This window comes from Rubricoccus marinus (genome assembly GCF_002257665.1).
Classification (GTDB): domain Bacteria; phylum Bacteroidota; class Rhodothermia; order Rhodothermales; family Rubricoccaceae; genus Rubricoccus; species Rubricoccus marinus.
In genome coordinates this window covers 1-56,090 of sequence record NZ_MQWB01000015.1, presented here as the reverse complement: position 1 = coordinate 56,090, position 56,090 = coordinate 1, and the positions used below count along the sequence as shown (strand labels likewise).

The 56,090-nt window shown below is 70.9% G+C and carries 51 protein-coding genes and 1 pseudogene (1 of these 52 running past the window's edge); 25 read left to right on the top strand and 27 right to left on the bottom strand.

The window, feature by feature from the left end; genetic code table 11:
• Together BSZ36_RS18700 and BSZ36_RS18695 are read left to right on the top strand one after the other, a co-directional pair.
• A protein-coding gene (locus BSZ36_RS18700) for a LysR substrate-binding domain-containing protein (protein ID WP_094552207.1) crosses the window boundary here: on the top strand, nucleotides 1-181 show its 3' end. The gene continues 710 nt to the left of window position 1, outside the view; 181 of the gene's 891 nt are visible here — the last part of the coding sequence; its start codon lies off the left edge, out of view; it ends in the stop codon at nucleotides 179-181.
• A 97-nt stretch (nucleotides 182-278) separates the two neighbouring features.
• Nucleotides 279-1,322 carry a YeiH family protein gene (locus tag BSZ36_RS18695; RefSeq protein WP_218827770.1) on the top strand — a complete coding sequence of 348 codons (1,044 nt, stop codon included), beginning with the start codon at nucleotides 279-281 and terminating at the stop codon, nucleotides 1,320-1,322.
• 230 nt (nucleotides 1,323-1,552) lie between these two features.
• Here BSZ36_RS18695 and BSZ36_RS18690 read toward each other — a convergent pair whose 3' ends face one another.
• The 6 genes from BSZ36_RS18690 to BSZ36_RS18665 form a co-directional block, all read right to left on the bottom strand.
• Nucleotides 1,553-3,403, bottom strand: a complete 1,851-nt coding sequence (locus BSZ36_RS18690; protein WP_143537011.1) for a type IV secretory system conjugative DNA transfer family protein — start codon at nucleotides 3,401-3,403, stop codon at nucleotides 1,553-1,555.
• Nucleotides 3,404-3,438: 35 nt separating this feature from the next.
• Nucleotides 3,439-5,025: a TraB/TrbI/VirB10 family type IV secretion system protein gene (locus BSZ36_RS18685; RefSeq protein WP_094552203.1), complete on the bottom strand. Its 1,587-nt coding sequence runs from the start codon at nucleotides 5,023-5,025 to the stop codon at nucleotides 3,439-3,441.
• 28 nt (nucleotides 5,026-5,053) lie between these two features.
• Complete coding sequence (locus BSZ36_RS18680; protein ID WP_094552201.1) at nucleotides 5,054-6,130, bottom strand: TrbG/VirB9 family P-type conjugative transfer protein; 1,077 nt, start codon at nucleotides 6,128-6,130, stop codon at nucleotides 5,054-5,056.
• Nucleotides 6,127-7,008, bottom strand: a complete 882-nt coding sequence (locus BSZ36_RS18675) for a VirB8/TrbF family protein (protein WP_094552199.1) — start codon at nucleotides 7,006-7,008, stop codon at nucleotides 6,127-6,129. The genes BSZ36_RS18680 and BSZ36_RS18675 overlap by 4 nt, the downstream gene beginning before the upstream one ends.
• A gap of 37 nt (nucleotides 7,009-7,045) precedes the next feature.
• Complete coding sequence (locus BSZ36_RS18670; protein ID WP_179271305.1) at nucleotides 7,046-8,005, bottom strand: type IV secretion system protein; 960 nt, start codon at nucleotides 8,003-8,005, stop codon at nucleotides 7,046-7,048.
• Nucleotides 8,006-8,087: 82 nt separating this feature from the next.
• Entirely contained in the window at nucleotides 8,088-8,810 is a 723-nt protein-coding gene (locus BSZ36_RS18665) for a type IV secretion system protein (RefSeq protein ID WP_179271304.1), read from the bottom strand.
• 199 nt (nucleotides 8,811-9,009) lie between these two features.
• Here BSZ36_RS18665 and BSZ36_RS18660 point away from each other — a divergent pair, with 199 nt between their 5' ends.
• Nucleotides 9,010-10,443, top strand: coding sequence for an ATP-binding protein (locus BSZ36_RS18660; RefSeq protein WP_143537010.1), 1,434 nt, complete (start codon nucleotides 9,010-9,012; stop codon nucleotides 10,441-10,443).
• Between the two features lie 37 nt (nucleotides 10,444-10,480).
• Here the strand turns inward: BSZ36_RS18660 and BSZ36_RS18655 are convergent, their stop codons facing one another.
• The 10 genes from BSZ36_RS18655 to BSZ36_RS18615 all read right to left on the bottom strand — a co-directional run bounded on the left by BSZ36_RS18655 (nucleotide 10,481) and on the right by BSZ36_RS18615 (nucleotide 19,584).
• Nucleotides 10,481-13,132 carry a VirB4 family type IV secretion/conjugal transfer ATPase gene (locus tag BSZ36_RS18655; RefSeq protein WP_094552193.1) on the bottom strand — a complete coding sequence of 884 codons (2,652 nt, stop codon included), beginning with the start codon at nucleotides 13,130-13,132 and terminating at the stop codon, nucleotides 10,481-10,483.
• 30 nt (nucleotides 13,133-13,162) lie between these two features.
• On the bottom strand, nucleotides 13,163-13,528 hold the full coding sequence (locus BSZ36_RS18650; RefSeq protein WP_094552191.1) for a VirB3 family type IV secretion system protein: 366 nt from the start codon (nucleotides 13,526-13,528) through the stop codon (nucleotides 13,163-13,165).
• Nucleotides 13,525-13,893 (bottom strand): TrbC/VirB2 family type IV secretion system protein, encoded by a 369-nt coding sequence (locus tag BSZ36_RS18645; protein ID WP_094552189.1) that lies wholly within the window; start codon nucleotides 13,891-13,893, stop codon nucleotides 13,525-13,527. The genes BSZ36_RS18650 and BSZ36_RS18645 overlap by 4 nt, the downstream gene beginning before the upstream one ends.
• Before the next feature lie 106 nt (nucleotides 13,894-13,999).
• Entirely contained in the window at nucleotides 14,000-14,917 is a 918-nt protein-coding gene (gene trbB / locus BSZ36_RS18640; protein WP_179271303.1) for a P-type conjugative transfer ATPase TrbB, read from the bottom strand.
• A 264-nt stretch (nucleotides 14,918-15,181) separates the two neighbouring features.
• Complete coding sequence (locus BSZ36_RS18635) at nucleotides 15,182-15,697, bottom strand: S26 family signal peptidase (protein WP_179271302.1); 516 nt, start codon at nucleotides 15,695-15,697, stop codon at nucleotides 15,182-15,184.
• A 35-nt stretch (nucleotides 15,698-15,732) separates the two neighbouring features.
• Complete coding sequence (locus BSZ36_RS19625) at nucleotides 15,733-16,080, bottom strand: hypothetical protein (protein ID WP_179271301.1); 348 nt, start codon at nucleotides 16,078-16,080, stop codon at nucleotides 15,733-15,735.
• 28 nt (nucleotides 16,081-16,108) lie between these two features.
• On the bottom strand, nucleotides 16,109-16,891 hold the full coding sequence (locus tag BSZ36_RS18630) for a ParA family protein (protein ID WP_094552183.1): 783 nt from the start codon (nucleotides 16,889-16,891) through the stop codon (nucleotides 16,109-16,111).
• A gap of 117 nt (nucleotides 16,892-17,008) precedes the next feature.
• The gene (locus BSZ36_RS18625) at nucleotides 17,009-18,295 is read right to left on the bottom strand and encodes a serine/threonine-protein kinase (protein WP_094552181.1); all 1,287 of its coding nucleotides are present in this window, start codon (nucleotides 18,293-18,295) and stop codon (nucleotides 17,009-17,011) included.
• Between the two features lies 1 nt (nucleotide 18,296).
• On the bottom strand, nucleotides 18,297-18,911 hold the full coding sequence (locus BSZ36_RS18620) for an ECF-type sigma factor (RefSeq protein WP_094552179.1): 615 nt from the start codon (nucleotides 18,909-18,911) through the stop codon (nucleotides 18,297-18,299).
• Between the two features lie 43 nt (nucleotides 18,912-18,954).
• On the bottom strand, nucleotides 18,955-19,584 hold the full coding sequence (locus BSZ36_RS18615; RefSeq protein WP_094552177.1) for a LexA family protein: 630 nt from the start codon (nucleotides 19,582-19,584) through the stop codon (nucleotides 18,955-18,957).
• Nucleotides 19,585-19,845: 261 nt separating this feature from the next.
• On the opposite strand from BSZ36_RS18615, the gene BSZ36_RS18610 reads away from it, so the two are divergent.
• The 4 genes from BSZ36_RS18610 to BSZ36_RS19950 all read left to right on the top strand — a co-directional run bounded on the left by BSZ36_RS18610 (nucleotide 19,846) and on the right by BSZ36_RS19950 (nucleotide 26,308).
• Entirely contained in the window at nucleotides 19,846-20,844 is a 999-nt protein-coding gene (locus BSZ36_RS18610; RefSeq protein WP_094552175.1) for a methyltransferase, read from the top strand.
• A gap of 214 nt (nucleotides 20,845-21,058) precedes the next feature.
• A complete protein-coding gene (locus BSZ36_RS18605) occupies nucleotides 21,059-24,475 on the top strand; it encodes a strawberry notch-like NTP hydrolase domain-containing protein (protein ID WP_179271300.1) in 3,417 nt (1,138 codons plus the stop codon).
• A gap of 124 nt (nucleotides 24,476-24,599) precedes the next feature.
• Nucleotides 24,600-25,109 carry a hypothetical protein gene (locus BSZ36_RS18600; protein WP_094552171.1) on the top strand — a complete coding sequence of 170 codons (510 nt, stop codon included), beginning with the start codon at nucleotides 24,600-24,602 and terminating at the stop codon, nucleotides 25,107-25,109.
• A gap of 200 nt (nucleotides 25,110-25,309) precedes the next feature.
• Nucleotides 25,310-26,308 carry a DUF6166 domain-containing protein gene (locus tag BSZ36_RS19950; protein WP_245837544.1) on the top strand — a complete coding sequence of 333 codons (999 nt, stop codon included), beginning with the start codon at nucleotides 25,310-25,312 and terminating at the stop codon, nucleotides 26,306-26,308.
• Between the two features lie 74 nt (nucleotides 26,309-26,382).
• Here the strand turns inward: BSZ36_RS19950 and BSZ36_RS19945 are convergent.
• Nucleotides 26,383-26,874 (bottom strand): annotated as a pseudogene (locus tag BSZ36_RS19945) (GNAT family N-acetyltransferase); the annotation flags it as partial.
• A complete protein-coding gene (locus BSZ36_RS18590) occupies nucleotides 26,778-27,377 on the bottom strand; it encodes a TetR/AcrR family transcriptional regulator (protein WP_094552169.1) in 600 nt (199 codons plus the stop codon). The gene BSZ36_RS18590 and the pseudogene BSZ36_RS19945, both read right to left, overlap by 97 nt.
• Before the next feature lie 462 nt (nucleotides 27,378-27,839).
• Between BSZ36_RS18590 and BSZ36_RS18585 the strand changes: the two genes are divergently transcribed.
• From BSZ36_RS18585 to BSZ36_RS18575, 3 genes are all read left to right on the top strand, one after another.
• Complete coding sequence (locus BSZ36_RS18585; protein ID WP_094552167.1) at nucleotides 27,840-28,541, top strand: hypothetical protein; 702 nt, start codon at nucleotides 27,840-27,842, stop codon at nucleotides 28,539-28,541.
• Between the two features lie 218 nt (nucleotides 28,542-28,759).
• Nucleotides 28,760-29,527: a JAB domain-containing protein gene (locus BSZ36_RS18580; RefSeq protein ID WP_218827769.1), complete on the top strand. Its 768-nt coding sequence runs from the start codon at nucleotides 28,760-28,762 to the stop codon at nucleotides 29,525-29,527.
• A gap of 109 nt (nucleotides 29,528-29,636) precedes the next feature.
• Nucleotides 29,637-29,948, top strand: coding sequence for a hypothetical protein (locus BSZ36_RS18575; RefSeq protein WP_094552165.1), 312 nt, complete (start codon nucleotides 29,637-29,639; stop codon nucleotides 29,946-29,948).
• A 753-nt stretch (nucleotides 29,949-30,701) separates the two neighbouring features.
• Here the strand turns inward: BSZ36_RS18575 and BSZ36_RS18565 are convergent.
• A complete protein-coding gene (locus tag BSZ36_RS18565; RefSeq protein WP_094552161.1) occupies nucleotides 30,702-31,883 on the bottom strand; it encodes an XRE family transcriptional regulator in 1,182 nt (393 codons plus the stop codon).
• Nucleotides 31,884-32,032: 149 nt separating this feature from the next.
• Here BSZ36_RS18565 and BSZ36_RS18560 point away from each other — a divergent pair, with 149 nt between their 5' ends.
• From BSZ36_RS18560 to BSZ36_RS18520, 9 genes are all read left to right on the top strand, one after another.
• Nucleotides 32,033-32,932, top strand: a complete 900-nt coding sequence (locus BSZ36_RS18560) for an AAA family ATPase (RefSeq protein WP_094552158.1) — start codon at nucleotides 32,033-32,035, stop codon at nucleotides 32,930-32,932.
• Nucleotides 32,929-33,402, top strand: a complete 474-nt coding sequence (locus BSZ36_RS18555) for a hypothetical protein (RefSeq protein ID WP_094552155.1) — start codon at nucleotides 32,929-32,931, stop codon at nucleotides 33,400-33,402. Before BSZ36_RS18560 ends, BSZ36_RS18555 begins: the two co-directional genes overlap by 4 nt.
• A gap of 6 nt (nucleotides 33,403-33,408) precedes the next feature.
• Nucleotides 33,409-33,906, top strand: coding sequence for an HORMA domain containing protein (locus tag BSZ36_RS18550; RefSeq protein ID WP_094552152.1), 498 nt, complete (start codon nucleotides 33,409-33,411; stop codon nucleotides 33,904-33,906).
• Between the two features lie 29 nt (nucleotides 33,907-33,935).
• A complete protein-coding gene (locus BSZ36_RS18545; RefSeq protein ID WP_094552226.1) occupies nucleotides 33,936-34,817 on the top strand; it encodes a CBASS oligonucleotide cyclase in 882 nt (293 codons plus the stop codon).
• A gap of 9 nt (nucleotides 34,818-34,826) precedes the next feature.
• Nucleotides 34,827-35,603 carry a DUF6602 domain-containing protein gene (locus BSZ36_RS18540; protein ID WP_094552149.1) on the top strand — a complete coding sequence of 259 codons (777 nt, stop codon included), beginning with the start codon at nucleotides 34,827-34,829 and terminating at the stop codon, nucleotides 35,601-35,603.
• Between the two features lie 33 nt (nucleotides 35,604-35,636).
• A complete protein-coding gene (locus BSZ36_RS18535) occupies nucleotides 35,637-36,689 on the top strand; it encodes a ComEC/Rec2 family competence protein (protein ID WP_094552146.1) in 1,053 nt (350 codons plus the stop codon).
• Between the two features lie 41 nt (nucleotides 36,690-36,730).
• Nucleotides 36,731-37,849 (top strand): T6SS phospholipase effector Tle1-like catalytic domain-containing protein, encoded by a 1,119-nt coding sequence (locus tag BSZ36_RS18530; RefSeq protein ID WP_094552144.1) that lies wholly within the window; start codon nucleotides 36,731-36,733, stop codon nucleotides 37,847-37,849.
• Nucleotides 37,850-37,918: 69 nt separating this feature from the next.
• Nucleotides 37,919-41,551: a type ISP restriction/modification enzyme gene (locus BSZ36_RS18525; RefSeq protein ID WP_094552141.1), complete on the top strand. Its 3,633-nt coding sequence runs from the start codon at nucleotides 37,919-37,921 to the stop codon at nucleotides 41,549-41,551.
• On the top strand, nucleotides 41,551-42,774 hold the full coding sequence (locus BSZ36_RS18520) for a hypothetical protein (protein ID WP_094552138.1): 1,224 nt from the start codon (nucleotides 41,551-41,553) through the stop codon (nucleotides 42,772-42,774). Before BSZ36_RS18525 ends, BSZ36_RS18520 begins: the two co-directional genes overlap by 1 nt.
• A 180-nt stretch (nucleotides 42,775-42,954) precedes the next feature.
• Here BSZ36_RS18520 and BSZ36_RS18515 read toward each other — a convergent pair whose 3' ends face one another.
• From BSZ36_RS18515 to BSZ36_RS18485, 6 genes are all read right to left on the bottom strand, one after another.
• Nucleotides 42,955-43,590, bottom strand: coding sequence for a hypothetical protein (locus tag BSZ36_RS18515; protein ID WP_143537006.1), 636 nt, complete (start codon nucleotides 43,588-43,590; stop codon nucleotides 42,955-42,957).
• Nucleotides 43,591-43,593: 3 nt separating this feature from the next.
• Nucleotides 43,594-44,901 (bottom strand): 7-cyano-7-deazaguanine synthase, encoded by a 1,308-nt coding sequence (locus tag BSZ36_RS18510; RefSeq protein ID WP_179271298.1) that lies wholly within the window; start codon nucleotides 44,899-44,901, stop codon nucleotides 43,594-43,596.
• A 575-nt stretch (nucleotides 44,902-45,476) separates the two neighbouring features.
• On the bottom strand, nucleotides 45,477-46,412 hold the full coding sequence (locus BSZ36_RS18500; RefSeq protein WP_094552126.1) for a PDDEXK family nuclease: 936 nt from the start codon (nucleotides 46,410-46,412) through the stop codon (nucleotides 45,477-45,479).
• A gap of 121 nt (nucleotides 46,413-46,533) precedes the next feature.
• Nucleotides 46,534-46,989 (bottom strand): PIN domain-containing protein, encoded by a 456-nt coding sequence (locus tag BSZ36_RS18495; protein WP_094552123.1) that lies wholly within the window; start codon nucleotides 46,987-46,989, stop codon nucleotides 46,534-46,536.
• Nucleotides 46,990-46,991: 2 nt separating this feature from the next.
• Nucleotides 46,992-47,297, bottom strand: coding sequence for a ribbon-helix-helix domain-containing protein (locus BSZ36_RS18490; protein WP_094552120.1), 306 nt, complete (start codon nucleotides 47,295-47,297; stop codon nucleotides 46,992-46,994).
• A 93-nt stretch (nucleotides 47,298-47,390) separates the two neighbouring features.
• Nucleotides 47,391-48,476 carry a site-specific integrase gene (locus BSZ36_RS18485; protein WP_094552117.1) on the bottom strand — a complete coding sequence of 362 codons (1,086 nt, stop codon included), beginning with the start codon at nucleotides 48,474-48,476 and terminating at the stop codon, nucleotides 47,391-47,393.
• Nucleotides 48,477-48,734: 258 nt separating this feature from the next.
• Here BSZ36_RS18485 and BSZ36_RS18480 point away from each other — a divergent pair, with 258 nt between their 5' ends.
• From BSZ36_RS18480 to BSZ36_RS18470, 3 genes are all read left to right on the top strand, one after another.
• Nucleotides 48,735-49,019 carry an AbrB/MazE/SpoVT family DNA-binding domain-containing protein gene (locus tag BSZ36_RS18480; protein ID WP_094552114.1) on the top strand — a complete coding sequence of 95 codons (285 nt, stop codon included), beginning with the start codon at nucleotides 48,735-48,737 and terminating at the stop codon, nucleotides 49,017-49,019.
• Nucleotides 49,009-49,479 (top strand): type II toxin-antitoxin system VapC family toxin, encoded by a 471-nt coding sequence (locus BSZ36_RS18475; RefSeq protein WP_179271297.1) that lies wholly within the window; start codon nucleotides 49,009-49,011, stop codon nucleotides 49,477-49,479. The genes BSZ36_RS18480 and BSZ36_RS18475 overlap by 11 nt, the downstream gene beginning before the upstream one ends.
• A 141-nt stretch (nucleotides 49,480-49,620) precedes the next feature.
• Entirely contained in the window at nucleotides 49,621-49,869 is a 249-nt protein-coding gene (locus tag BSZ36_RS18470) for a hypothetical protein (RefSeq protein ID WP_094552108.1), read from the top strand.
• A 494-nt stretch (nucleotides 49,870-50,363) separates the two neighbouring features.
• On the opposite strand, the gene BSZ36_RS18465 is transcribed toward BSZ36_RS18470, so the two are convergent.
• Both BSZ36_RS18465 and BSZ36_RS20205 read right to left on the bottom strand, forming a co-directional pair.
• Nucleotides 50,364-51,689: a replication initiation protein gene (locus BSZ36_RS18465; protein ID WP_179271296.1), complete on the bottom strand. Its 1,326-nt coding sequence runs from the start codon at nucleotides 51,687-51,689 to the stop codon at nucleotides 50,364-50,366.
• Nucleotides 51,690-52,204: 515 nt separating this feature from the next.
• Nucleotides 52,205-53,428: a M23 family metallopeptidase gene (locus BSZ36_RS20205; protein WP_425442714.1), complete on the bottom strand. Its 1,224-nt coding sequence runs from the start codon at nucleotides 53,426-53,428 to the stop codon at nucleotides 52,205-52,207.
• Between BSZ36_RS20205 and BSZ36_RS18455 the strand changes: the two genes are divergently transcribed.
• The 3 genes from BSZ36_RS18455 to BSZ36_RS18445 form a co-directional block, all read left to right on the top strand.
• Nucleotides 53,419-53,850 carry a plasmid mobilization protein gene (locus tag BSZ36_RS18455; RefSeq protein WP_094552103.1) on the top strand — a complete coding sequence of 144 codons (432 nt, stop codon included), beginning with the start codon at nucleotides 53,419-53,421 and terminating at the stop codon, nucleotides 53,848-53,850. The genes BSZ36_RS20205 and BSZ36_RS18455 overlap by 10 nt on opposite strands.
• Nucleotides 53,847-55,670, top strand: coding sequence for a relaxase/mobilization nuclease domain-containing protein (locus BSZ36_RS18450; protein WP_094552099.1), 1,824 nt, complete (start codon nucleotides 53,847-53,849; stop codon nucleotides 55,668-55,670). The genes BSZ36_RS18455 and BSZ36_RS18450 overlap by 4 nt, the downstream gene beginning before the upstream one ends.
• A gap of 243 nt (nucleotides 55,671-55,913) precedes the next feature.
• Nucleotides 55,914-56,090: alpha/beta fold hydrolase (locus tag BSZ36_RS18445; RefSeq protein WP_143537000.1), on the top strand; the 177-nt coding region annotated here is incomplete at its 3' end.

Here is a 56,090-nt window from a genome sequence, read left to right as displayed (position 1 = left end):
CCTCTCGCGGCTGGCCGTCGCGCGCGACCTCGACGCCGGGCGGCTCGTCGAGCTGGCGTCGCCGTGGGACCTGAGCCGGACGCTGTGGCGGCTCACGCACCGCCACGCCTCGGCGGGTCGGCTCGTCGAGGCGTTCGTGGAGCACCTCGACGCGGACGCCTCGGGGGAGGGGGCGACCTGAACGTCCTGGCCAGTCGGACGCTGTGTGCCAAACGTCGCGCTGGACAGGACGTGAGGACCGGGCGACGTTGCCCTCCTCACCCGCCCGTGCCCCCGCCTTGACCGCTGCCCCGACGTCCACCGCCGTGCGTCTCAGCGCCCCCGCCCCGCCCGACGACGCGGCCGACGCCCCGTTCGACGCCGTCCTCCCGCCCGGTCCGCCGTCGCCGCACCCGGCGTGGCACCGGGCGCTGTTCCTCGCGCTCGCCGCGCTCGCGCTCGTCCCGGCCGTGTCGCCGGCCGTCGCGCTCGGCGTCGGCGCCGCGCTCGGGCTGACGCTCGGGAACCCGTACGAGGCCCGGAGCGCGCGCGCCTCGAAGGGGCTCCTGAAGGCGTGCGTGGTCGGGCTCGGGTTCGGGATGTCGCTCCCGGCCGTCTTGGCCGTCGGGCGCGCGGGCGTGGTCGTGACGGCGGCGGGGATCGCGTTCGCGCTTGGGCTCGGGCTCCTCCTGGGGCGGCTCTTGCGGGTCGAGCCCGTGACGGGCGCGCTCGTCTCGGGCGGGACGGCCATCTGCGGCGGCTCGGCCATCGCCGCACTCGGCCCGGCGCTCGGGGCCGGGGCCGAGGCGATGGGCGTCTCGCTCGCGACCGTATTCCTCCTGAACGGCGTGGCCCTCTACGTCTTCCCGGCCGTCGGGCACGCGCTCGACCTCAGCCAGCACCAGTTCGCCGTGTGGGCCGCCGTCGCCATCCACGACACGTCGTCGGTCGTCGGGGCGGCGGCGTCGTACGGGTCCGAGGCGCTCCGAGAGGCGACCGTCCTCAAGCTCACGCGGGCGCTCTGGATCGTCCCGCTCGCGCTCGGGGCGGCGCTCTGGCGGCGGCGGACAGCGGGCGGCGAGGTCCGGGTGACGGTCCCGTGGTTCATCGGGCTCTTCGCGCTGGCGTCGGCCGTCGTGGCGCTGTTCCCGGCCGGGGCGCCCGTCTACACGGCGCTCGTGGCGCTCGCGAAGCAGGGGCTCGTGCTCACGCTGTTCCTCATCGGGGCCGGGCTGAGCCGGGCGACGCTCCGGGCCGTCGGGGTCCGGCCGCTCGCGCAGGGCGTGCTGTTGTGGGCGGCGGTCGCGGGCGCCTCGCTCGCCGCCGTCCTCGCGTGGGCGTGAGGGGCCTCTAGGCGCGCAGTGAGCACTGAAGGGGGGGATGATACGCGCCGTTATCGGGAGTGCCGGTCAACGCTCTTCCCTCACCGTGCGCACTGGTCGACGAGTCCGATCAACGCGAGCACCAAGATGCCGAGGCTGAAGGGGCGAGGGGCGTAGCGGTACCAGCGTCGGCGCATGGGCGGGGCGGGGCGTAGACGGACAGCGTAGATGGCCCCGCCGCCAGGGGTACGTCACCCGGCCCGCTGGCGGAACACGCGGTCGGCGTAGAACGCGACCCGGCGCGCGAGTACCGGCTGCTGGCCTCGGACCAGGAGCAACTGGTCGCCCGAATCCAGCCGCCGCAGCTCGTCGGGCGTCGCGAGCGGGCGGCCCGTCTCGCGCGACCCGACGTTGGACGACCGCGATGTCCGCTTGCCCCGGCTCCGCCCGGACCCCGTTGAGCGGTCGAAGACGGTCGCCGTCCCGGCCATCTTCGAGAGGTACTCGGCCGTGAACTGGTCCGTCGTCCCGAAGGCCTGGACCACGTCCGAGTTGGCGACGAACGTCTCCCAGTCCTTCGGGTAGAGCCGCCGGAGCTGGCCGAGGTCCTGCAAGAAGGGCCACACCTGGACGCCGTACCCAGCCATGAGCGAGACGGCCCGGCGGACGGGCGGCATCGGGCCGAGCTGAGCGAACTCGTCCAACAGGAAAAGCGCGCGGCCAGACGCGGGTGGGGCGCCGCCGGCGAGCGGGCCGAGCCGGGCGACGGCCGCGAGCGCCGTCGCGACCGTGAGCCGGAGCCACCGCGAGAAGGCGTCGAGGCGGTCGGGCGGGAGCAGGAGGTACACCGAGAGCCGACCACCGCGGAGCGCCGCCGGGTCGAACGTCGAGCGGCCCAGGACGCCCGCCATCCGGGGTGAGTCGAGGAAGTGCGTGTGGCTTTGGGCCGACGACACGACGCCGGACCGTTCGCGGTCGGCCTTCTGGCGGAGCCGGTTCGCCGTCCGCTGGACGGTCGCGCTGCCCGACCCCGCCATCGCGCCCAGGAGCGCCTCGAACTCGTCGGGCGCCGCCGTGAGGTGCTCGCGGACGGTGAGCAGCGAGCGGCGGTCGCCCGTCTCCGTTCGCGCGACGTGGAGCACGAGTCCCGACAGGAGCGCCTTGGCTTCATCGGCCCAGAACGGGTTGCCCGAGTCGCCGTCGACGACGAGCATCTCGGCGATGAGCGACGCGTCGTCCGGGGCGTCCGGCGAGTCCGCGCCGATCAGGTCGAGCGGGTTGAGCCCGCCGGACTCGACGCTCCCCGGCCCGGCCACGTGGTCCAGGAGCCCAGCCGGAGCGAGGCCGAACGGGTCGAGGGCCACGACTTGGTGGCCGAGCGTCTCAGCCCGCCAGCGGGCAGTGATCGCGAGGTTCTCGCCCTTCGGGTCCGTCACCAGGACGGGTCCGGGGTGGTCGAGGAGGTTGGGGACGACGGCGCCGACGCCCTTCCCGGCCCGGGTCGGGGCGACGGTCAGGACGTGGCCTGGCCCGTCGTAGCGGAGGAGTGGACCGGGCTTCCGCCCTCCCCTCCTCTGCCGCCCCAAGACGAGACCGTCCTCCATCCGGAGCGACGCCCCGTCGTCCCACTCTGCCGTCCCGTGGCTTCCCGAGGCCTGGAGGGGGCCGGGCGCCGTGAGCGCCGCCACGAGACCGAGCGCGACGAGACCGCCCAGTGAGGCCGCGAGGAGCGCGACCTGGACCTCTGGCGAGTCGGCCCCAGCGTTCCGGGCGGCCTGGAGCGTCCAGCGAACACCGGCGCCCGGTCCGTAGACGAACCCGGTGCTGAGAGGTGCGGCAGCGACCACGCCGAGTGCGAGCGCGGCGGCCCCGGCCCTTCTCCCTCGAACCAGGAGCCAAAGCGCCGCCAGCCCGGCGACAGCGAGGCCAGACCGGACGACTACGAGTGGCAGGTCCTCAGCTGCCCACAGGGGCGGTCCGAGTGCCGAGTGATACCCGGCCTTCCAGGCGAGTGCCGTGGCGGCGTAGAGCGCCGCCACGGCGGCCGGGACCGTCAGGAGCACGACGAGCGCCAGCGGAGACCGCGTGGACCCCGTAGGCACCCCTGGTGCGCTCCCCGCGCCGACCGGCCCCACGGTCAGCGGGACGCCGCGCGGGAGAACCGCCCGACGTCGGCCCGATCGCGGTACGGGGCCGCGAAGGCGAGGTCGCGGGCAAGAAACACGTAGAACCGGAAGCCCGGACGGATCGTGACCGTCGGTTGCACGTCGAGGTCGCGGCGGACGACCTCGGTCGCCACGCGGGACAGCTCGATGGCGATCTGGCGGGCCACCGTCTCCTGTGGGCTCTCGCTCCCGAAGGCACCCCCGTCCGACGGGGCCGCGAGCTCGACGCCCGCGCCGACGGCGGCCAGCATCACGGCCGAGCCGAAGAGTCGGCCCGTGTGCCGGTCTACGCGGTCGCGCAGCCCAGCCTGCCCCCGAAGGTCCTGTGTGGGGAGGCCCGGCAGCGACACGCTCCGCCCGTCCGGGAAGAGGAGCCGGGTCCACGCCACGAGCGCCCGGTTCTGACCGTAGGCCACCTGGTCGTCGTACTCGCCGACCAGGCGGGAGCCCGCCGGGATCAGCACGTCGCGCTGGTTTCGGCTGTCGTAGACGTTCCGGGTCACTTGGGCCACGACGGCACCGGGAAGCTCGGAGCTGATCCCGGTCACGAGCGCGGCCGGGACCACGGTCCCCGCACTCAGCACCAAGTCGTGCTGGGGCCGCTCGGCACGGACGGCGTAGGCCGTCGAGCCAAGCGCTGAGGTCCGTTCGCGGAACGCCTCGCGCGAGCCCGCCCCCGGACGGCCTGAGGCGTTTGTGGGCTGCTGCGGCGCTGGGATGCCCACAGTGACCGGCCCGCTGGCGGCGTACGGGGTCGGACTGCCGGTCGGAGGCGCCCCTGTGCTCATCGACGGCGGGGCCAGCGCCGCCGCGATCGCTTGGAGCTCGTAGATCTCCTGCTCGGCCTCCGGGCTCAGGCCCTCGGGAAGCTCCGGCCGACCGTCTCCCTGCGGGCGGACCGGCGCACCCGTGCCGACGAGCAGCGGCGAGCCGATGGCGCGCTCGAACGAAGCCTCCTGGGGGTCTACGTCGCGGCCCGAGCGCCGAGACAGCGCCGGATTCCGGCCAGCCCCTCCGCTCGCGCTGACAGGCGCAGGGGTAGGCCGTGTAGCCCCGTAGTCGGTCGAGGGCGACCCGGCATACGGGTCCGCGTACGGATCAACCATCGCGTAGTCCCCGCCCACGAGGGCGTCGCCGTAGACAGGCGGCTGGGCCTCTGGCGAGCCGAGCCCGTCGTCGGTCTGCCGCTCGATGAACTCGGGCGCGGCCGTCGTCGGGCGGGGCACGTCAGCACCCGGACCCGCGTCGTCGCTGCCCGAGAACAGGACGAGCAAGAGCAGCACCGAGGCGCCAGCGATCAAAAGCCCCGCCAGCACGACACGTCGGTCCACGCGGACGGGGGCGTACCGCCCGTCGTCCAGCGGCTCCTCAGCGAGGCCGTCGTCCGCTGGCCGCTCGTTCGGCGGGAGTACCAGGCCGACGAACTCGGTCTCGGTGGGCGTATTTAAGGGGTCGTCCGCCGCACCGGGAGCGCCAGGCGGATCAACGGCGAACGAGACGCGGTCGTCGAACGGGGCGTCGTCGTCGGCGCCAGTCGGGAGGGAGTCGTCGTGCGACATCGGATCGGGGGCGAGGGTGGAACGGGGGTCAGTCGAGGCGGAGGAGGCGGGCGGTCCGCTCGATCTGGCGGCGCCCGCCGAGCCCGAGGAACCCGGTGCGGACCGTCGCCCCGAGCACGAGCTCGGCCTCGCGGACGGCCCGGTCGGTCACGTAGTAGCCGCCGCGGTAGGCGTAGTTGAGCACCTCGCGGTCGCCGCCCGGTCCGATGGCGTAGAGGACCGGCACCTCGCCGCCGCGCACGGCCTGGCGACTGAGCTTGACGTAGGCGTGGACGCCGTCGTCGAACACGCGCTCGACGGCGGCCACCAAGTCGGGGTCGCCCGTGACCTGGTAGTCGAAGTGGAGGTCGTCGAGCGAGGCGGGCGCATTGGCGTTGAGGACGCCCGCCGAGCTCGGGGCGGGGGCGAGACGCGCAGCGCCGGGCTGGACGTCGGCCGCGACGTCGTCGGGGTAGTAGAACCGGATGTGCCGGGCGTAGCGGGGCTGCGGGTTGACCTCGCCGTCCCCTCCCCTGCTCCGGGTCCGCGACGGGCGCGGGGCCGAGTCCAGCGTGACGTGGTAGACCCGGCGGTCGGTCGAGACCACGAGGTTCGTCGTCACGTCGTACGCCAGCGGCTTGACGACCACGAGCGGCGTCCGACCGCCCGGTCCGGTGTACGTCTGCTCGACGGCGAACCGCTCGGTGTCGCCCGCGACGACGCCCATCACCACCTCGCCCGGTTCGAGCTCGACGACGGACGCCCGGAGCGGGGCGCAGGCCAGGACCGGTTGGCTGTGCCCGAACGGGACCACCATCACCGTCGACTGGCGGAGCACGCCCGCGCGCCCCGTCCGGTGGTACTCGCGGACGAGCTCGCCGAGCGCCTCCGCCATCTGGCCCGGCGTGACGATGACGGCCCCCTCGGTAAACCCGTCCCCGACCGGCTGGCCGCTCGGGGCCGTGGAAGCGTCCGAGTCGGTCTCCGAGAAGTCGACGACGGACGCCGCCTCGGGGAGCGCGTCTGGGGCCTCCTGCGCGGAGGCCGCGTGGGAGCAGAAGAGGCCGACGGCGAGCGCGGCGAGGAGCCGCCAGCGGCGGTGTGGGACGGTGTGAGAGGCGGTCATCGGAGGTCTGAGTTGGGTGGAGGCGTGGTGTCGTCCGGCGCCCGGACGGTCTGGCGCGGACGGCGGGCGGGGCGTTCGGCGGGCGGCTCGGGCTCCGCCTCTGGCTCGTCGGTGTCGCGTTCGGTACGCGTGGTCTGACCGGCGAGCGGGCTCCACGAGAGGTCGGTCACGAACACGCCGAGCGGGTTCCGCTCGACGCCCTCCGTCGTCGTGGGCGGGGCGAGCGTGACCGAGGCGTAGCCCTCCCACGCCCGCTCCCGCTCGCCGCCCTGCGTCGAGGCGTCGGTCTCGTTCCACTGGACCCGGTACGTCCGGCCTGTGCCCTGGTCCGTGCCGGGGACCGGGAGCACGGCCGTGACCTCGACGGCCCGGCGGAAGTCCTTGCCGAGCTGGCGCGGGTCGTTCTGTGGGTCCGAGAAGTAGCCTTCCAGGAAGTCGCGGGCGTCGCCGGCGACGTGGGCGTAGGCCCGGTACACGGCGTCGCGCTGCGCGACAGGGTCGGCGTAGACCGTGCGGATGTTGGACACGAACGACGAGAGCGCGGCCACGACGACGCGGTCCTCGGCGACCGACGCGGCCTCGGCGGGCACGATGGCCTCGGCCCGCCCCACCCGGTCGACCTCGACGACGTAGGGGACGACGCGGCTCTGGGAGGCGAGCGTGACGAGCCCGGCGACCGCCAGCCCCAGCAGCACGAGCGAGAGCGCGGCCACCCACTGCCAGTTTCGCTTGCCACGGGCGAGGTCGGAGAACTGGCGGGTGAACTCGTACCGGCCCCGGAGGACTTCCGGCGGCGTCGGCCGCTCGTGCGACCATCCGGCGGGCGCCCCGTCGCCAGAGCCGTTACAAGGTGGAGCAGATCGAAAAAGGTGGGGCATGGGTAGAGGTCTAGGGGGCTAGGCAGGTAGGCGGGCGCTAGACCGAGTTCAACGCCTTCTCGAAGCCGACCGACAGGTCGCGCGTGAGCGACGTCGAGACCTTGAACGGGACGTAGGTCACGAGCACGGTGAACGTCACCGCTCCGCCGAGCACGGCCATCATGGCCCCGAGGTCGTCGGGGTTGGCCTGGATGATGGGGAGCCACCCCTGGGCCACGTCCGTTCCGATGGCGACGAGCAGGAACAGGCAGAACAGCCGGATCCCGAGGTTGAAGACGTAGGCCACGAAGCGGTCGGCGAGGTTGGCCGTCCCCCGGAAGGCTGAGAACCCAAGCACGAGCGCGCCAACGGCGAGCGCGATGAACGACTCGACCAGGACCACCACGACCACGGCTGCGATGAGCGCGAACATCAGCAGGACCAGGAGCGCCGCCACGGCAACCAGAACGGCCGTGACCAGCACGCTCACGGACACGTCGAGCAGGCCGACGCCGTCGAAGAACGCGGCCACCATCTCGACCGAGAGCTCGGTCCCGAGCCCCAATACGTCGCTCGGGCTTACCGTCCCGGCCGTCACCGTCCCCCCTGCCGCGACGAACCCGTTGAGGACGGGCGGGAACCACACGTCGAACGAGACGATGAGGCTGAACGCGAAGGCCAGCCATGCCAGCTTGACGACGAGCCCCGTGAGGACGCGGTAGGGGCCGTCCTCGCGGAGCGTCCACAGGATCGCCGACAGCGCGATCTCGATGATCGCCAGCGTCCCGAACGTCCCCCGCGCAATCGCGAGGAGTCCGGGACGGGCCGCGTCGACCGCCGCGCGGAAGTCGTCGACGATCGTGTCGAGGACGGGCGGCGCCTGGGCCGACGCCTCCGTGCTGAGGGCAAACGCAACGAGGGCCGCGACACCGGCCGCCCGGACCCAAACACCCGAGCCTCCGACGGCCCGTGTGGGCGCGTCGGAGGACGGGAGGCAACGGCGGACGCGGGTGCCCAAGGACCTGGAGGTACACAGCGGGGTCATAGAGCGGCGCGTCGAGCGTCGTCACAAGTGTGAGGTGTGAGGTGCGACTTCCGGGTTAGAGGATCGGACGCGATCCGTAGTCCCGGCCGCCGATGAGGCGGGCCGAAGCCCGGCTCCGAGCGGCCACGTCGCGGGCGACGGCCGTCGCGTAGGCCCGTTGGGCCGCCTGCGACGCCTCGGCCCGCGCTTGCTGGTCGACCTGGAGCATCGTCACCTGGCGGAGGAGCTGGGACTCCTGGACGCCGTAGGCCTGGACGGTCCCCTGGACCTCGGCGATCTGCTGGGCCGTGGTCGCCGACCGGATCTGGGACTGGAAGCCCGTCAGGTCACGTCGAGCGGCCTGGAGCTGGACGGCGTGCTCACGGAGCGACCGCAGGGTCCCGAGCGAGCCGTCGAGTTGGTTGGACAACCAGGTGTCGGTCGTGCCGCGCGTGTCGGACACGTCGACGCCGGTGTAGACCCGGTAGAAGTCGGACGGGAGCGAGGCCGAGGCGTAGGCCACCTCGGCGCCCGAGACGAGCGTGGCGTCGACGGCGGCCATGAAGCCCGTCACGTCGCGGAGGTTGTAGGACCGGAGCTTCTGGACGTTGTCGCGGAAGGCGCGGAGCTGGTCGCGCTGCGCGGTCAACTGGTCGACGATCTTCCGGCCGTTCCAGACGCTCTTGGCGATGTGGGCGGGGTCGATGACGGCCCACTGCGCCTTCGCCTCCTGGGCGGGCGCGAGGGCGACGAGGAAGATGGCGAGGGCGCAAGCGGCCCGGCGAAGGGATGTGGGCATGGCGGTAGGGGTGTGCACGGGGGGACACCGTGCAGAGGCGCGATCTCGCCCCGCCACCGGACACCGGTCGGTTCGCCGACGTGCTCGCCGTCCCTCGATCCTGGCCCGCGCCCTGCGCGAGGGGATCTGGACGGAAGGGCAAACGCCAACACTTCTGTTCCACTGGTGGAAGTTCCTCCGGTGGAACGTATCTTCATTCATGATCGAGAAGCCCTCCGACGTCATCGACCGAGAGGCCGAGTGGACGGACCTCCAGGACCTGTGGGCGCGCCCGCGTCCCGACCTCGCCTTCGCCGTCGGTCGCCGCCGCGTAGGGAAGAGCCACGTGCTCTCCCGGTTCGCCCGGGCCGTCGGCGGCGTGTATTACCAGGCCACACGGCGCACCGAGGCCGAGCAGCTCGCTGGGCTCAGCCGCGTCGTCGGCGCGCACCTGGGCGACGCCGCCCTCCGGCGCGGGAGCGGGTTCGCCACCTGGGAGGACCTGTTCGAGTTCGTGGCCGAGCGCGCCGGGGACGACCCGTTCCTCTTGGTCCTCGACGAGTTCCCCTACCTCGCCGACGCGGCCCCGGCCCTCCCGTCGGTGATCCAGAAGCTCTGGGACCACGACTGGGCAGGGAGCAAGATGAAGCTCGTCCTGAGCGGGTCGTACGTCACGGCGATGGAGCGGCTCGAAGCCGCCGACCAGCCCCTCTACGGGCGCCGCACGGCTCGGCTCACGTTCGCCCCGTTCGGCGTCCCCGAGGCGTCGCAGTTCGTCCCGTCATGGACGTCCCGCGACCAACTCGTGGCCTACGGCTTGTTCGGGCACCTCCCCGGTCACCTCGCCCTCCTCGACCCCGACCAGACGCTGGCCGAGAACGCGGCGGCGCACCTGCTCAGCGCCTCCGGACGGTTGGTGGACGACGCCCAGCACGTGCTCGACGCCTTCACCGCCGAGGCGGCCGTCCACTACTCGATCCTGGAAGCCATCGCGGGCGGCGAGACGACGTGGAGCGGGATCACGAACCGCGTCGGCCGCTCCGGCGGCTCGCTCTCACGCCCACTGGGCTGGCTAGAGGGGATGGGGTTGGTCGAGCGGGCCGTGCCCATCACCGAGAAGAGGCCGGACCGCTCGAAGCGAGCGGTCTACCGCGTCTCGGACCCGTACCTCGCGTTCTGGCACCGCGTGATCGCCCCGCTCGTCCACACCGGGAGCCTGGGTCTGGTCGACGCTGAGCACCTGTGGGAGGAGGCCGTCGAGCCTCGCCTGGACGACCACATGGGCAGCGTGTTCGAGGCCGTGTGCCGGGACTTCGTCGGGCGGCAGGCCCGTCGCGATCCGGGGGCGCTCCCCTTCCGCCCGCTCCGCGTCGGGTCCTGGTGGGACGCCGGACACCGAGAGGAGGTCGACGTGGTCGCGCTCGGCGGCGCCGGGCAACTGCTCGTCGGCGAGGCCAAGTGGGGACCCGTCACGGAGCGTCACCTCTCGACGCTCCGTCGTAGGGCCACGCTCGTCGAGGCGGACCTGGGTGGGGCGAGCGGGGTCCACCTCGCGCTGTTCACGGGGCGCGGCGAGGCGGACCGGGCGGTCCGGGCAGAGGCCGACGCGGGCCGGATCCTGTTCTTCTCAGCCGACGACCTCGTCGCTGGATAGAGCCGCCGTGCGCTAGAACACGGTCTCTGGGAACGGGTCACGCGGGTGGAGGCGGGGTAGCCCTGGTCTCGGGGGAGGGCAGGCTCACGGCTTCCGCCTCGGCGTCGAGGCCACAGAGCCGGAGCCACTCGGCGGGCCACCGCTCGCCCTCGGTCTCCGCCAGTCGGGCGGCCTCCCGGACCGTCTCGTCGGCCGAGCGGCCGGGGAGCGTGCCCAGGAACGCCATCTCGACCGGTCCCAGCGCCAGGTCGAACGTCCGCGCTCCCGACGGCGAGCGGACGTAGTAGTCCCGCTTCTTGCGCGCCCGCGCCAGCCGGGCGACCTCGGCGTCGTTGAGGCCGAGCCAGCGGTAGAGCGCGGCCGTGTCGGGCTCGGCGGCGTCGGGGTTGGGCAGGAAGATCCGCGTCGGGCAGCTCTCGACGAGGAGCTGAGCGCCCTTGACGCCGTCGCGGAACTGGGCCGGGCTATGGGCCACGACGACGACGGCCGCGTTCCGTTTGCGGAGCGTCAAGAGCCACTGGCGGAGCCGGTCGGCGAAGCGTCCGTGCATGAGCGCGGCCCACGCCTCCTCGATCACGATGAGCGTGGGCGAGCCGTCGAGCGACTCCTCGACGCGGCGGAACAGGTACGTCAGTGCAGGCACGAGCACGCGGTCGGACATCCCGACCAAGTGCGAGAGCTCGACCACCTGATGCCGGACGGCGTCCTCTCCCCCACCGCGGCCGTCGGTGGCCGCTTGCACGTCCGCACGTGCGGGTCGGGTGCCCGACCCGAATGAGTCGCGGTCGGCGTCGAAGAGCTGGCCGTACGGTCCTTCGAGCGTGTACGGACGCACGAGCGCCCGGAGCCGCTCGTCACCGAGGCCGACCAGGAGCGCCGTCAGCGTCCGGTCCTCGGGCGGGCTCTCCGCCAGCAGGCCGACGGCGTGTGCGAGTCGGCCGCGTTCATCGGGTGAGAGCCGCTCGCCCTGAACCTCGACCAGCCCCTCCAGCCAGTCGACCGCCCAGAGCCGCACGTCGGGCCGGTCGACGCCTCGGAGCGGCTGCATCGCCACGGGCTCCGTGTCTCCGGCGTCGTGGGCGACGGTGCCTGCGAGGTCGTAGTGCGCCGCGCCCATCGCGCGGCCGGAGACGTAGTGGCTGTACCCGACGTCGAACGTCACCGTCCGCGACCCGGCGTAGCGCCGCCACTGCGCGAGGATCAGGCCCACCAGGACCGACTTGCCCGCGCCCGTCGCGCCGACGACGAGCGTGTGTCCCACGTCGCCCTCGTGGAGGCACAGCCGAAACGGCGTGCTCCCGTCGGTTTTGGCCCACAGCAGCGGCGGCGAGCCCTCGGGGAACAGTCCGCTCGGGACCTCGCGGTGCCCGCCCCAGGGGGCCGTCAGCGGGAGCACGTCGACGACGTTCTCGGTCGACAAGACGGGACGGCGGAGGTTGGCGTGCCCGTGGCCGGGGAGGCTCCCGACGAAAGCGTCGACGGCGTTCACGTCCTCGACGCGGCCGGTGAACCCGAGGTCGCGAATCGCTTTCAGCACCGCCTGCGCGCGGTCGTCGGCCTCTCGTGCGTCGTCCGCCATCACGACGGCGCAGACGGTGAGGTACCCGAAGCGGACCTCGCCGCCCGAGTTGGCCGACCGAGCGGCGCCGGCGTCGTGGACCATCGCCGTCGCGTTTCCATCCTGGAAGGCGAGGTCGAGCTCCGTCGTCTCCCGCTTCTTCTTCGACGCCATGTCCTTGGCCCAGTCGCCAGCCCCGCGCCGTTTTTGGAACCATCCAAGCTGGCTCTTGCCGATCACTTTCGAGGCCGTCGCGGGCGAGAACGGCAGGAACCGGACGGACCAGCGGTACGGGAACGGGAGCCGCGTGAGCGGGTCGGCCAGGCCCGGCCGTGTCGTGTTCGGGTAGCCCTGGACGGCGATGATCCGGACGTGCTTGGCGCCGATCCGCGGCTCGAACCCGCCCACGAAGGACTGGTCGGCGAGCGCGTAGTCGAGGTACGCCCCGTGGCCGGGGACGCCGACGGCGTGGCCCAGCCCGGTCAGGCACTCGTGGAGGTGGCGAAGGAGGTCTTCGCTCCCGAACCGCTCCAAACGGAGCGCCGAGGCGAGGCGCCCCTCGAGGTCTCGCGCCTCGCGCTCGAACCGGCCCAGGAGCCGGTCCCAGTCCGGGCCGTCGTTGCCTCGGCCCTGGACGACGGCCCGTTCCATCCGCTTCGTGAGCGCGCCGGGCGGCGTGTACGTGAGCGTGAGCACGGCGTCGGTCTCGTAGTGCTCTTCGGTCGCGGTGTACCGCGCCCTTCGCACCTCGTCGACGAGCGCGCTCACGGGGTCCGGGAAGTGGCACCGCTCGCGGTCGGCGTACCCGACGGCCTCGCGTCGGACGGCGTCGACATGGACCATCCACCCGTCGCCGTAGGACGCGACGGCGGCGTTGACGTGCTCGGCCAAGGCCGCGACCTCGCCCGCTGTCGAGGAGGCGAGGTCGCGGCCCCGGAACCGCCAAGCGGCCAGGAACGAGCCGTCCTTCATCAGCACGACCCCCTCCCCTACCAGGAAGCCCCAGCCCAGGAGGTCGGAGAGCGCGCGGGACCCGAGGCCCTCCGCGTTGCGGTGTTCGCGGAGTCGGTTGAGACCAGCGGCGCCGAGCGCGCCGACGGCCGTGCCCGCTGCAGCGGCTAGAAAACTCATCGTCTGCTAGGGGTCTAGGTGCCTAGATGTCTAAGCTGTCGGGACAGATCGCGACGGCCGGCGGGGAGACGCGCTCGCGGGCGGGAGTGGACCGTAGGCGTCGGCCTGCATGAGCGTCCGGGCGAGGAGCTGGGGCAGGAGATCGTCGGCGTCCGAGAGCCGGACCATGAGCGGGTGGACCACACCGACGACGACCACCACGACGGCGGCCGTCGCCCACGAGAGCCCCATGAGGTAGCCGAGGCACACGACGAGCGTGACCTCGAGGACGAGGAAGCTCCGGTCGACGCCGGCGTAGCGGGGGACGCGGACGAGGGACTGGTGAACGGGCCGCTCGGGGAGCCGCCCGGCGGTGGGCGGCCTCTCCCCTCCCCCGTTCCTCTGGCGCGCGCTCACAGCGTGGCTCCGGAGATTCCGAGCGTGGCCGCGAACGAGGCGGCGCCGATGGCGACGCCCAGGCCCATCACGGCCTGCGCGATCCGCTTGACGCCCTCCTCGTTGCGCGTGAACGCCCAGATGATGCCGCCAGCGGCGAGCGCGATCACGGCGACCAGCCGGATGGTGTTGCCGGTCAGCGCGTCGGCGATGGTCTGGAGCGGGCCGTCCCAGGGCATCGCCGCGCCACCGGACGCCGCCGCCGGGTCGGCCAGGACGAGCGCGAGGGCGCAGAGCCCAGCGGCGCGCAGGGCGAGCGTGGGGAGGCGTCGCGGCCGGGGCGGGCCAGTCGGCTTGCGGACGATGTGGAGCGGGTGGCGGGTCATGGTGGGGGGCCTCGCGGCCGGAAGGGTGGGCCGGGCGTCCCCGGCGGGGTTGAGACGATCGCCAGCAGGCGTGCGGCGGTAGGTCTGAGCGTCCCCAGGGGTTTGGTCACACCGGCTCTAGCCGGTAGTCAGCGCCGTCGTGGCCGACGACGCGGACGAGCTCGCGGACTTTGCGGCCCGCGTTGCCGCCCTCAACGATGAGCGCGATGCCGACGGCCTCGGCGACGAGCGCGTGCTGGGGCGGCACGTTGGCGCGCTGCGCGAGTCGGTCGAGGCGGTGGAGCGCGCCGAGCGCCGTCGTGGCGTGGAGCGTCGCACACCCGCCGGGATGACCCGTCGCCCAGGCGTCGAGGAGGTCGAGGGCTGCGGCGTCGCGGACCTCACCGACGACGATCCGGTCGGGCGTGCAGCGGAGCGTGTGCCGGACGAGGTCGGCGAGCGACACGTCGTCGGAGGTCTGGAGCTGGAGGTGGTCGTCGGCCGCGCACTGGAGCTCGCCCGTGTCCTCCAGGACCACGATCCGCTCCTCAGGGAACCGCTCGGTCATCTCCTTCAGGAGCGCGTTGCAGAGCGTCGTCTTGCCGGAGCCCGTCCCGCCGCAGACGAGCACGTTCTCGTGGGCGTCGATGGCGTCGCGGAGCGCGAACCGGTGCCGGGCCGTCATCACGCCCGTGCGGACGTAGCTGTCGAGGTCGTACACCACGCGGGCCGGTTTGCGGACGACGAAGCACGCGCGGGGGACGAGCGGCGGGACGAACCCCTGGAGCCGGGCGCCCCCGAAGGTGCCATTCGGGAGTTCGGCCTGGACGGACGGCGCCGCGGGGCCGAGGGCGTCGCTGTGGAAGGCGGCCACGGCGCCCAGGAACTGCTCGACGCGCGAGGCCCGGAGGCGTGTGTCCGTGCGGACCTTGCCCTGGGAGCGCGTGTCGAGCCGGAGCCACCCGTCGTGGGGGTTGACGTAGACCTCGGTCACGTCGTCGTCGGCGAATGCGTCGAGCACGCGAGGGCCGAGGTAGCGCTCCATGAGCTCTCGGTAGCGGCCCTCACGCGGGCTCGGCGCAGGGCGACGGGCCGTCTCAGCCGGGAGGGCGGGACGTCCGGTGGTCGCAGAGACGGTGGGGGTCGGAGGGGCCTCCATCGGGTTCGGGTCGGGCCGGACGGCTTTCCGGCGACCCTCAGAGGCGCGAAACCACGATCCCACCGGACAAGTGACCCTGCCCTAGCTTCATTGCGCCTCCTAGGTATCTAGATGCCTAGGTGCCTAGTAAACCCCCTTTCCTGTCTTGCGCTACTCCCCCTCCACCCAGAGCGGCCGGAGCGTTCCCCTCACGTCGCTCACCGGCCCCGCGTACCTCGAGTCCACCGAGGTCGGCACGCGCCCCGAGTGGAGCCAGTACTCCCCCGGCCCGAGCACGTGTCGGCCGAGCTTCGGGGAGAGTGGTCGCCCCGACCGGTCGGTGAAGAGCGGGGCGCTATCCGCCAGGAGCCTCGCGCCCACTCGAACGCCTGCGCGGTTGACCGAGATGGTGTCGCCGGGGAGGCCCACGAGCGGCTTCCCGAGCTCGACGACGCCCCCCGGACAGGGACCGTTCGCGAGATAGGGGGCGAGCGCGACCGCGGCGTCCGCGCTCGGGCACGCCGTGACGACGTCGCCTCGCCGCGCGTCCGCGGGTTCGAAGGGCGACTCGGCGTAGAGCCCCCGTGGCAGACTCGACGTGTAGTTGAGGCGGACGCCGAACGCCCAGGCGGCCACCGCCAGCGCCGCGAGCACGGCTCCCAGGCCGACGGCCGATCGCGCCGTCACCCGCCACTTCCGGGTCGCCTCGGGCGTCACGGCTCTTACTCGAAGTGTCGGGACTGGACGGGGTAGGGCTCCCCCCTCCCCTTCTCCAACTCTTCCACGTACCGTTCCAGCGCTGCGGCGACCACCTCGTTCTGACTCGTGCCGTCGAAGTCCTTCACGGCGCGGACCTTGGCGCGGAGCCACGCGGGGACGTTCCAGTTGGCCTGGACCGTCCGGTCGTGGGCGGGGTCGCCGGGCTGGGGGACGCCCGGCCGCTTCGCGGCGGGGCTCTTCGCGGGCTCCGTCTCGGCAGGGGCGTCCGCGCCTTGGGCGGGCGGGTCGAACACGCCGTCGAAGGCGCCGCCCTGGCGGGCCGGTGTGATGCGGGGCTTGCGCTTGCTCATGGTTCTAGGCGTCTAGGGTGCTAGGTGTCTAGCTGTCATGCCGCTCGAGAAGAACCTCCACCTCGTCCACGAGCGTGGCGTAGTCCTGGGCCGCCGTGGAGCCGGGGGCGTAGAACGGGACGGGGACCCGGGCCATCTCGGCCTCCCGCACCCGGACCGTCTCGCGGACGAACGAACGGAGCGCGGGGCCACCGTCGGGGCCGGAGACCTGGGAGGCCACGTACTCGACGAGCTCGCGGTCGTGCAAGCTGGACGTGTTGACGCGGGTCACGAAAGCGCCCGTCACGGGCGCCGTCCCGAACCGCTCGGTCAGCTCGACCACGTCGCCGAACCCGTCGAGCGCACCGCGCCCGCTGGCGACCGGGACCAGGACGAGGTCCGTCGACGCCAGCGCAGCCGTGACGAGTGCCGACGCCTGGGGCGGCGTGTCGACGACGACCACGTCGTAGTCGCCCTCGACTAGGTCGAGGAACGCGAGGAGCCGCCGCGAGAGCTGGACCGGCGCCGTCCGTTCGAGCCGGAGCAGCCGCCGGTCGGCCGGGAGCACGTGGAGCGTGCCGCCGCCCAGCTCGGCATCACCCGACGCGTCGACCAGGCGGTCCACGGCGTCCTCGGGCGCGCCCTCGCCGGAGAGGAGGGAGGCTGCCGCCGGACCGGGGTCGAGCCCCGCCGAGGTTGTCAACGTCGCCTGGGGATCGAGGTCGATAGCGAGGACCGCCCGACCCCTCCGCGCGAGCTCGGCCGCGACGGCGAGCGTCGAGGTCGTCTTGGCCGAGCCGCCCTTGAGGTTGGAGAACGTGACGATGCGCATGGCCTCAGGTGTAGATGTACACGTCTAGGAGTCTAGGTCTAGGAGCCTAGACGTGTAGACTAGCACTCCCCCTCCACGATTGCAATGAGAGAAGGGGGTCTCTAGAAACCTAGGGGTCTAGGCTCTCACTCGCCGAGCGCTCCACCACCCAACGGCGGCGCCTGCCGCCGCACCGACGAGCGCGGCCCACGACGGGACCGCAAGCGCCGAGGGCCGAGGCTGCGGACGGTCGCTGGAGCGAGTGCTCACGCGCAGCGGCGGTGGGGAGTCGCCACGGACGACGGGGACCCTCGACCAGGCGACAGCGGCCGCAGCTTCTCGCACGTCCGCGAGAAGGGCGTCGACCGACTCGTACCGCTCGTCCGAGGCGGGGCGGGTCGCACGGATGATCACGTCGAAAAGCGGCATCGTATCGGGCTCAGACGGTCGCGTTCCGTTCCGCTCGGGGCGGGGCGGTCGCTCAGGGCACGACGTGACTAGGTCGCCGAGGACGGCGCCGAGCCCGTAGATGTCGGACGCGGCGGAGGGGGCCGCCCCAGCAAAGATCTCCGGGGCGGCGTAGGCGGGCGTGAACGGGCGGGGACCCGGCACGAGGGGACCGCTCGTCTCCTCGGCCACCCCGAAGTCGACGAGTCGCACGACGGGCTGCGGCCTCTGGGACCCGACCGGCGGCTCGCCCCTTTGCACGAGGACGTTGGCCGGTTTGACGTCGCCGTGCGCGAGCCCCCGCGCGTGGACGTGACGGACGACCTCGCAGAGCTGGACGAAGAGGGCCATCCGCTCTCCGAGGCCCCGGTCTCGGACGTGCTCATCGAGCGGGACGCCCTCGACCAACTCCATCGCGTAGAACGGGAGGCCGGTCGCCGTCTGACCCGCGTCGTAGATCCGAGGGACGCCGGGATGCGAGAGCCGCGCGAGGTGCCGGCGCTCGGCGTCGAATCGCAGGGCGTCGTCCGAGCTCGAGACTCCACCTACGACACACGACGTGGGCTCGTCCAGGACCTTGAGCGCCGCCTGGAGACCGAGGTCGTCGCGCTCGGCGAGGTACACGACCCCCATCCCTCCCCGCCCAATTTCCCGCACGACCCGGTACGCGCCTACGGTCTCACCGGCCGCGAGCGGCGACGCCAGCGGCGCGGCGGGAACGTCCGGGCCGGTGGCCCTCGTCGGCCCCCGCAGGGCGCGCGAGAGGTCGAACGCTAGCGTCCCGTCGAAGGCCCGGACGTACTGCTCGGCCCGAGTGGCGAGGCGGTCGCCCTCGGCACGTAGCCGCTGGGCGAAGCGGGCGCGGCCTGCCGGGTCGAGGTCCACGAGCCGCTCGACGAGCCACCCGTCGGCGTCGGACGGCAACGGGGCGGAGTCCCTGACAGGACCCGTCGAGTCGGAGGGGGAGGGGAGGGCCATCTCACGCGGCGACGGGCCGGGAGGCGGTGGACCGCCCCCCGACGAAGACGCGGAGGTGGGCTTGCGCCTTCACCCAGTCCCGTCGGACCGTCCTCGTGGTCACGCCGAGAGCCTCGGAGATCTGGGTGTCCTCGAGCCCCCCGTAGAACTTGAGCTCGACGACCCGGCAGGCCCGGGCGTCGACGCGCTGGAGCCTTTCGAGCGCCGCGTCGACGTCGACCGCGAGGTGGACACGGTCCTCGACGTCGCGGCCCGAGCCGCCTGCCGGGACGTCCCGGTCGGAGAGCGAGAGGGGCCGGACGCCCCCACCACGCTTGGCCCGCCCGCGACGCCGTGAGGCGTCGACGAGCGCGCGTCGCATCGCCCGGACGTAGAGGTCCGGCGAGGCGTCCGCGAAGGCGCCCGCGCCACGACCCTGGCCCAGCGCGCCCGTTTTCTGGAGGGCGAGGTAGGCTTCGTGGACCAGCCCCGTGGTCCTCATCGTCAAGTCAGGCCGCTCGCGTGACCGGAGCCAGCGGGCGGCCCGTCGGAGGCCCACATAGACGGCCTGTTCCGCGGCCGATTGGTCCGCGACAGGGGGCGAGGTCTCAGGAGAACGAGATGGGGAGTTGGACATGGTGCCTAGGGGTCTAGGGGGCTAGGTGATACGAGTAGCAGCTTCAGCGATAGGCTTGGACATCGAAGGCCGCGATGACGACGCCCTGGATCTGGACCGTGCTCGCGGGCACCAGACGGTCTGGGAAGTCGGGGTTCTCCGCGACCAGCCGGGCGAACTCGCCCTCGTCGATCACGTGTTTGAGTGTGTTCCCCTCGCCCTCGACGTAGACCGAGCACACGTCCCGCTCGGTCGGCACGACGTCCGGGCGCATGATGAGCGTCATCCCGGGGCGCAGGCCGGCCCCCAGCATCGACTCGCCTTCGACGACCAGGAGGTAGTCGCCGACCTTCATCTGAGGGACGAGGTCGGGCAGCGTCGTCACGAAGTCGTCGGCTTGGGCCTGGACGTCGGTGATGGGTCCGGCGGGAATGGACCCGAGCCGGGGCCAGGGCCGCGCCCGGCCCTGCCGCTCTCCCTTCTTCGTGAGCTCGATCTGGAGCGGGACGCCCCGCCCGCCGGACGTGAGCGTGACGAAGCCCGCGGCCTCCAGTTTGCGGAGGTGGGCGTAGACGGCCGAGACGTTGGCGAGCCCCATCCGCCCGGCGAGCTCACGGCCGTTCGGGACCGAGCCCGTCCGGCGGACGGCGTCGTCGATGAGCGCGAGGAGCTCGGTCTGTCGCGGGTAGAGCATTGTGAAGGAGGTGTGACAGAGTGTTTGTCAGTTTACACCTCTAAGTGACAACTTGGGTCCGTGCTCCGTAGAAGAATGGCACGCGCGGGTGTGATTCCTCCGCCTCATTGGCCTGTAAAGCCAGGACGAACAAGTGCGTGGGGCCATCGGGACGCACAGGGAAAAAGACGCGGTTGAAGCTCAAAGGGCCCCTGGAGGTGTGCCGACGGCGCGACCCCCGGTGACGCACCATCGGCACACCTCCTCATCCCTCTGCCCGTCATGAACCGCAGACCGATCACATTCGACTCCTCAGCCAGCCTCGGCCTCGCACGCGAGGTCGAGCGCTCCGTCGCGGACTCCCGGCCCTTGTCGGCCGCCGACCTGTTTAGCCTGGCGTCCAGCGCCTACGGCGGCACGCTCGCCGAGGGCGCCTACGCGCCCCGCGACGCCTACGACGCGGCCGAGCTGGGGCTGCACCTCCACCTCCTCCGCACCGTCGGACGGCTCCCGGCAGAGGCCGCTGGCGCCCGCGACGCGCTCGCCGAGGTCGAGCGGCTCTCGGCGCTCCTGCCCAGCCAGACGCGGCGAACGGCGGAGCAGAACGACTACCAGCAGTTCTCTACGCCCGCCGCTTACGCTGGCCTCTGCGCATGGGTAAGCGGGGTGGGGGAGGGCGACCGGGTCCTGGAGCCTTCGGCGGGGACCGGCGCGCTCTGCGCGTTCGCGCTCGCCGCTGGCGCCGCAGTCCACGCCAACGAACTCGCAGACCGCCGGGCCGACCTGCTGGCGGTGTTGCTCGCCGAGGCGGATCAGGACCCGGCCCAATCCCTCACCCGCGAGAACGCCGACCACCTCGACGCCATCGTGCCTGCGTCCGTCCGGGCGGACGTGGTGCTCATGAACCCGCCGTTTTCCCAGACGGCCGGGCGCCTCGGGAGCCGCCGCGTCCCAACGGTCGGAACCGACCACGTGCTCCAGGCCCTTCGACGCCTTGACGTGGGCGGGCGGCTCGTGGCCGTCCTCAGCGCGGGGGTGAGGCGGAGCAAGCCGACGCACCGACCGTTCTTCCAAGCCGTCGACGCCGGTCCGTTCAGGCTCCGCGCCGACGTCGAAGTCGGCGGAGCGGTCTACCGCCCGTACGGGACCTCCGTGCGCACGCGGCTTCTTGTCGTGGACCGGAGCACAGAAAGCGGGAGCGGCGGCGGCACAGGCCTCGTGGAGGCCGTCGTCGAGAGCGTGGCAGAGGCCGTGGACGTGCTCGCACCCGTGCGCCGGTAGACCGCACTGGAAAGGAACGGCTGACTGAAAGGTTGCGAGCCGCTAATCGAAAGGTTCGGGGACGCAGCCTGACACGAGGCGGCGCTAAGGGGAGTGGCGAGCGCGGCCTGCCGCGATGCCGGGCCGATGGGCGAGCCCGTCAACGCGGCGGGCCGGAGCCTCCCGGGGATTGTCTCAGGCACAGGCTCCGCACTCTAAGCCAGCCGGAAATCCCGTGGCTCCTTCTGCATCTCACGTCGCTTCTCGGGCGACGAACAACCCGGTCGAGCAACTCGACCTGTTCGCCCTCTTCGCGTCGCCGCCGTTGGCGACTCCCCGCGACGCCCGCCCGGGCGTCGTGACACCACGCCCCGAGCCGCCTCTTGCGCCACAGAGGACTACGCCCGCGTGGCCCTTTCCGGATGTCCAGCCTCTGGCGGTCGAAACCGCCGGGGTGGCAGCCCAGACCGGCGCGCTGACAGCGTCCGTGTTCGACGCCTACCGCCCGGCCGTCCACGTCCCGGGCGCCTGCCCGCACCCGACGCGGCTCGTCGAGTCGGCCGCGATGGCCGCCGCCAGCGCGCCACCCTGCGGCTATCGCCCGACGCTGCCCGAACACCTCGTGACCCAGGGCATCCTCTCCGACGCCCAGCTGGAAACCGTTTGCCGCGCGGGCGGCGCGCACGCCGCGCACCTCCCCGGCGAGGCGGGGGCCTCTGGCGCGCGCCAAGGGTTCTTCGTCGGTGACGGGACCGGGGTCGGCAAGGGGCGGACGAGCGCAGCCATCCTACTCGACAACATCCTCCAGGGCCGTCGGCGAGCGCTCTGGGTGTCCGAGAACCGCAACCTCATGCGCGACGCCGTCCGCGACTGGACGGCCCTCGGCGGCCCGGCGGACTTCGTGTTCGACCTCGGAGCCTGCAAGGGGCCGATCCAGCACGCCGAAGGCATCTGCTTCGCGAGCTACGACACGCTCAAGGGCAAGCCGCGCGAGCGGGACGGCGTCGAAACCGGCATCGACCGGCTGGAGCAGGTCGTCGCCTGGCTGGCGGGCGCCGGGGGCGAGGCCGCGTTCGAAGGCGTCGTCGTCTTCGACGAATCGCACAACATGGCCTCCGCCCTCGACCGACAAGGCGGCCGAGGCGTCCAGAAGGCCTCCCAGCGCGCTCTCGTCGGTGTCGAGCTCCAGGCCCGGCTCCCCAACGCCCGCGCCGTCTACGCAAGCGCGACCGGGGCCACCGAGGTCGCCAACCTCGCCTACGCCGCCCGCCTCGGGCTCTGGGGCCGGGGCACCCCGTTCCCGACCGTCGAGGCGTTCGTCGAGAAGGTGTCGGCGGGTGGCATCGCGGCGATGGAACTGGTCGCGAAAGACCTGAAGTCGATGGGGTTGTACCTCGCACGAAGCGTCTCCTACGACGGCGTCGACTACCGCACGCTCGTCCACGACCTCAAGCCGCACCAGGCCCAGACTTACGACCGCTGCGCCCAAGCGTGGCAGGTCGTGCTCCGCAACATCCACGACGCGCTCGAGGTCACCCGTGCCGACAAGTGCGGGAGAGCCCGGGCCGCGGCCTACAGCCAGTTCTGGGGCGCCCACCAGCGGTTCTTCCTCCACGTGCTCGTGGCGATGTCAGCGCCGAGCCTGATCCGGGACATGGAGGCCCGGCTGGCGGCGGGCGAGTCCTGCGTGGTGCAACTCGTGTCCACGATGGAGGCGGCCACCGAGCGGGCTTACGCCAAGGCCGTCGCCAACGGCGACGACCTCCGGGACCTCGACGTGACGCCGCGCGACCAGCTCCTCCAGTTCGTCGAGGCCTCGTTCCCGACCACGCTCTACGAGGAGTACGAGGACGACGACGGGCGTGTGAGATCGCGGCCCGTCAAGAACGCGGCCGGAGACTTCGTCCAGTCACCAGAGGCCGTGGCGGCGCGCGACCGGCTCATGCTGGAGGTGGGGGCCGTGTCCGTCCCGCACGGCGTGCTCGACCAGGTCGTGGCCCACTTCGGCCCGGACGCCGTGGCCGAGGTGACGGGGCGGGGTCGCCGGTTCGTCACGAAGACCGTCGATGGCGTCGAGCAGGTCGTCGAGGAGCGCCGGACGCGGCGGACGTGCAACGCCGAGGCCGACGAGTTCATGGCGGGCCGGCGCCGGGTCCTCGTGTTCAGCCAGGCCGGCGGCACCGGCCGGAGCTACCACGCCGACCTCGCGGCCGAGAACCAAGAGCGCCGCGTGCTCTACTGCGTCGAGCCCGGCTGGTCGAGCGCCCGGTGCGTGCAGGGGATGGGCCGGGTCCACCGCGCCAACCAGGCGTGCCCGCCCGAGCTCGTCTTGGTCACGACCAACCTGAAGGCCCAGCGCCGCTTCCTGTCGACCATCGCGCGGCGGCTCGATCAGCTCGGGGCGCTCACGAAGGGCCAGCGGCAGACGGCGAGCCAGGGGCTCCTGTCGAGCGAGTTCAACCTGGAGACCCCGCTCTCGCGCGCGAGCCTCCACAACTGGTTCGTGGACCTGTACCGTGGCACGGGCCGGGCGGTCGCCTCGGGCGTCACGCCGGCGCTCGTCGAGGAGCAGATGGGGATCCGGGTGCTGGACGCCGACGGCCAGCTCAACGTGGGGGCCGTTCCGGAGGTGCCGAAGTTCCTGAACCGCCTGCTCTCGCTCCAGACCGGAGCCATGGACGCCGTGTTCGACTCGTGGTACGCCTACCTCGAAGAGGCCACCGAGGCGGCCCGGGAGGCCGGCACGCTCGACCTCGGCGTCGAGACCATCCGGGCCGAGCGCGTGGTCAAGACCGACGAGCGGCTGGTGTATACCCACGAGCGGTCCGGCGCGACGACGCAGGTCGTGACGCTGGAGCTCACCCGACGGACCGAGATCACGTCGTGGGACGACATCTGGCTCGCCGCGAAGAAAGCGCAGCAGCTCGGGCAGTGGGTCGGATTCGTGCAGAACCGCCGGAGCGAGCAGCCCTACGCGCTGTTCCGGGCCGGGAGCCGAACCACCGAGACCGGCCGCGTCGTCGGCAGGCTCCGCCGGGTGGGTGTGCGGTCGAACCGGCTGATGGACGAGACCGAATTGAACAAGCCAGGGGAGGGGACGGGCTACCAGCCCATCCAGACCGTCGAAGCTCAGGCGCATTGGGACGCGGAGGTCCAGCACGCGCCGGAGTTCACGACCGAGCCCATCCACCTCGTGACCGGAACCATCCTGCCCATCTGGGACCGGATCGCAGGGCACCCGAGGATCTACCGTGCCCAAACAGATGCGGGCGAGCGCATGATCGGCCGGGCCGTCATGCCTGAGCATCTGAGCGCGACGCTCAAGGCTCTCGGAGCCGCGGGCGACCGCGTGGACATCACACCTGAGATGCTGGCGGAGCGTCTCATGGCGGGCGCCGAGGCCGACCTCGCCAACGGCTGGCAACTCCGCGTGCGCCGCGTGGCGAACGAGCCCCGGATCGAACTCGTGGGGCCTGACTTCGCTGCGATGCGAGAGCTGGAGGCCGACGGGGTCTTCGCCGAGGTGCACGCCTTCCGCACCCGGTTCTTCGTCCCGGCGGGCGAGCGGGCGGCAGGCGTCCTGCGGGCGGTGACGGAGCACCGGCCCGTGGTCGAGATCCGAGACCCTGCCGGATACAGGCGGGCCGCCTGAGAGTGGCGCCCCGTGAGGCGCCAGAGGCCCGCACCGGAGCCGCTCTGCGATGGCGTAGAGCGGCCCCGGCACTCGGCCGGAAGTCGCTCGGAAACCCTTCGCTCCGAGACTCATGTCGAGATCCATGCCTGGCCCTGGCGACTTCTGCCACGGGTGCAACCGACTGCTCTGCCGGTGTCTTCCCGAGGCCGACTACGACGCTCACTTCGAGGAGTCGTACCAGGCGGGCTACGACGCCTGCCTCGCCGACGGTTACTGCGAGCGTCCGCTGACCGAATGGGTCTACCGGACGGGCTCCCACGTCACGTGGGACGCCGAGGCAAAATGCCTCCGTCACCACATGACGTCGCTCCGCTTCGCCGGGCTCACCTGGCGGACCCACCACGCGAGCGCATGGGCCTACGGCCGGTGGTTCGAGCGTCAGTACGGCCACGACCTGGAGAGCTACCTCGCGGGCTACGACGACGCGGGAGCAGGCTTGCCATCGGCCATCCATGAAGCCCGAGCCCACGCGCGGGCCGAGACGGCGCTCGACGCCTACGAGCCGGTGCCTGACCTCGACGAGGAGCCGGACGCCGAGCCCATCCAGTCGCCGCCCGAGGCGGTCGGGGCCGACGACTGGATGCCGTTCTAGGTGCCGTCCCTAGCCCGCTACTGCGGGCGCGGCTTCGGGGTCGACCCGAAGCCATCAGAGGCGAGACCCGCCAGCCGGGTCTCGCCGCGAGCGACGGGACGCGGTCCCCCAGGGACCGGAGCCGTCCGCTTTTCCACCGCGACCGCGCTCCATAGGGGAGCGCGGCGCACCACCGAAGACCGGGGGAGGCCCCGATCACCATGACGACTCATGCACTCGCCCATCGTCCAAGCCGCACCGGCGGCATCCACACTCGCACGGACGTGTTGACGTCCGCCGGGACACACATCCCCGCCGCCGAGGTCCACGCACGCCGGATCGCGCGCGAGGCCGAGCGCTGGCTCGCGCTCGCGTCCGAGCGCACCCGGATGAAGCCCGGCACGCTCCTGGCGAAGGCCCTCGGGGCCTGCGCGTTCAGCGTGCATCGCCGAGCGTCGAGCCTGGCCGTGCCCTCGAAGCTCACCGGCACCTCGCGGCACCAGCCGAGGCTCCGCACGCTCGCGGGCGACGGAGCCCGGTGGGCGGCGCTCGACCTCGACGCGGTCGAAGACGGGCTCGTCGTGCGTCACGAGGGGGCACCGCTCGGGCTCGTCCAGTCCAAGCACCTCGGGTGGGTCCGGCCGCTCGTCCCGTTCGGTCTCACGGTGTACCTCGCCCGCGTGACGGGCACCGAGGGAACCCGTCGAGGCTACCGGCTCGGGTGCAACGTCGCCTTCGGCCACGTCGGGGAGGCCCTTCGCCGACTGGCAGACGCCGCCCACGGCATGAGCGGCGATGGGGCTCCGACGGTACCGTCTGTGGACGGCCGGAGTCCGCTCCGTCTCGTCGTCCCCGGTGAGGCTCGGCCCGTCGGCATCCCCGTACTGCCCGAGTACGAGGCGCTGACCGGCGACCGGGAGGACGTCGTCCTCTGGCGCACGTGCGACGGGGAGGCCCACGCCTCGGTGCCCCACGCGGTCCGGCATTCACCGACGGGCATCGAATGGGGGTACGGCGGGTCCGGCCCGGCGGACCTCGCGCGGAGCGTGCTCCTCTCGCTCACCGACGAGGAGACCGCGAACGCGCTCTACCACCGGTTCAAGCGCGAGGTCGTGGCCGCAGTCCCCGAGGACGGCGGCGTGCTCCGCGCAGCCGACGTCCGAGTCTGGGTCGAGAACGAGAGGCCACTGGCGGGGCGCGGGGTCACGGGTCGGGAGTGAGGGACTTCCAGAAGACGACCTTGTCGTCGCTGGGTCCGAAGTAGCCGCGGATACGGGGCTTCCTCGGTGTAGCCCAGCTTGTCGTAGAAATCCCGCGTCCGCTCGAAGCCGTCGGTCCCCGACGTCTCGATCAGGAGGACGCGCGCGCCGTCGCCCGTGAGCTCGCGCTCGACGTGTCCGACGAGCTCGGCCCCGTGACCGCCCCCACGAAGGGCCGGGTCGACGGCGAGGAAGAGGAGGTTCCAGACCCGGTCGGCGAGCGTCTCGGCGGCCGAGTACGCGACGCCGACGATGGCGTCCCCGGACTCGGCGACGTCCCACCGGTGACCGGGCTCCGGCCCCCCCTCGAAGTGGTCTTCGAGCGTGCCGACGACGTAGTCGGCCTCGTCGGGCTCGAACAGCCCGCTCTCTCGGATGAGTCGGCGCAGCGGTGGAGCGTCGTCTGGGCAGGCCCTTCGGGTAGTGGTCGTCAAGGGAGTGAGGGGCAGGGGGTCAACGAGGAGAGGAGGGCGTCCGTGGCCCGCCGGTAGCGGAGGTCGGCGTGGTCCGCGTCGGGTGCCGACCACGCCGTGAGCATGGCGCCCTCGACGGCGGCGAGCGCGAGCGCGGCGACGTCGGCCGGTTCGCCGTCGAAGGCGAGCGCGCCCGCGCGGCGGCCCAAGCAGAGCGTGTCGGCAAGCCAACCCTCGACGGACTCGAAGAAGGCCTCAACCTCGGCGCGGACGCCTTCGGGGAGCGAGCTGGCGTCGGACGCGAGCATCCCACAAAGGCAGAACCGGCCAGCGCGGACCCCCTCCCCGTAAGCCGCGACGAAAGCCCGGAGCCGCGTGGCCGGGTCGCTCTCGCGGTCGTCGAGGGCCGCCAGCTCTCCGAGGAGCCGCCGGCGGTACTGAGAGGCGAGGGCCTGGGCGAGGTCCGCTTTGGAGCGGAAGTGGTAGTGGACGGCGGCGTGAGTAAGGCCGAGGGGTCCAGCGAGGTCGCGGAAGCTGAAGGCGTGTATGCCGCCGCGCTCGACGTGCTCGGCGGCGAGGTCGAGGAGCCGGTCGGGGGTCGATCTATCAGCTGTCATACGAGCAACTTACCACATGGTAAGTTGGCTAGCAAGCCCCTTCACGTTATCGAGATTGATGGCCTGGCCGGTCACTGGGCAGCCGTCGCGGTGATGCCGAGACCCCTGGCGAGAGGCGCGAAAGCGGACGGAGCGGGGCTCCGACGTGTGGCCCTTCCGACGCCGACCCAGCGGCGTCGGCAGGAGGAGGGGCGGGGTGTTGGCAGCGGTTCCTGGCAATCTAGGCGACGGCCGGACAGCGTCAAGGTTGGTCGCCCCCGTGCTCGCGCTGCGACGACGAAATCGGCAGACCGATTTCCCCGACGGTCCCTCCGCGCGCGTGCGCTCCACCTCGGGCCGAAGACGGCCCTTTGACCCCGTAGTCCGGCCTTACGCCTGCTGGCTTTTTAAGCCGCTGGCTGCGGGGACCACTCGGGTCCCCTGGGTGCAGTGGCTCTCACGAGCTCTCCAAGAGGCCCTGTTATGATCCGCACTTACAACCGTCCGCACTACGCTCAGGCCCGGACCTGGTACCGCTTCGCGTGCTGGCTCCGGCGCACGTCGTGCCCCCAGTTCCACCCGCACATGATGAAGGAGGACGCCCTGAGGGCAAGCTTCGGGCTCCGCACGAAGAGCTTCATCCTCCCGTCGCGGTTGCAGGACTGCGAGGCCGCCGGGCTGGCCCGGCTCGCGGCTCGGGCCGAGGCTGGCGACAAGTACCCGGAGCTCGTAGCCCGGATCGCCCAGGTCGATCCCGACGACTCCACGGCCGACGAGGTCCACCTCTTCCTCGAAGTGGCCGACCGGACGGGCACGCAGACGAGCAAGCACCTGCTGGGCCGGCTCCCGCCGGAGGACGCCCTGTGGGTGGCCCCTCTGATCCGGCTGGAGTCCGACGCCTACGGCACGGGCCGAGTCCTCCGGTACCACGTGACCGGAGGCCAGGAGACGCAAGTCCACGTCGCGATCAGCCGGGCGCACGAGGCCGCGGCGGCCTGGCTCGACTGGGCCGACGACCGGAAGGCTTGGGCCGAGGCGCACGCCGTCGCCGAGGAGAGCCCGTACGCCTACCGGGCGAGCTACCGGGACACGGTGGCACCGGGGGCGAGTTACGGAGACTTCCTCTACGGCACCGACGCCTACGGCGGCAGCGCCGCCAGCGAAACCGACTGGCGAGACGAATAGCCCAGAACCGGAGGCCCTCAGCCCGGCGACCCACGAGGTCGCCGGGCTTCTTTTTTGCCGCAACAGGGGGCGGGGAGAGGCACCCCCGCCGACCGCGAGTGCGCGTCGGCCGACGGGGGCGCTCCCACCATGGCCGACGTGTGTCTGTGCGGAGCGATGCCAGAATTGACATGGCGACCCCAACTTCTGAGGCCGTGTGCCTCGCAGCGCGAAGCGGCTTGACGGCCCTGAACCTCCACGTGCTCCGCGACATCGAAGCCAAGATGCCCGAGGGCGGCGACCGCTACGGCGGCGATCCCGTCGTCCCTCAGCCCAAGCTCGACCGCCGCGAGCGGTACCACGCCCGGCGCCTCGCCGTGAGCGGGCGGCTCCGGCGGCTGGAGTCCGACGCGCCGTGGTTTGCGCGGCGGACTGTGCTGTACGGCTCGGTGACCGAGCCTCTGGCGGGGAGCCCTCAATCTGTCGTCCGAGAGCCTGCCCACGTGCTCCGCCAGCCCGAGGTGCACGTGGCCTACCGGGACGCCCTGTTCTCGGGCGTCCCGCTCTACACGACCCGGCTCGTCCGCGAGCGGACGTTCACGTTCCCGACGAGGGACCAGGTCCGCTCGCCCGCTGACGCGGCGGCCGTGCTGGCGGAGTACTTCTCGGACCGCGACCGCGAGGAGTTCGTGGTCGCCTTCCTCGACACTGCCAACACGCTGACCGGGCTCCACGTGGCCTCCGTCGGGGGACTGGCGGCGTCGATCGTCGAGCCGCGCCAGGTGTTCAAGGCGGCCGTGTTGGCGAACGCGGCGGCGGTGCTCCTCGCGCACAACCACCCATCGGGCAACCCGGAGCCGAGCCGGGAGGACGTGACGGTCACGCGGCAGCTCGTCGAGGCGGGCAAGGTCATGGGCATCCCGGTCCACGACCACCTCATCCTGACCGACCACGGAGAGGACGGTCGCCCGTCCTACACGAGCCTCGCCGAGCGGGGGCTGATGTAGCTGAGGAGTATTACCCGCAGCAGGTGGTGGCTGGGCTCTCCCGGCGAGGAGGCGCCGAGTGGCGAACGCCTCCACGCCGGGGGACCCATCCGCCTCAACCACCGCTGCCATGAGCACGACCGCTGCCAAGACGAAACGTCGCCAAACCCGCCCCGTCCGCCTTCCGCTCGGGCACGTGGTCGCCACGCCGGGCGCCCTCGAGGTCGTCCGCAGCCACAGCCTCGACGTCGTGGGGCTCCTCCACCGCCACCGGGCTGGCGACTGGGGCGCCGTCTCCGAGCACGACGCACGGGCCAACGACCGCGCTGTCGAGGAAGGCACCCGCGTCCTCTCGGCCTACGAGACGGCCGGGGGGCGGCTCTGGATCATCACCGAGGCTGACCGCTCCGCCACCACGGTCCTCCTCCCGTCCGAGTACTAGCCCTCACTGGCGCCCCCCTTCGGTGGGAAGCCCTACCCCGTCATGTTTGTGCTGTACCCAGGCGTCGCCCCGCTAACCGCTCCGAGCACTTTTATGGCCGGCGTCCAACCTACTGGGGAGAGGGCGGAGTCGACGCGCAGCCCGTGACCGCGACCCTCTCGGATTCCCCACCTTACGTCTACGACCTGGTCATCACACGTTTGGCAGCGCTCACGAGGCCCTTCGGCGCCGGAGGACCCATTGGAGGATGGCGTGCCCGTCGAAGAGTTGGACCGCGGGGCTAAGCTGACTGGCTACCCGCCTCGTCAGTTCGCAACATGTCAGAAGAGGGAGGCGGTGGAAGTGGGCGACGGCCAGCGCCTCGGCACACCCCGCACTCAGCCATTGAGGCGGCCGCTCCCGGTACCGTCCTGCAGTCACGAGCTCGAGGCCGTTCATCTCCGGGCTGCGGAGAGCCGCAGCCATCCCCGCCTCTCGCTCCCCGTACGGGACGGACACCCAGCCCGACCCCTCGGCGTGCACGAACGGACCCACGGGTCCGAGCCGTCCCGACGTCCGCTCCCGCGCTAGCGCGCGGAGGACTCGGCACCTCGGACGCGCCACGCCGACCTCGCCCGCCTCGAGCGCGTCGGGGGTGAGCCCGACAGGTCCGTCAAAAACGTCGCGGAGGCCGTCCACCAGCCCCTCCCGTACAAACCGGAGCACCGTGGAACCATCCGCGACCAACGCTGCTCGAGTCTCCACGCTGGCGCCTCAAAATTCGGGGTACTCGTCGAATTCCTCCGCGGCCTGGTCGTCACGGTCGTCCGGCGGCGCGAGTTCGTCCTCGAGGACGAGTTCGTCGACGTCGAGGACGTCGGCCGCCTGGCTCAAGTGCACCCGGCCCGTCCGCAGGGCGTGCTGGACGGCGTTCCGGACCGAGAGCGGGAACCGGTCGAGCTCGTCGTCCCCGTCGTCCGGCGCCCGGCAGAACGGGTCGGCCGGGATCCCGAGCCGGTCGGCGATCGCGGTCGGGCTGTACGTCTTCCACCGGTCCACGTCGGCCCGGGCGGCGAGCCCCTCGTCGAGCAGGCGGTACAGCATCATCGCGTAGCTCACCCGGAAGTGGGCCGCGAGTTGGACCGCGCCGTACTCGTCGACGTCCCCCCCGATCCACTGGCTCGTGAGCCGACGGAGCTCCTTGCCTGGCACGAGGAAGTGGGACGCGAACGCGTTGGCGAACCGCTCCTCCTGCGCGCGGTCCCCGCTCACGCTCACCGTCGCCCGCTCGGGGTAGTGGAAGAGGGCGTGGGCCAGCTCGTGCGCCAGCGTGAACGCCTGGCGCCCCGCGCTGCACTGGGTGTTGACGAAGACGCTGTACCCGAGCTGGGGGTGGTTCACGAACGCGCCCGAGACGACGCCGGACCCCCGGACCCGACGGAGAGAGCTGCTCCGGTACACGAGCACCCCGAAGGAGTCGAGGAGGGCATAGAGGTCGGGGACGGGACCGTCGCCGACCCGGAGGTGCTTGCGGACCCGGGCCGCGAGCGTCGGCGCCCGACGCGTGTCGCGGACCGGCCCGAGCGCGTCGATCGGCTTCGGCGGTCGACGGAGACCCCGCGTATGGCCGGCCCCGAGGTCGAGGAGCCGCCCGGCCCACCGGTCCATGAACACGAACCAGTCGGTCAACGCCCCCCTCTCGTCCGGCGCCAACGCGCCCCCGGCCTTCCGGAACACGACGGTCTCGGGCTCCCACAACTCGCCCTCCTCGAGTCCCACGAGGCGCTCGTACGACACCCCGTACACCTTCGCGAGCCGCCGGAGGTACTCGTCGGACGGCGCGCGCGCGCCCGTCTCCCACATCGAGATCATCTCGCGGGCGACCCCCACGCCCTCAGCGGCAACGCGCTGACTCGTCTCGCCCCGCGCGTTCTGCAATCGGTTTCCCAGCGTCATGTGGGGAGGGAAGAAAAGGGTGTCGGCATAGCCGAAGTAACAACATCTGCGGCAGAAGAGCAAACGGAAGCGCTTTCAGCCGTTTTGGCACTTGACTGATACGAGTGATAGCGTACCTTCTGTTACACATCGTCGTCCCCCCGTTACCCATGGAGACCAAAGGCGTCCTCCACCGGCGCTCGTTGCCGGACCCCGAGTTCGACCGGCTCTACGACCGGATCGTCCTCCCCCGCGAGCAGAAGTCCCGCGTCGTCTCCCAGATGCTCCTCGAGTTCACGCTCCGAGGCAAGCTCGACCGGGGGGCCGTCCCGCTCCACGGGGTCATCCTCCTCACCGGCCCCCCCGGAACGGGGAAGACGTCGTTCGCGAAGGGCGCGGCGTCCAAGGTCGCGGCCGTCCTCGGTCGGTCCGTCGAGTTCATCGAGGCCGAGCCCCACGCGCTCACGAGCTCGGCGCTCGGGAAGTCCCAGCGCGCCGTCCGCGACTTCCTCCACGGCGCCGTCGCCGAGGCCGCGCTCAAGGGGCCGACGATCGTCCTGCTCGACGAGGTCGAGACGATGGCGGCCAGCCGGACCAAGCTGAGCCTCGAGGCCAACCCCGTCGACGTCCACCGCGCGACCGACGCGGTCCTCGCCGGGCTCGACCGCCTCGCCGAGGACCACCCGCACCTCCTGTTCGTCGCGACGACCAACTTCGAGGGTGCCGTCGACGAGGCGTTCCTCTCCCGCGCCGACCTCGTCGAGCACATTGGGAGGCCAAACCCCGAGGCGTGCCGCGAGATCCTCATCGACACGCTCCATACGCTGGCCGAGAAGTGGCCCCCCATCGAGAGTCTCCTGGACGGCAACGGCCTCCGTGACGTGGCGGCGCTGGCCGAGGGCCTCGACGGTCGCCAGATCCGAAAGGCCGTCCTCCGCGCGCTCGCGCTCGACAAAGAGGTCGCCCTCGACCCCGGCCGGCTCTCGCTGGAGCACCTCCGCCAGGCCTTCGGCGGCGACCGCCGGTCCGCCCCCACCGTCAACGGCCACTCCGCCGGGGTCCCATCATGAGCGTCATCGCCCGCCGCGTCGCCGCGAGCCCCGCCCGGACCGGGACCCAAACCTGGGACCTCATCCGCGACCTCCTCTTCTCGGGCTGGAGCGCCCCGCCCAGCCTGACCGCCGCCGCCGGACCTGCCGCCTCGTCGATCGCCGAACGCGTGCCCGAGGCCAGCCCGTTCGTCCTCACCGGGGCCGGGCCGCGCGTCCGCGTGTACTGCCTCTACGGCGACGACGCCGTCGAGGGCGACGACGCCAACGAGGCCTCCGTCGACCTCGAGGGGGACGGCTCCGACTGGACCCTCTGGCTCCCGTGCCACGCCGACGACCTCGCGTGGGTCGAGAGCGCCCTCGCCGCCACGCCCCGCGTGACCGCCTACGACGCTGCGCAGGGGCTCCCCGAGGGGGCCTCCGAGTCGCGTACATCGCCGGGCAACACCGGGGACTTCCAGATCGACACCGATCTCTTCAACGACCTGTAGCGAGCCATGAGCGTCGTCGCCGTCAACACCTTCACCCACAGCGTCACGTACGTGAGCGACCAGATGCTCCGGTCGCTCAAGACGATCGTCGTCCGGAGCGGGCTCAGCGCCGCCAAGCTCGGCCGCGAGTGGGAGTCCATCGACCTCGCCCTCCGCACCTGGCTCGGCACCCGCGACCTCGAGCGCGTCGTCTTGGAGGTGCTCCACCCGACGACCGGCGCCCTCGTCACGCGGTGGGACGCGACCCTCACCTACAGCTACGACGGCGAGGGCGAGATGTGGGCCGACACCGACGCCCTCCGCTTCGCCATCGCCAAAGCCGGCGCCGTCGCCAGCACGTGCGACTACCGCGTCCTGCTCCACACCAAGTCCGGCCGGCCCGACGTCGCCGGGTGGTCGCCGACCACGTACACCTCGACCGACGGGTTCGTCCGGCACTCGGTCGGCACCACGATCGGGACCCACGCCATCGGGTCCGACTTCGCCTACTGGCGCCCACTCTAGCCCGGCACAGACGCCCCAACCCGATGCCCTTGATCTCCCTCGACGACGCCTTCGCCAAGTTCAAGTCCCGGCTCGAGCTCAACGACCGGGAGCAGAAGGACGCCAGCCGACGCCACTACGAGCTCCGCGACCACGTCAAGGCCGCGTTCACCGTCGACCGCGACGTCCTCACGGGCTCTTACGCCCGCCACACGAAGACGAAGCCGCTTAAGGACGTCGACGTCTTCTTCACGCTCAGCCGCGACGCCCACGGCGACTACCTCACCGAGAAGCCGAGCGTCCTCCTCGGCGACGTCAAAACGTGCCTCGTCGACGCGTACGGGCGGAGCTGCGTCGACCTCGGGCGGCGCTCCGTGGGGGTCGAGCTCGGCGTGGCGGGCCAGGACGACCGCGTGCTCAGCCTCGACGCCGTCCCGGCCTTCGCCGAGAACGGCCACTACCTCATCCCCGACGGGTGGGACGAGACCTGGGTCAAGACCGACCCCGAACGGCACGCGGCGCTGGCGACCGACGCCAACAAGGCGTTCGGCAAGCAGTGGAAGCCGGTGGTCAAGATGGTCAAGAAGTGGAACGAGCACCACGGCAAACCCATCAAGCCCTCGTTCCTCATCGAGGTCATGGCCCTCGAGCTCCTCCGGCCCCCGTTCAGCGGCGGCTACGTCTACGAGCTCAAGGCCTTTTTCGCCACCGCCCGTGACCGCATCCGCGAGACTTGGGACGACCCTGTCGGGCTCGGCACCCCTGTCTCCGACCGGATGGATGCGGCCCAGTGCAGCGTCGCCGAGGCCGCGCTCGACGACGCCGGCCGACACGTCGACCGCGCCGTCCAGGCCAAGCGCGCCGGCCGCAACGGCGACGCCCTCGACATCTGGCGCAACGACGTCTTCGGCCCGCTCTTCCCGCTCTCGTAACCCCACATCATGACGACAACAGAACCCCCGGCCGATCTCCGGGTCGAGAACAACAAGCGGGTCGACCTCCGCGAGCGCTTCCTCCGGCTCCAGAAGAAGATGTGCGCGGAGCTGGAGAACCACGAGGACGAGGACCATGGACCCACGAAGGGCGACGCCCATGAGGACCACTGGATCCCCTGGCTCCGGGACTACCTCCCCAATCGTTACAGCGTCGACAAGGCGTTCGTCATCGACAGCGACGGGTACAAGAGCGAGCAGATCGACGTCGTCGTCTACGACCAGCAGTACACGCCGTTTATCTTCCGAGAGAAGGCCCGGACGTACGTCCCAGCTGAGAGCGTATACGCCGTCTTCGAGGTGAAGCAGGTCCTCGACCGCGGCAACGTCCAGGCCGCTGCTCGGAAGGCCGCCAGCGTCCGGCGTCTCCGCCGCACGTCCACCCACGTCCATCACGTTGAAGGGACTGCACCCCCGAAGGAGCCCGGCAACATCCTCGCAGGCATCCTCACCTACCGCGGAACGGAGGACTGGGCGGACCCTCTGGGGAACCGCCTCGAAGCGGTCCTCCAAGAGCAGGACGACTACGGCCAGATCGACATTGGATGCGCGCTTCGCGTCGGGTCGTTCCGCGCCGTTTACGAGGAGGGGTTCGCGATGAGCCGCAGCACGCAAGAGGAGGCGCTCATCACCTTCTTCCTGAAGTTCCAGATCGCTCTCCGGCGCCTCGGTACCGTCCCGGCCATTGACCTGCTCGCCTACTCGGAGGCGCTGGAGTCGTTCTAGCTCTACTCCTGACCTCACCGCGACTCACTGCCGATGCGAGATCTCCTGCTCCTCGCCGTCGCTTTAGCAATAGGCGTCGGCGCGTCCGCCCAGTCCCAACCTGCCCTTCCAGAAGACGTTGCCCTCGTACGCGTGTTGGACGTGGGGCAGGCACTGTCCGTCGTAGCAGCCCTCCCGGGTGGGCACTACGTCGTCTTCGACGCCGGCGACGACGTCCGTGGCAACCCGGTCCTCGACGGCGTCCGCGAGGTCGTCCCGGACGACGAGGACATCGACCTCCTCGTCATCAGCCACCCCGACGTCGACCACCTCAACGACGCCCTCAGCCTCCTCGACGCCTACCGGGGCCGGGTCCGACGTGTCGTACGGACCGGGTTCTTGGAGGGGGCGAGCCAGACCTGGCGGCGCCTCGACTCGACGATCACCGCGCGCGCCGAGGCGGGCGAGCTCGTCGACGTCAACCTCCAGCGGACCGAGCTCCCCCCGGGGGCTACCTACCGGTACGGCGACGCCTTCGTCACCTTCCTCGCCGGCGCGCCCGAGCCGCCCGACGATTGGGGACTGACGGGCCGGAGCGAGCGGAAAAACGCGATCAGCGTCGCCGCTCGGATCTCGTACCGGGGCGGGTCGGTCCTCATCGCCGGCGACGCCTTCGGCCGGGCACGCGGGACGTCGGAGGCCGCCGAGAGCACGGAGCGCATGATGGAGGCAGCCGCGGCTACGGAACGCGACATGATCGCGTTCGCCCCGGTCGTCCCGCTCGCCTCCGACGTCCTCGTCGCGGCCCATCACGGCGCCGACGACGCGAGCTCGGCCGCGTTCATCGGGGCCGTCGATCCGACTTGGGTCGTGTTCTCGGCCGGCGAGGGCCACGGCCACCCCCGCCGGACGACGGCCGAGCGCTTCGTCGCCGCCGGCGTGGCCCCCTGGCGCATCCTCCGGACAGATGCGGAGGACCCCGCCGAGGACAAGGAGTGGGCGCGGGACGACTGGCCCCGGCCCGCTGGAGCCGGGGGCGACGTCGACGTCGCCATCACGGGGGGCGGCCATGTGTTCGTCCGCTACCGGGGGAGCGTCCGCGACTGAGCCCCGAGAGCCACCGATGTCCACCCCGTACACGGAGCGCCATGAGCAAGAACGTCGTCCTCTGCCTCGACGGCACGAACAACGAGTACGGGAAGCGGAACACGAACGTCGTCCGGCTCTTCGAGCTTCTCGAGAAGGACGACCCCGACCGACAGGCCGCGTTCTACGACCCTGGCATCGGGACCTTCAGCGCGAGCCCCGTCCTGAACGCGGCCACGCGCTCGGTGATGAAGGTGTTCGGGATGGCGTTCGGGCTCGGGCTCACGGCCAACCTCAAGGACGCCTACCGCTTCCTCATGGCGACGTACGAGCCCGGCGACCGCGTCTACATCTTCGGGTTCAGCCGGGGGGCGTACACGGCCCGCGTGTTGGCCGGTCTCCTCCACATGTGCGGGCTCCTCCCACGCGGCAACGACAACCTCATCGACTACGCCGTCCGGCTCTACGCGGGGAAGGAGTTCGACGTCGCGCTCGGTCACGGAGCGTCCGGGCTCGCCGGGTTCAAGCGGACGTTCGCCCGGCCCTGCCCCGTCCACTTCCTCGGCCTCTGGGACACCGTGAGCTCCGTCGGCTGGGTGTGGGACCCGAAGACGTACCCCTACACCGCGTCGCTCGATGGAGTCGGGACGGTCAGACACGCGGTGTCCGTCGACGAGCGGCGCGCGTTCTTCCGTCAGAACCGCGTACGCGGCCCCGAGGACCTCGTCGAGGTCTGGTTCCCCGGCGTCCACAGCGACGTCGGCGGGGGGTACCCGGCGGAGGAGGGGCACCTCGGCCGGATCGCTCTCGAGTGGATGCTCGTCGAGGCGCACCGGGCCGGGCTCGACGTGGACGAGGCCGCTGCCATAGAGGCCGTAGGGACGGTCCGGCCGTTGGTCGGCCCGTCGCACTCCGTCCACAACTCACTGACGGGCCCGTGGCACCTCGCGGAGGTCTTCCCAAAGATGAGGTGGTCGAGCCGATGGCGGAGGAGGCTGCCCCACCTCAATCTGTGGAAGTCCCGCACGCTACGAAGTAGGGAACGTGTTCACGAGTCCGTACAGCACAAGCGGGAGGACGATTCGGAGTACGACCCGCTGAACGTGCCTGAGAATCCCCGCGTCGTCCCTTGGATCCGCTTTGCGGACGTGGTCGACGGGCGAACGTCTTCGGAGCCGTGACACTTCGTTTGCCGTCTCGGTGACGGCTGTCGACGTGTGCGAACTTGGCCCCCCGCCAACCGTCCCCCCATGACGCCCAAGCAAGCGCTCGACGCCTACGCCGACGACGTCGCCCCCCTCGCCGCGGCCGACACCACGCGCGAGGAGACTTACTACCCCGCCCTCCGGACGCTCGTCCAGCGGCTCCTCGGGCACCTCGGACTCCCCGCTGACGTTCGCACCAACACGAGCGAGAGGCGTAAGGGCGGCCGCGACGTCCCGGACTTGGCCCTGTACGACGGCGGAGGCGATTTCGTCACCGTCTGCTTCGAGGTCAAGCGGCCCGACGCCGACATCCGCGACCTCGCCTTCTCGACCGGGACCAACGACCAGGTCGGCCGCTACCTCGCCCGGACCGGCGTCGTCGTCCTCTCGACCGTCCGCCAGTTCGCGCTTCTCACGCCCGACGCCGACTGGTCCGGCGACGGCCCCGTCCCGCCTGACCGCCGGACGCTCCACGAGGTCGTTGAGATCTGGGCCTCCGAGGACGCCCTAGCCGACGGCCGCCGCCCCGCCCGCGTCGCGGCCGAGGTTGCCGAGCTCCTCGAGCGGGCGGCCACGCTCTACGCGCCGATCGGTGAGCCCGAGACGCTCGCCCGTGTCCTCGCCCGCCAGGCCCGCCGCGCCAAGGCCGACTTTCCGGCCCAGTTCACGAACGCCGTCGGCGCGCTCGCCGACGACTTCGGCGAGGCCCTAGGCGTCACGTTCGCCGACGCCAAGGGCGAGGAGTTTTTCCGCTCGTCGCTTGTGCAGACCGTCTACTACGGCCTCTTCGCGGGGTGGACGCTCTCCCACCTCGACCGCGACGCCGACGGCGAACGCGAGTTCCACTGGCGCGACATCGCCGAGCACCTCCGGCTCCCGTTCCTCAGCGGGCTCTTCCACGAGATTCAGCACCCCCGCCGCCTCGCCGAGCTCGGCCTCCGGCCTTACCTCGACCTCGCCACGGAGACACTCGGGCGCGTCGACGAGGACCGGTTCTTCCGCCGCCTCGACATCCCCGCCCTCGCCCCGCTGGCGGACGGCGCCGACGAGGGGGTAGCCGGGGGAGAAGCAGGGGAGGGGGGAGGCGTCGGCGACCTCGGCCGGACCATCGCCTCGGCCGTCGTCTACTTCTACGAGCCGTTCCTCGAGACCTTCGACCCCGACCTTCGCAAGGAGCTTGGCGTGTGGTACACCCCGCCCGAAGTCGTCCGGTACCAGGTCCGCCGTGCCGACGCCCTCCTCCGTGAGATGGGCCTCGCCCGCGGCCTCGCCGACGAGTCCGTCGTCGTGCTCGACCCGGCCTGCGGGACCGGCGCCTATCTCATCGAGACGCTCGCGTGTATCGCTGAAACTCTCCGTCGCGATGGCGTCGAGGACGAGCTCGGAGACACACTCCTCCGGGCTGTCGAGCGACGGGTCCTCGGGTTCGAGATCCTAACCGCGCCGTTTGTCGTCGCCCACCTACAGATCCACCTCCTTCTCGCCTCGCTCGGCGCCGAGCCGGGCAAGGATCACCGCCCCGGCGTGTTCCTGACGAACGCGCTCACGGGATGGTCCGGGGGCAGCCAGCTCGACCTCAACTTCCCTGAGCTCAAGGAGGAGCGCGACGCGGCCCTCCAGGTCAAGACTGACGCCGAGGTCATCGTCGTCCTCGGCAACCCGCCCTACAACCGGTTCGCTGGCGTCCCTGTGGAGGAGGAGGCGTTCATCCTCGACGCCTACCAGGGCGTCACGCGCAACGATAACGGGAGGAAGGTCGGGTCCACCCGGCTCTACTCCGAGTACGGCATCCGCAAGCAGGTGCTCGAGGACCTCTACGTCCGGTTCTTCCGCGTCGCCGAGGAGCGCGTCGGGGTCCACGCCCCCCATGGTGTCGTCTCATTCATCTCGAACAACTCGTTCCTCCGCGGGCGGTCCCACCCACTCATGCGGGAGTCGCTGCTCTCGCACTTCGATGAGGTCTGGGTCGACAACCTGAACGGCGACAAGTACCGGACCGGCAAGCGAATCCCGGACTGGGCGCCCTCGGGGGCCGGCGGCGCCGACGAGAGCGTGTTCACGACGGCCCGCGACCCCCGTGGCATCCAGCCGGGAACGGCCATCACCACGCTCGTCAAGCGGCCCGACCACGACGCCGGCGGCCCCGCCGCCGTCCACTATCGCGACTTCTGGGGCCGCGCCGACGCCAAGCGCGCCGCGCTCCTCCGCTCGCTCGACGAACTCACCGAGGCGGAGGCCGACGAGGCAGCCGTCCTACCCCAAGGCCCCCGGTCCTACGATGCGCTGGCCGCCCCGACCCGCGAGCGGACCTACAAGCTCCTCCCGTACGAGACGACCGGCGGCTACGAGGACTGGTACGGCCTTGATGAGCTGTTCGAGCAGCGCGTGCAGGGCGTGAACCCGAACCGGGGACTCCAGGAGAAGAGCCTCGTCGACGTCAACCGCGACGCGCTCGCCGAACGGATGCGGGCCTACTTCTCCGACGACGTGTCGCACGATGACTTCGCGGCCGACCACCCGGGGCTCGCGAAGGACTGGGCGCGCTACGACTACGTGGCGGTTCGCGAAGCGCTCCAAGAGCACTCCGCCTTCGACTCCGACGCCGTCGAGCCCTACGTCGTCTTCCCCCTCGACGCCCGGTTCATTTATTATGAGCGGTCGTACTACGCCGACCACCCGGACGAGAAGGCGATCAAGCTCATGAATGAGCAGCGCCGGGTGGAGCTCGGCGAGAACATCCACGGCAACGAGCTGCTCGTCACCGTTCCTGAGGCCCGCCAGACGAGCGAGGGCCTCCCGCTCCTCGCCACCTCGCTCTTCGACCACCACCTCCACGACCGAGGACCAGCGGCCTTCCCAGCGGACGTGGACCACGTCGTCCCTGCCGTCGAGGGCGACATGTTCACCGAGGCGCAGCCCGAACGCGTCGTCCGTGCGGCCAACCTCTTCTCGGAGGTGTGGGACCATGCCCGCGAGACGTTCGGGCTTGACGGGGATCTCTCCGGCGAGGACGCCCGCGGCTTTGTCCGGCGGCTCTTCCGCGTCTCGCTCGCCCTCCTCCACGCGCCCGCCTACCAGGACGACCACCGCGACGCGCTCTCCCAGGACTGGGCGCGCGTCCCGGTCCCCCGCGACCCGCACGTGTTCGACCGGGCCGTCGCCCTCGGTGGCCAGATTGCCACGCTCCTCGACCCGCTCCAGGACGCCGAGCCCGTCGCCCGCGCCGTTCTTGGGGACGACCGACTCGCAGCCCTCGCCAAGCTCCGCCGTGTCGGCGGCGGCCCCGTCCGCGAGGGCGACCTCCGCGTCGAGATCCTCCACTTTGGCGGCTCCAATGGCGGCTGGCGCCCGGTCCCCGACCAGGCCGACGACGACCCCGGCGACCGCGACGGTGCGCTCCACATCAGCGACGAGGTCTACTTCGAGGACGTCCCCGAGGCGGTCTGGGATGTCGAGATTGGGGGGTACCCCGTCGTCAAAAAGTGGCTCGGCTACCGCGACCGGAACCGGCGCGATGGGCCGCTCACGCTCGCTGAGAAGGACCACCTCCGTGGCATCGTCCGCCGCCTGGCCGCCCTCGTCGCGCTCCGCGACCAGCTCGACGCCGCCTACGCTGACGCCATCGCCGACCCCTGGATTCCGCCGGACGTGGTCACCCTTGCGGACGGTGGGGCGTGATGCCGGACGCTCCCGACCCGCGCGCTGAGCCGCTCCTGTCCGCCGTCGTTGGTATCGTGCCGCAGTGGTACGACGCCGATCAGGGTCCACACCAGAAATCCCTGACGGTGGGGGGCACGACCCGGACGTTCCAGAGCACGCGCCGGCTGACCCCCCACCTCAACCGGCTCTGGGGTACCGCCCGTGCCTCCCTCGACGAGTGGTTGAACACGCTATCGGACCCTCCGCGCCCGCGCGAGATCGAGGCTGTTCAGGAGGCGCTCGTCTTGAAATGGCTCGACCTTATGGCCCCCCCCGTCGACTGGATCAAGCTCCTCTCGTACGTCGAGCGGCTCCGCCAGCGGAGCTACGAGAACGCGCCGGTCTCGGTCAACCTCGTGGTCTGTCAGGAGGAAGGGGACCAGGACGTCACGGACCCCGCGATCCAAAAGGTCCTCGACCCGCTCGCCACCTCACCGCACGTCTACCTCCGAGTTGGCCCGGCCCTCGGGTTTCTGAGTTGTGAGGACGTTCTCTGGACCGAGGTCGAAGACTCCGACGATTACAAGTTCCACCCAGAGTTTCTCCACCCCGTCTACGAGCACCTCGGCGACGGTGAGGTCTCGGTTCACCTCACGGCTCGCGGCGACCTCGTACTGATGGATCCGGACGGCCTCCTCGCGGCGCAGCGTAAGGGGGCGTGGTACGTCTACGACAACGCCACGTTCAAGAACGCGATCGTCGACGCCCTCGGGGGGAACGCCCACTACCGCGTCGGTGCCAACCTCTTCGAGGTCGTCTTCGACCTCAGCTACAAGCGCCATGGGGCGCTTCTGGTGTACGACCCCGACCACGTCGTCCTCCCCCACGTCATAAACCGGGAGGCCGTCCTGTGGGGAGAAGACGCCCGTCCCGACGCGGCCCGCGCGATGCTGGCCGACGTGGCGTCGGAGATCGCGATGGGCGCGATCGACCACGCCGAGCGACGGAAGCGCGTCCTCCTAGAACTGGCGAGCCTCGACGGTGCTGTCCTGTTCGACGCCGAGCGCGTCCTCGCAGTTGGCGCGATGGTCTCGCCTCACCCCGACGTCGGAGGCCACCCCGGCGCCCGAACGACGGCCGCTGAGTCCGCCTACCGATGGGGTGGGACTGCCTTGAAGGTTTCGTCCGATGGCGACGTCTCCGTGTTCTTCCGCAGCCGAAGTCGGGGAGGCGAGTCGGACGCCGTGATGCGCTTCGCCTGAGCGTCCGTGAGAGCTGTTCATTGGGTGGACACTTCCACATCAACGGACAACTCTTCTCGTCAGGCTGGCGTCGCCGGAGCAGGCAACAAGATGTTCTCCACATACTCGGCGCGTCGAGGTTGCCCAGTCCGATTTAGCACGTCACCGGACGTTGCTACGTGACTCAGCCTACCCAGCCCACTACTTCTCCTTCAGATCGAGCCGTGCGAGCAGCTCAAAGAACTCGTCTCGCGCTTCCAGGACGGCTGCGTCGTCGCCGCTCGTCGTTCCGACGAACCGGTCCCTGAACCCGTAGATCCCCACGACCACCTCCGAGAGCGGGATGGAGAGGTGGTCGGCCACGGCGTACTGGAGCAAGAGGGGCTCAATCCCCCCTAGGCGTTCCGGTGCCCCTTCCTGCGTCACGATCCAAGCGGCGTAGCCGCCATCAGGGACGATGTCGAAGCGGAGGACTTGTCCCGAACACCGGAAGTCGTCGCGTACCCAGGGCGGACTCGGGACTGTGACGTTCACTCTCAGGTCGGCGCACAGCCAGCCGCCGCGCTCAAGGCCTTCCCAGTGGTCGATGTACCAATCGAGCTGGTCCCTCGTCTCCTCGCTCTTTCGCCCCTCCTTGAACTTCTCTGAGAGCTGGGCCTCGAGGTACTCTCGTGCGTACGGGCCGTCTGCTCCTAGGCTGTGATAGTACCCTATCGCGTGGCGGAGAGCGTTCGACCGGGAGTAGGTCCTCGGATCCCCCTTGTCCTCTGCGAGGCGGCGCGCCCACGCAGCGGGGTCTCGGAGGGCGTCCTCCACCTGAGAGAGAGCTAGTCGCACGGGTCAGAAGAGCTTCGCGACGTTCGGGTAGGAGGAGAACACGGCTTTGGCTTCGGTGGCAAACCGCTTGTACATCCCGATGGCCTCGACCGGGTCGATGTGCTCGTTGATGAGGTCGGGGTACTCGTCCTCCAACGCCGCCTGGCTGCGCCCATCGATGGTCGCAACGAACTCGCAGAGCTCCACCAGATTCCGTTTCCCGTCGTCGTCCGGTCTGAGGTCTCCGACGTCCTCTGTGAGCAGGTCTCTGGCGTACTCGGGGAGGGCCGTACCGTGGGCCTCGATCGAGACCCTCCTGATGAGGCAGGGGACACAGTACCCGCAGTGGTTGTAGTCCTTGCGCACGCGGGACGCCTTCCAGCAACTCACGGCGTGGGCGAGCTGGTCCGCGTGGTCCCGGACCACGTCCGAGACTACCTCGGCCTTCGTGAGATAGAGGAAAGGGTTCGTGATCTCGATGGGGTACCCGAGGAGCTTGCTCATGATCGGTCCCATGGTCGCGACGAACTCGGGGTGCGCCGTGTGAGTCGAGAACGCGCTGATCCGTGCGGCGGTCAGGGGGAGGTGGATCGCCATCTGGCCGTTCTCCGCGATCATGACGACGTCCTGTATCCGGTTTCGCCGGGCAACTAAGGCCGCGAGCGACAGGAAGAGGAACGACCTCGTGCGCTGGGTCTCCTCACGGTCCGAGTCTGAGGGGAACGGGAGCCCGACGGAGCTCCGGTCGAACCCGCTGACGCGGAACGCTGCCCGTTCGAACTGACCGGGGTACCGGTCGTCCAAATGGGCGAGCAGGTTCTCCTGGGAGGACGAGACCGCCCGGTTGGCCGTGACGTGACTCACGAGCTTCACGGTCTCCCCGGCGTCACCGAATTTGACCGCGGCGGCGAAAGAGTCCAGCCCGCCCGAGAACAGGAGGGCTTTCCCTGGTGACCCCGCTTGGAAGGCGCCGTTCGCCTCGGGTGTCCCCTCCCGCGCCGTGAATCGAACGTCCCACGCATCGTGGCTAAGCGTCCAGAGCGCGAATTGGAGCTCTCGGCGGACCCGCTCGAACGCGGCCGTATTCACGACCGGGACTGTCAGGCGGATCCGCCGGGTGATGGCCTCGCGCTCGCCCCTCTTGAACGCGAGGTCGCACGCGAAGATGGCCGAAGCCAAGACGAGGAGGTCTTCTTCGAGGCTCGTCGGCGCCCCGAACTGCTCCTCGAAGTTCGGCAGGCCGTGTTTGAGGTTGGCCCCCGGCTTCAGCAATAGGCCGTCCCCTCCCACCTCGTCGAAGACGACGGTCGCGACGTGATCGGTGTGGGTCACGCTCATCTGCCTGCGAGCCTTTGAACGATGGCCCTGACGTAACCGGACCACTCCGGACCCGCCCCGGTCGGGGGCCGGGGTCCCTCCTCCACCACCGCTTCCACCCTCGATCGGACGGCTGCCTTCAGCTCCACGGCCTGACCGACGGTCTGCGCCCTCCCACTCGGCCCGACGAACCCAGGGAGGTCGCGCGAGACGAGGTAGTTGCTCGCCTCCGAGAACAAAGCCCGGGCGAACCCGAGCGCTCGGTCCCCTTCCGCCCCAACGCTCCGTACAGCCGCGCGTCGGGCGATGTCCGCTGCGAGCGAAGCCTCACCGGAAAACGCGACCGCAAGACCCGCAGAGGCCGAGGCCTCAGAGCGTGACCCCGCGTTTAGGGCCACGTCCAGACAGGCGGCGACTACGTCGGACGCGAGGCCGGCTGCAATGTCTCCACTAGGCTGGCTCGTTGCCGCTCTCCACAACTCCTGGGCTGCGCGCTCGACCGGAAACCTCTCGGACTCGTAAACACGGTCGACCACCTTCCACATCGTGGTTTTCGGTGACCGTTGGCTGACGGATGTACCCACGGGGCCTCAGTTGGACAGTGTGGGCCGGACGACTCCGTCCTTGCCGATCGCGTCGAGCTCAGACCGGACCCGAGCGGGGTCAACGACCACGTCGAGCATGACTCGGCTCCACCGGACGGCCCCCCGGGCGGCTGGGTAGACCGACAGCATGTCGATGATGTCCATGAGCGCTGGAGCGGTTAGGAACGTCAACGGTACGCCACAATCGGCTTGGAGGTCGCGGGACCTCTCGGCGAGGGCTTTCGCTCCCTGTTTGAACGACGTTGATACTACGAGGAACGAGTGGATCCGTGGCACGAACGCCCTGTACCTCGCGCGGAAGTCTTCGACGTAGTCAGCAAACTGCCGGGCGGTGGTTTTGGTCACGTCGTAGCCGTCGCCGCCGGCGGCCTTCGCGTCGTAGATGGACACGAAGTCGTCCTTCAGCACCAGCCCGTCTGCCCGCGCCTCAAACCGCCGGTCCTGCCCGTACCGGACTACTCGCCCCCACAGGGCGAACTCGAGGGCGACTCGCACGTGGGCCTCGAAAAGGTCGTCCGGCCGACCGACCACACCCGCTGGCAACTCGTTCCGCCCCAGCGTTACGAGGCGATCCCTGAAGGAGGGGTCGAGCGGGGACGCACTAAAGACCGGCCCTCCGAACAGGGAGATGAACCGGTCCCATGCGACGGTCTGGCGGCCGTCGGCCCGTTCTGCGACCAGGACGAGGTGCGCCCCGTAGTGATCGGCGGCGGTGGCAGCGGCGTCGGCTTGGGCGGCCGTCATCTGGCCCCTCTCCGAGATCGCGAACGCATACTCCTGCACCACTCCGAACTCGTCCATGCGGGACGCTCTGAGGAGGACGTAACCCGGTTTCCTGGTCGCACTCGCGATGTGAAAGCCGCCGACGAGCAGCGTGCGCCCGGCGACTTGGAGGTTCGGACGAGAGGGGTCGTAGGCCATGTATTTAGTGCCCTCGAACGCGTTGACTGAGACGCTACGAGCCTTTATCCGATCACTCTTCGGTGCTGGCTTTGTCGGACTCGCTCAGACACCGAGACACTAGGCGCGCGAACGTCTGGACTTACAACTCGCTGGTATCGAAAGCCGGATCGAACGGGTTGACGAACGTGACGCCCTCGACGGTCGAGCCCGAGGCGAAGTCCTCGCTGAGCACGACGGGCACCTGGTTCAGCTTGGCCGCCGCCCAGATCTGCGCGTCGTAGTACGGGAACTGGTGGTCCCGGACGCCCCGGACCGCCTCCAGCACGACGGCCGGAGTCAACGGGACGACCGGGAAGGTCCGCTCGTAGAGGCCGATCTGGTGGTAGACGCGGTCGGGTGGGACCGGCGGCCTGAGCCGGAACATGGTGACGCGCGAGAACTCGGCGAGGGCCTGAGCTGGGAGCGTAGCCGACGGACCGGTCGGTCCTGGCCGACCAACGCGGGCGAGTACATCGAGCGCGCGGTCCTGCTTATCAGGGTCGCGACTGTCGATGCCGTAGACGAGAACGTTTGTGTCGAGGAGGTACTGGGCCACCGCTACGCCCCGGCCGCGTCGTCGCGATCGCGCTGGTAGCCCCGGTCGTCATAGAGGCCCTCGCGGTCCCACCCACCCTCCAGGCGGCGACCGTCGCCGAGTTCTCTAGTATGAGCGAGAAGCTCGTCGAGTGGCGAACCAGCAGGTAAGGTAACTGAACCGTCGGCGAGCGCGGCGTCGAGCGCCCGGCGGACGAGCTCGGCCTCGGACACACCGAGCTCTCGGCTCCAGCGCTTGAGCGCCCGGTCCTGTTCGGGGGTGACGCTGAACTGCTTGCGGACGTACCGGCTGGGGGGGGAGGCAGGCATGTGGGCGCGGGGCGGAGGTCCGGCATGATACGGCCTCATTACATCAGTTGTGTTGCTCGATATTCTACTCGACTCGGATCGTCCTGACGGTTGCTACAGCCCGATCCCCTCGGAGGCGTTCTCGTCGAAGAGCCGTCCCTCGCGGACGTACTCGGCGAGCATGGCGGCGCTCTTGTGCCGGGTCTGCTTCTGGATGGCCCGGTCGGGCTTACCCGCGCGGGCGGCCGTCGTGGCGAACCCCGCCCTCAGCGAGTGACCCGCGTAGAGCGTCGGGTCGAGGCCGGCCGCCTCGGCGTAGGCCTTGACCACGTTCGCGACCGTCCGCCCTGTGATCGCTTTGCGTCCGAGTCGGCCCCAGCGGTCCACCGACCGGAAGACGGGTCCTGAGAGGGGGGACGGCCGTCCCTGATCCGCCAGCTCCCGGCTGGCCGCGGCGAGGTACGACCGCACCGCGCGCACGGGGCACGTCTCGGCCCGGCTCCCGTAGGCCACGCCGACGACCTGGCCCGCGCCCTCCTGGTCGCTTTTGGACTTCGGGATGAGGAGCCTCAGCCCGTCGGGCGTGAACGAGAGGTGCTCGGTCCGCACGGCCGCGAGCTCGCTCCGCCGGAGCGCCGCGGCGAAGCCCAGGAGCAGCATCGCCTTGTCGCGCCGGCCCCGGAGCGCAGTCCCCATCGCCGCCTCGGGGTCGGCCTCCCCGAGGCGGACGGCCTCGTCGCAGGCGGTGGCCATCGCGACCACGTCGGCCGCGAGCGCGGGGGCCACCTTCTCGCGCGCCGCGCCGAGCGTGCGCACGACGCCGGCCCACACGGAGTGGAGCGGCTCGCGGGACCTCAATGCCGGGCTCTCGACGCCGGCCAGCTTGTGGGCCTGGCTAATCGCCGCCATCCGGCGCTCGAGCGTGGCCACCTTGAGCGGCGCCGTCGGCCGCCCGTTATCGCCGTCGGGTCCGGCCCCGGCGCGGGACGCTATATATAAGGCGACGGTCTCAGGCGTCGCCGGCATGGCCACGAGCTGGCGGTCCCCGCACCACGCGGCGAAGTCGGCCCAGTCGGAGCGGTACGCCCGGAGGGTCGCGTCGGACCGGGCCGCCTCGGCGAACCGGCGGGCGGACTCGGCGTCAGCCGCGAGCGCGGCGGGCAGGTAGGCGACGTCGAGAGGGACAAGGTCGGAGGACAAGGTGTATAGCTGTTATTGCATACAAGGCCACTCCGCCTGCCCAGAGCAGCCATCCAAAAATAAGTCGGACCAGCCGGTCGGTTTCCGATAAATTGTCCTTATCGGAAGTCAGATCGTGAGGTGACGTAAGGCCCGTTATGTCGCGTTCGCCTTCCGAGCGCAGAACGTCCGGAGGGGACGTTGGCCTGGACAGGAATTGCAGCTCAATCAGAGGCTTGACGTACATTCTCCGTCTAGACTGTCAACCACTCGTTCGACATGCCCTCAACCCGAATCGGCCGCCGAGGCCAGATCACTGTCCCGAAGGCCGTTCGCCAGTCGATGGGCCTCGCCGTCGGCGACCGCGTCGCGTTCGTCGAGCGCGGTGGCGAGGTCGTCCTGCGGCCTGTCCGCCAGTCGCTCCGCGACCTCCGAGGCTCGGTCCCGGTCGACGGACCTCAAGACTTCGACGCCGTCCGCGACGCCACTCGACGCGTCCGTTCGGAGCGTCTGACACGGGACGCCGGTTCTGCAAACGCCGATGGCGAGACCGATGCCGACTGACCGCCCGCCCACGAGCGCGTCGGCCAGCGCGGAGACCGGCGAGGTTCGCGGCCCGCTCTTCCTCGACACCAACGTCTTCCTCCGCTACCTCACGAACGACGTGCCGGAGCAGGCCGACCGCGTCGAAGCCTTGCTCGACCGGGCCGAGGCCGGCGAGGTCCGCCTCGTCACCTCGGTCCTGGTCATGGCCGAGGTCGTCTGGACCCTCGGGTCGTTCTACGGCCGGACCAAACCCCAAGTCCGCGACGCCGTCCTGGTCCTCTGCCACACCCCAGGGCTCGATGTCGAGGACGCCGACGGGATCGTCCAGGCCGCCGAGTGGCACGCCGAGAAGAACGTCGACTTCGCCGACGCCTACCACGCGACGTGGGCGCTCGCGCGCGGGCTCACGGACGTCCGGACGTTCAACCTCAAGCACTTCCGGCGGTTCGACGGGCTCGATGCCCAAGAGCCATCCTGATTCCCACCGTCGACCCCAGAGGTGAGGCCCCCGACGGCACCCACCGCGACGGCAGGGTCATGGGCGGAGCCGTCGAGGCCGACCCTGCACACTGGGCAAACGCTATCGGCCCGCGCGCTCCAGAACACGTCTCCCTGCTCCATGTCTGATGACCTCCTCGTCCGCCTGCTCCAGCTCCAGCACCGCAACGGCGTGGCCATCGACGCCGTCGAGCAGCTGTTCGAGAGCGGAGACCTGTTCCACCTCGACATCCTGTCCGTCGTCCTCGACGACCTCGGAGCCCCGCCGGAGACGGTCCAGGAGAGCTACTGCGACCGCTTCGCTGCGACCGTGGTCGAAGGCACCGAGCGAGAATGCCGGGCGTTCCTCGACTGGGTGCGGGCGAGGTAGATACGTCGAGCCCGCTCAGCCCCCGAGTCATGCCACCGGCGACGCTTCGGCTCCTTGACGGGTCTGTTGCCCAGGCTGCCGTCTGTCCGGTAAGGTCAAGCTACATGGGTTACCATACAATAACGGAATAACCATTGGAGACGAGTCGGAGCCCAGCAAGACTGCACCTCCTCGGACAGTCGGGGCTGAGGGGGCTAGCTCGTCGCTCCCAAACCGGCCTCCCTACCCAGCGTTGGCTGATCCCTAGGCGCTGTGATGACATTTTGCACGTATCCCGAGAGATTCCCCTTAGGGATGTGTACTACGCAAAGTGCGTTACGCACTGCGCGTAACGGGCTGCCTGCTCCTTCGCGCTCAGGCGACCTCGCCCTCTCACGCCGGGGCTGCCTCCCGGAAAGTGCCTTGGAGCGCTGCGGGCGATGGCCCTTCACGACGGTCGACCCGTCTCTCGGTGCTGGGACGCTGCCCGAGAGGTTAAGCCGTGATCTCGAGGCTCACTGCTCTCGTGCCCGCATCACATCCCGCCGAGCCACCTGGAGCACAGACCGGACGGCGATTCCGAGGCCGTCGGTCTCGCCCGACGCCACGGCCTTCTCGATCTCGCGCCACCACCCGCTCCCGGACTCCCGGAGCAGGTCGACGGCCTCGGCGTCGAGCGCGGCCCGGTCCGTGTCCGAGAGCGCGTCGGTCGCCGCGTCGAGCTGGCGGTTCTCGGCGTCGTCCTCGTCCCCGAGGGACCGGACGGCGACGACGGCCGGTGACGGGAAGAGGGCCTGCTGCGCGGCCGCAGCCTTCTCGGCCGCCTTCTGCTGCGCGGTCGTCCGCTTCCGGTTCGCCGCCCGGCCGCTCCGCTCGTAGTCGCCGCGGACAGCGGCAACGGTGTACGCGGCCAGGTTCTTGACGTCGCCGCCCGAGGCTAGCTTGTCCTCGACGAACCCCAGGTTCCGGTCGACCCGGTCGGCGGCGAACTCGGCCGTGAGGTCAGACGCCTGAGCGTCCGTCAAACCGAACTCCGCGAGCCGGTTCCGGACGGCCACGTTCAGATCCAGGGCTTCGGTCTGGGGCGCCTCGGCAGCCGCGTCGATCACGACCGCCAGCCCGTTCTCCCCCACCAGAGCGTCCTCGTTCAGGGTGGGGCCGCGCTCGACCGAAAACCGGAGCGCGGCGATCCGGCGCTTCTCCCGCCGCGTCTCCATCTTGATGCGGATGTCGCTCTGCTCGTTGACTTGCTTGACCGACGGCGTGAGCACCTTCGACCGGAACCTCTTGTACTCGGCGTACTGCCCGTCGCCGACCCCGAGCAGCCCCCGCCAGTCGTCGAGGCTGATCCAGCCCGTCGTCCCCACTTTCAGGAAGCGGAGGCAGTTCTCGTAGAGCGCGAGCGCGGGGCCCGAGCTGAACCGGGTCTGGACGGCGAGGTTGACCCGGGCGTAGATCTGGGGGTTGTAGAGCAGCTCGCGGAGCGGGGCCGGATAAGCGTATCGGCACACGCCACCCTTGATCCGGGCCGAGGCCAGGAACGACCCGACCCCCCACTCCCGCTGCCCCGAGGGGTCGAGCAGGTTCCAGGTGATCTTGAGGTCGACGAGCGCCTCGAGCGTCCGCTTGAGCGTCTCGTGGTCGTTCGAGTCGTACCCGATCGCCGCGGCGAGGTCGGAGACCCGAACGGTGTGCTCCTTGACGGAGTCGTCCGGGAGCTCGTCGTAGGCGTTGAGCAGGAGCGCGTTGGCCGCCTTCCGCTGCAGCAGCAGGAGCGCGCCCTTGACGTGGATCGCCCCGACGTGCTTCTTGACCTCGACGTTGTTTCCGGCGATCAGCATGCCGAGCGGGCTTCGAGCGGGGGTCCGTGGAGCGGTGGACCCGGAGGCTAACGACTCCCCTCCTCCCCCGCAACCAGACCGGTCGGCGGCAGTGTCCGTCCGTTTCTCTCTCCCGACCGCTGAAACAGGCCCTGACGAGCCGGATCGGCACATCCCATCCTGTAAACGGGGACCTTTCCTAGCCGCTTGGGCACGGCGGCCATCCTGTAAACGGGGACCTTTCATCCTGTAAGTGGGGACCTTTCGGGCGTTCGACTCCTGAAACAGGTCCTGGCGGCTCGGAATGGGCGATTCTGACACCCCTGCACACTCTGGCGTCGCCCGTCCTGTAAACGGGGACCTTTCATCCTGTAAGTGGGGACCTTTCATCCCGTAGACGGGGACCTTTCGTCCTGTAAGTGGGGACCTTTGCAGCTGCATCGTGTTGGGGCACAGTCGTTTACTGGCCGTAAACGTATTAAACTCTTCTAAACGTTATAAACGACGACGAGGGGCGCCGCTCTCTTTGGGTCAGGTCATGGAATGCCTCTGTCAGGAGGACCGGGGCGGATTCCAGCACGGGTGCTGTGTCGTCTCGCCTCCCATTCGTGCCGGTCAGTCGGTCGCTTTCGAGCGAGCCTCTGTGTCCGGTGCGAGCGCGTGACAGACAGCACGTCGACGGCCACCCCGCCGACTCGGACCTCGTAGTGGACATGCGGCCCCGTCGACACACCGGCTCGGGGACCGACGCCCCCGCTCCACCCGACGACGGTACCCCGCCGGACGACCGCACCGACTTCGACTCCGGCGGGTACGGCGTCGAGGTGCGCGTAGAGCGTGGACAGGGTGGCGCCCGCGTGGGCGACCTCGACGGTGAGCCCGTAGCCCGAGCGCACTCCAGCGGCCGCAACACGTCCAGCCCCCGTCGCATGGACCGGAGTCCCGACGGGCACGGCCAAGTCGACGCCCCGATGGACCGACCAGCGGCCGGAGACGGGGTGGACGCGCGGCCCGAACGGCGACGAGACAGGACCCCGGACGGGGAGGCCGACCGGACCCCGCAGACGCCGAGCACCGGTCGGTCGCCGGCGTTTCACTGTGCTCGCTGGCACCCCACTGGCCTCTCTCGCTGGTGGCAAGAGTTCGACCTCCGCGGGTCCGGGTGGGGTGCCGTCTTCGCCCTCAGCTGAGCGGACCCGATCGAAGGCGCTGCCGACGCTGACGAAGGCTTGGCCGAGGGGACCGTGATGTGGCCGCGCCGCTGAAAGTGCGAGGACCGAGAGCGACAGGGCGCCCGCGATCCGGAGGGCTCGGGCGACCCCTCCTCTACGACGAGACGAGGCCCCGCCGACCGCTGCGCGGAGGACGGAGAACGAGCTCGGCCAGGGCGACTGAGCCGCAGCGTGGAGAGCCGCACGGACCTGATTCACCCGGCCTCCACCGTCGGATGTGAGGGTCGTGTCGGGCGAGGTGTCGGGGCTCTCTGGAAGCAAGGGGGAAGGGCGGGTCCAAAGAGCAACAGCGCCGAACCGGGCCGCGAGCGGACAGGCCCCTTTCCCTTTCCTCGCCCCGTGTCCGTCCACCCGTCGAAACGGCGCCTTCTCGTGTACCAACGGTCCGGCTATGGGCAGCGGGCAAGTAGTGTTTTCCTGTGCAGGAAAACGTCCCGGTCCACCGTCGGCTCTCTCCGTCCAACGGCTTTCGCGGTCGGCCGGTGGCCGACGCTCAGGCCGTGTCTCTTCCCCTCCCCATGCCCCCATCCGAACCCGAGAGCAGCCGCGCCGAAGACGAGACATCTCCGGCCCACGAGCCTGCTGCCCAGCGCGGCCGACGACGAGGCGGGCGGCCGAAGAAGGCCGAGGCCACCGGCCGGACGTCCAGAGTCCACGTGCTGCTGACGGCGGCTGAAAAGGCGCGCGTCCGACGGGAAGCGTCGGCGGGCGGTCTCTCGATCTCGGAGTACGCCCGGCGACGGATGCTGGGCCGCTCAGTGGTCCCGCGCGTGGACGCCGACGCCGAGCGCCAGCTGCGCCGGATCGGCGTCAACCTCAACCAGCTCGCTCGCGTCGCGAACACGAGCGGGCAGGTCGAACGCGGGGACGAGCTCGACCTGCTGGTCACCGAGCTCCGGCGGACCATCGCGGGTCTCCGAGGCGGGAGTACGCCTCTGGCGGACCCGTGATCGGAGCCGCGAGCACGGGCGCCAGCTTCCAGGCCCTCGGGACCTACCTCGTCGGCGACGAGAGTCGGGTCGGGTGGGTCGAGACGCGGAACACGCTGGCCCGCGACCCCCGCGCGGTCGTGGCCGAGATGGAGCGGGACGTGGCCCTGTCGCGGAGCCGGGTCGAGAAGCCGGTCTACCACCTCGCCCTGTCGTTCGACCCGACCGATGCCCCGACGCGGGACGAGCTCCGGGGCGCCGTCGACCGGACGCTCCAGGACCTCGGGCTGGGCGACCACCCCGCCCTCGTCGTCGCCCACACCGACACGGACCACGCCCACGTCCACGTGATGGTCAGCCGAGTCGGGGCCGACGGAAAGGCGTGGTCCACGTCGTTCTCCAACCGACGACTCCGGACATCCATCGAGACTCAGGAGCGCGAGCTCGGCGTCCGGTGGACCGGGCGAAACGCCGAGCTCACACGAGCGCCCTCCGTGGAGCGTGGCACGGCCGACGTCCCCACGGCGGAGACGCCGTCGGGGCGGGACCGCGGGTTCGCCGCGGACGTCCGGTCGCGGGCGCTCGCCGACCTCCGGACGGCGACGAGCTGGCGCGACCTCGACGCCCGGCTGGCGGCGCACGGGCTCCGCGTCGAGCGGAAGGGCCGCGGGGCCGTCGTGACCGACGGGACGCGGGAGGCCAAGCTGTCGTCGGTCTCCCGGTCCGTCAGTCGGCCGAAGTTGGAGGCCCGGTTCGGCCCGCTCCGTGCGCATGAGGAGGACCGAGAGGTCCTACCACGGCACGTCGAAGAGTCAGGCACCCGGCGCACGGCTCCATCCCTCGCGTCGTCACGGACGCGATCAGGTCGGTCGCCCCGACGGTCCGGTGCCGCCCTCCGGATCGGAAAGGGGATTGTCCGGTCGGTCGACCTCGACGGCGGGCAGAGTGGCGACGAGCGTATCGCGCGGGCTCCGAAGACCGTGGCGTCCCGATCCGTGCGACGCGTGGGACGGCGAGCGGCGAAGCGCGTCGTGGTCGGGAGCGCGAGGACCCTCACCCAGCGCACGCTCGCCAGACGGTCCGCGCATCGCGACCTCCGCCCCGGCGGCCGTCTCGACCGACTCGCGGCCATGGTCGCCGAGCGCAGCCGGCTCGCCCGGCTGAAGGGCCAGTGGGGGGCTGTACTCGGACTGGGGACTCGGGAGCGGGAACGAGCCGCCACCCAACTCGCCGGTCTTCGCGACACGGCGGAGCGGTCTGGGCAGTCGTTCGTGAAGGCTCTCGGGTCGGTTTATGCCGACCCCTCCGCCGCCGCTCACGCCTTCTCCCGCGCCGCCGTGCGCGACGGCCTCGCGTCGACGGCCGAACGGATGGCGGCGGCCCCAGACTCGTTCGGCCCCCTCCGCACCGAGAAGCGGCCCGGACTAGGGGGTGCGTTCCGCTCCGCCTCGGACGGCCCAGCACGCGCGGCGGCTCCGGCGGCGGCGGAAAGAGGGGCGGCGTACGTCCGCTCCAACGACGCCTACGCCGCGGCGAGCCGTCAGCGCGAGGCTCCGTCCCCGCTGGCGGCGGCGGCCGGACGCCGGGAGTCCCGTGCGCGCGCCGTGCTCTTCGCTGGGAAGAGCGGGCCGGGCTCTCGCGGCAAGCTCCACTCGCTCGATGGCAGGATCGGACGTGCCTTCCAGCGTCTCGGGCAGCAACCCGATCCGGCGTCGAGGACGGCCGCGAGCGCTCGGCGGACGGCGAAGGTCGCGCGCTCGGCCAGCGTTCGTCTTGGGAGCGTAGGGCTCGGCGTCGCGACGGCGGCTGCCCGGTCAGTCGTTCGTGGCCTCGGGCGTTGACAGTCCGGAAAGCGTAAGCGAAGTGAGGCTGACGGACTCTGTTTTCCGGACGTGATTCAGGACTCAGGACGCCCTTACTCGTACGGTTTGCCACACACAGCGCAGCCCGTCAGTATTGGGCCGTTTTCCGGAGACGCCGGCCAAGGCGTGGGGCACGCTCACGCCCTCCCGGAACGGCCCGCACGGCCTCTGCGTGAAAGCTTGTTGCCACAACTTCTAGCTCAGGTCCTGCTCGACACCCCCATGAACATGAACTACGTCCGTAAGGGGACCGGCCCCCCGCTCCTCCTCGTCCACGGGCTCGGCGGCACGTGGCGCTCCTGGGAGACGGTCCTCGACGCCCTCGCCGCCGAGCGCGACGTGATCGCCCCGGACCTCCCCGGCTTCGGCGAGACGCCGCCGCTCGACGGCGAGGTCTCC

Excerpts from the sequence above, each read along its gene's own strand:
- BSZ36_RS18685 (WP_094552203.1), bottom strand. The coding sequence starts at position 5,025 with ATGTCGCACGACGACTCCCTCCCGACTGGCGCCGACGACGACGCCCCG.
- BSZ36_RS18680 (WP_094552201.1), bottom strand. The coding sequence starts at position 6,130 with ATGACCGCCTCTCACACCGTCCCACACCGCCGCTGGCGGCTCCTCGCC.
- BSZ36_RS18675 (WP_094552199.1), bottom strand. The coding sequence starts at position 7,008 with ATGCCCCACCTTTTTCGATCTGCTCCACCTTGTAACGGCTCTGGCGAC.
- BSZ36_RS18665 (WP_179271304.1), bottom strand. The coding sequence starts at position 8,810 with ATGCCCACATCCCTTCGCCGGGCCGCTTGCGCCCTCGCCATCTTCCTC.
- BSZ36_RS18660 (WP_143537010.1), top strand. The coding sequence starts at position 9,010 with ATGATCGAGAAGCCCTCCGACGTCATCGACCGAGAGGCCGAGTGGACG.
- BSZ36_RS18655 (WP_094552193.1), bottom strand. The coding sequence starts at position 13,132 with ATGAGTTTTCTAGCCGCTGCAGCGGGCACGGCCGTCGGCGCGCTCGGC.
- BSZ36_RS18645 (WP_094552189.1), bottom strand. The coding sequence starts at position 13,893 with ATGACCCGCCACCCGCTCCACATCGTCCGCAAGCCGACTGGCCCGCCC.
- trbB (WP_179271303.1), bottom strand. The coding sequence starts at position 14,917 with ATGGAGCGCTACCTCGGCCCTCGCGTGCTCGACGCATTCGCCGACGAC.
- BSZ36_RS19625 (WP_179271301.1), bottom strand. The coding sequence starts at position 16,080 with ATGAGCAAGCGCAAGCCCCGCATCACACCGGCCCGCCAGGGCGGCGCC.
- BSZ36_RS18630 (WP_094552183.1), bottom strand. The coding sequence starts at position 16,891 with ATGCGCATCGTCACGTTCTCCAACCTCAAGGGCGGCTCGGCCAAGACG.
- BSZ36_RS18625 (WP_094552181.1), bottom strand. The coding sequence starts at position 18,295 with ATGGCCCTCCCCTCCCCCTCCGACTCGACGGGTCCTGTCAGGGACTCC.
- BSZ36_RS18620 (WP_094552179.1), bottom strand. The coding sequence starts at position 18,911 with ATGTCCAACTCCCCATCTCGTTCTCCTGAGACCTCGCCCCCTGTCGCG.
- BSZ36_RS18615 (WP_094552177.1), bottom strand. The coding sequence starts at position 19,584 with ATGCTCTACCCGCGACAGACCGAGCTCCTCGCGCTCATCGACGACGCC.
- BSZ36_RS18610 (WP_094552175.1), top strand. The coding sequence starts at position 19,846 with ATGAACCGCAGACCGATCACATTCGACTCCTCAGCCAGCCTCGGCCTC.
- BSZ36_RS18600 (WP_094552171.1), top strand. The coding sequence starts at position 24,600 with ATGCCTGGCCCTGGCGACTTCTGCCACGGGTGCAACCGACTGCTCTGC.
- BSZ36_RS19950 (WP_245837544.1), top strand. The coding sequence starts at position 25,310 with ATGACGACTCATGCACTCGCCCATCGTCCAAGCCGCACCGGCGGCATC.
- BSZ36_RS18590 (WP_094552169.1), bottom strand. The coding sequence starts at position 27,377 with ATGACAGCTGATAGATCGACCCCCGACCGGCTCCTCGACCTCGCCGCC.
- BSZ36_RS18585 (WP_094552167.1), top strand. The coding sequence starts at position 27,840 with ATGATCCGCACTTACAACCGTCCGCACTACGCTCAGGCCCGGACCTGG.
- BSZ36_RS18575 (WP_094552165.1), top strand. The coding sequence starts at position 29,637 with ATGAGCACGACCGCTGCCAAGACGAAACGTCGCCAAACCCGCCCCGTC.
- BSZ36_RS18565 (WP_094552161.1), bottom strand. The coding sequence starts at position 31,883 with ATGACGCTGGGAAACCGATTGCAGAACGCGCGGGGCGAGACGAGTCAG.
- BSZ36_RS18560 (WP_094552158.1), top strand. The coding sequence starts at position 32,033 with ATGGAGACCAAAGGCGTCCTCCACCGGCGCTCGTTGCCGGACCCCGAG.
- BSZ36_RS18555 (WP_094552155.1), top strand. The coding sequence starts at position 32,929 with ATGAGCGTCATCGCCCGCCGCGTCGCCGCGAGCCCCGCCCGGACCGGG.
- BSZ36_RS18550 (WP_094552152.1), top strand. The coding sequence starts at position 33,409 with ATGAGCGTCGTCGCCGTCAACACCTTCACCCACAGCGTCACGTACGTG.
- BSZ36_RS18540 (WP_094552149.1), top strand. The coding sequence starts at position 34,827 with ATGACGACAACAGAACCCCCGGCCGATCTCCGGGTCGAGAACAACAAG.
- BSZ36_RS18535 (WP_094552146.1), top strand. The coding sequence starts at position 35,637 with ATGCGAGATCTCCTGCTCCTCGCCGTCGCTTTAGCAATAGGCGTCGGC.
- BSZ36_RS18530 (WP_094552144.1), top strand. The coding sequence starts at position 36,731 with ATGAGCAAGAACGTCGTCCTCTGCCTCGACGGCACGAACAACGAGTAC.
- BSZ36_RS18525 (WP_094552141.1), top strand. The coding sequence starts at position 37,919 with ATGACGCCCAAGCAAGCGCTCGACGCCTACGCCGACGACGTCGCCCCC.
- BSZ36_RS18520 (WP_094552138.1), top strand. The coding sequence starts at position 41,551 with ATGCCGGACGCTCCCGACCCGCGCGCTGAGCCGCTCCTGTCCGCCGTC.
- BSZ36_RS18500 (WP_094552126.1), bottom strand. The coding sequence starts at position 46,412 with ATGGCCTACGACCCCTCTCGTCCGAACCTCCAAGTCGCCGGGCGCACG.
- BSZ36_RS18490 (WP_094552120.1), bottom strand. The coding sequence starts at position 47,297 with ATGCCTGCCTCCCCCCCCAGCCGGTACGTCCGCAAGCAGTTCAGCGTC.
- BSZ36_RS18480 (WP_094552114.1), top strand. The coding sequence starts at position 48,735 with ATGCCCTCAACCCGAATCGGCCGCCGAGGCCAGATCACTGTCCCGAAG.
- BSZ36_RS18475 (WP_179271297.1), top strand. The coding sequence starts at position 49,009 with ATGCCGACTGACCGCCCGCCCACGAGCGCGTCGGCCAGCGCGGAGACC.
- BSZ36_RS18470 (WP_094552108.1), top strand. The coding sequence starts at position 49,621 with ATGTCTGATGACCTCCTCGTCCGCCTGCTCCAGCTCCAGCACCGCAAC.
- BSZ36_RS18465 (WP_179271296.1), bottom strand. The coding sequence starts at position 51,689 with ATGCTGATCGCCGGAAACAACGTCGAGGTCAAGAAGCACGTCGGGGCG.
- BSZ36_RS18455 (WP_094552103.1), top strand. The coding sequence starts at position 53,419 with ATGCCCCCATCCGAACCCGAGAGCAGCCGCGCCGAAGACGAGACATCT.
- BSZ36_RS20205 (WP_425442714.1), bottom strand. The coding sequence starts at position 53,428 with ATGGGGGCATGGGGAGGGGAAGAGACACGGCCTGAGCGTCGGCCACCG.